The following is a 57,671-nucleotide window of genomic DNA, read 5'->3' on the forward strand; positions in this document are numbered from 1 at the left end:
TATCTACATACAGAAGTTTCTCTCATCATTATTTCTTTATTTTACTCTTTACCTTGTCTATTAACTCGTCCTCATTCGGTGCAGAGACCGGTCGGTTATTAACGAAGGCAAAGGATTTCTTTCTACCTGGCCCACAATATGATTGACATCCTATATCAATGGTAGCATCCGGATCTACCTTTTTTAAACGAGGAACTAATGTCTTAATATTTGTCGCTTGACAATCGTCACAAATACGAAATTCGTTTGCCATATGAAGCAATCCTTTCTACTTTCAATCACTATACGGTATTGTACCTTCTTCATTTTCACTTTGCAAGTCACGAAAAACCACAGGTAAAGTATGAATCTACTATCCTTTTATTTTATTTGTATAAACTTCACAAAACCTGTCCATACTTCAACTAAGGGAGAGGCTAAAAAACAGAAAAACTTAATTATTTATCCCGCATTGTTGTGACAAGTCATAGATTTATCACCTAGCACAACAAGGCCATATACAAACACTAGTAAAAAATACATAGATAGGAAGTGTTAAAGATGAAGGTTAGACAAGACGCTTGGTCTGAAGAAAATGATTTATTATTGGCTGAAACTGTACTCCGTCATGTACGCGAAGGCAGCACTCAGTTAAATGCGTTTGAAGAGGTTGGTGACATTTTAAACCGGACTGCCTCTGCTTGTGGATTCCGTTGGAATGCTGTTGTTCGCGAACAATATGAAAAAGCACTAGCATTAGCAAAAAAACAACGTAAGCAGCGACTGCGCTCAATGGGTCAAGGTAAACCCGCGAAGAAGCAATTACTATATACACCACCAGAGCCAGCTTTAGTAGAGCCTACTAATATCGTAATAACGGAACCAAAAGCTACTAGTTTACCAATGCAAGCTACACCACAAAATGACGCGCTTTCTCTAGAACATGTCATTCAATTTTTGTCAGGTTTAGGTGGTAATCAATATCAAGCTTCTAGACTTCAGCATGAAAACGAAGCGCTCCGTTTTGAGAATGAACAACTAGCTCGGAAGAATGAAGAGCTTGCACATCAAGTTCAGAAATTAGAACAAGATTCAAAAACCATTGAAGAAGACTATCAAACTTTAATGCAAATAATGAACCGTGCAAGAAAGCTTGTTGTTTTTGAGGAAGAAGAGCGTCCATCTACAAAGTTTAAAATGGACCGAAACGGTAACCTTGAGAAAATTGCAGAGTAATGGAGCGTTATAACGTCTGTTACAACTAGTTACCCTCGTAAATGAGCAGTAACTCCAAAGCAGCCAAAACGGCTGCTTTTTTATTGTTTTTTATCATTCTCATTCACCCGTGCTATAATAGAGAATCGGAAATGTACGTAAGGGAGATATCAATATGTTACAACTAGATTCATTGCTTACTCAACCGAAATGGAGAGTTATTGATCAATCCACACTTGGCTCTTTGTTTGAAGCAAAACAATCCTTTGCCATTGATGATACTCTTTGCGCGTCTGTTGGTAAAAATTCCTCTCCAGCTACTTTGCGATCATGGGTTCATCATCAAACGATCGTTCTCGGTATACAAGATACAAAATTGCCACATCTTCAAGAAGCAGTTTCTTTTTTACACTCAAAAGGCTATCACGTCATCGTTCGAAACTCAGGTGGACTTGCGGTGGTATTAGATCAGGATGTATTAAATTTATCTCTCATTTTTCCTGACACTGAAAAAGGAATTGACATTAACCGTGGATATGACGCGATGGTTGACTTAATTTCATACCTGCTTGCAGAGTACGATGTTACATTCGAAGCGCGAGAGATTGTAGGTTCCTACTGCCCTGGCAGTTATGACTTGAGTATTAATGGCAAAAAGTTTGCCGGCATATCACAGCGAAGACTACGTGGAGGAATTGCTGTTCAAATCTACTTATGTGTAAGTGGGAGCGGCTCTGATCGGGCAGAAATAATTAAACAATTTTATGAAAGAGGTAAAGGAGAAGTACAAACTAAAATTTCTTTCCCAACCATTGTCCCGTCAACAATGGCCTCTTTGTCAGAATTACTTCATGTGAACTTGACCATTCCAACCATCATGTTCTCTGTCCTGACTACCTTAAAAAAACTAGGTGGACAGCTAGAAACCTCACAACTAACGGAGAGCGAGCTGTTCGTATATGAAGAAAATATGAAACGAATGGTAGACCGTAATGAAAAAGCACTCGGAATGTAAAGATTCCAAGTGCTTTTTATTTGGCTCTTTTTTAAAACTTTATTGCTTTCTAACTTTACGATACCGACTGGGCTGCCGTAATTAAAGCAAGCTTATACACATCTTCCTCATTACAACCACGCGATAGATCATTGACCGGCTTATTTAACCCTTGCAGAATAGGTCCGATTGCTTCAAACTTTCCAAGACGCTGGGCAATTTTATATCCGATATTACCTGCTTCAAGACTCGGGAAAATGAACACATTTGCGTCTCCTTTAATCGGTGAATCTGGCGCTTTTTTAGCGGCAACCGATGGCACGAATGCTGCATCAAACTGGAACTCACCATCAACAAGCAAGTTAGGATCGAGTTGCTTCGCTAAGGAAGTCGCTTCCACGACCTTTTCTGTCTCAGGAGAAACCGCAGATCCCTTTGTTGAGAAACTAAGCATCGCCACTCTCGGCTCAAGACCGAAAAGTTCTGCTGTCTTCGCACTTTCAACGGCAATCTCTGCTAAATCCTGGCTGCTTGGTGAAATATTGATTGCACAATCAGCAAAAACATACTTCTCCTCTTCTCTTACCATAATAAAAACTCCAGAAGTTTTCTTTACTCCCGGCTTTGTTTTAATGAGCTGGAGTGCGGGTCTCACTGTATCTGCCGTTGAGTGTGCTGCCCCACTTACTAACCCACCTGCTAATTCCATATGTACAAGCATCGTACCAAAGTAATTTTCATCTAATAAGATTTCACGTGCTTGTTCTTCCGTTGACTTTCCTTTTCTTCTTTCCACAAATGCCTGAACCATCGCATTCATTTCACTATATGTAGCAGGATTGATGATATGTGCGCCTTCTAGAACTACTCCTTGACTCTTAGCTAATTCCTTAATCTGTTCTTCATCACCTAGTAAAATAGGTGTAACCAACCCTTCGCTTGCTAGACGTCCAGCCGCTGCTAATATACGCGAATCGGTCCCCTCAGGAAAAACAATCTTCGTGTTCTTACTTTTTAAAGACTCTTTAATACTTGAAAATAAACTCACAAAATATCCTCCTAAACAAATAACAATCTTTCATAGTCTACCACTTCTACTACCTATATTTCCCTTCTCACATATTTGTAACCTCGAATGTCACAAATTCTCTATATATTCGAGAAGGGTTAACGACCAATGTTGTTGGTCAGACTATGATATAGTAAAATCGTACATAGCTTGTTATAAATTGTTTACATATAAAAGGAGTGTTAGGAATGAGTGAAGCAGCAAAAACATTAGATGGCTGGTATTCTTTACATGATCTTCGTTCCATGAACTGGACAGCTTGGAAAAGCTTATCGGACGAAGAAAGAAATGCGGCAATCTCTGAATTCCAAGGGTTATTAGAAAAATGGGGAGTGGCAGAAAAGGATAATGCGGGTAGTCAAGCGCTTTATACAGTTGTCGGTCAAAAGGCAGACTTTATTCTCATGCTGTTACGTCCAACATTAGAAGAACTAAACCAAATGGAATTAGAATTTAATAAAACCATGCTCGCTGATTTTACAATCCCTACATATTCATATGTTTCTGTAGTCGAGCTTAGCAACTATTTACCTGCTGGTGAAGACCCGTATCAAAACCCGGAAATATTAAAACGACTTTACCCGATTCTTCCACAAGCCAAGCATATCTGTTTCTATCCAATGGACAAGCGCCGTCAAGGTGAAGATAACTGGTATATGCTACCTATGGAAGACCGTCGTAATATGATGAGAAGCCATGGAATGATCGGTAGACAATACGCTGGTAAAGTAAAACAAATTATTACGGGATCTGTTGGATTAGACGACTTTGAATGGGGCGTAACACTATTCGCGGATGATGTCCTTCAGTTCAAAAAGCTAGTTTATGAAATGAGATTCGATGAAGTGAGCGCGAGATTCGGTGAATTCGGATCCTTCTTCGTAGGAAATATCCTACCTTCTGAAAAGCTTCCAGAGTTTCTTTCTATATAATAATTCGTCTAGCTAAACTCCTTACTTTTAAGTAAGGAGTTTTTTGTCATATTCCTTTTTCACACTACATAGTATCAAGTAGCGGATTTAAGAAGTCTTTATATAAGTGATACTGCACCATTTTCATTTCCCGCCCATAAGCTAATAAAGCTTTAAGTGCATGATGAGGAGTGAGAAAATGGCTGTTATTGCTCATACCGAAGAGGATGTAAAGCTTTTAGCCAGGTTAATGCGTGCCGAAGCTGAAGGCGATGGTCAATTGGGGATGTTGATGGTTGGGAATACCGGTGTAAATCGTGCCAGATCAGCTTGCCTTGATTTCAAAAAAATAACCGATATCCGCAAAATGGTGTATCAAAGCCCTGGAGGTTTTGAGGCCACACAAAAGGGCTATTTTTATCAGCGTGCTAGAGATAAAGATATTGAACTAGCTCGTAAGGTTCTTGCAGGACAGAGATACCACCCTGCCGAATTTGCTCTGTGGTTTTTTAAACCATCAGGTAGCTGTCCAGGTCAATGGTACAATCAATGGAATTCAGGAAGACATAAGTCTCACTGTTTCTATAAACCCACGTCTGCTGATTGTCCTGCTGTCTATAGCTAACACAACTAAGAATAGGGAGGTTTTTTCATGGCTCAAAAGTATTCACAGGCAAATCCTTATGCTTATTATGGTAACCAAGTACCTGGTTACAGTAATCAACCTGTTTACAGTACACCAAGTACACCAAGCACACCTTTCAACCCTTACGCACAATTAGGTGGACCTATTTTTCAACCTGGTACTCCAAGTACGGGTGCTCCTAATCCCGCTCAATATGTACCTGGTATGTTACCATTAGAAGAATCCTATATCGAAAACATTCTCCGTTTAAATAAAGGGAAACTAGCAAGAGTGTATATGACGTTTGAAGATAAAGTACAAAAGAAATTTACTGGCATCGTAGAAGCTGCCGGACGTGACCATATTATCTTAAGTGACCCGCAAACAGGAATGCGATACTTATTATTAATGGTTTACTTAGATTATGTAACATTTGATGAGGAGCTTGCTTACGAATATCCTGGTTACACGCCTGGGACACCTTTAACGGCTTATCCTCCTAGATGATCTTAACGATTTGCTATTGATCCGGTTGGATCTACTGTATAAAAATAAGCGGAAGTGCCTTATGAGCACTCCCGCTTTTTGGTTTCTACAGATATCGTAAAGCCCCAACCGCTACTAACACCCACGCTATTAAAAAGGCTAATCCCCCAAGAGGTGTGATGGGACCAAAGAATTTTATTCCTGTTGTACTAAGCGCATATAAACTTCCTGAGAAAAATAAGATACCGATAAACATGATCCAACCAGCCCATGTAAAGGACGTTGCATTTGGAAACTTATCCACTAAAAAGGCGATGAAAAGTAAGCCAAGTGCATGGAAGATGTGATACAAAACACCTGTTTTCCATACCTCTACCATACGTTCTGAAATCTTTCCTTCAAGTCCGTGAGCTCCAAATGCACCCAGCGCTACAGCAATAAATGCATTAATACTTCCTAATAAAATGAACAATTTCATCTTCTTCACCTAATTCCCTAAGATTCTTCTACCATCATAATTGATTTTTTGTAAAAAAACCAATGAATAGCCATGTTATAATAAGGCTGTAAGAGGTACTTGCAAGAAAAAGATTTAAACCGGCAAGTAAACTCTGAGAAGTCGCAAGAAAAAATGAGAAACCTGCAAGAATACATGCTGGACTTGCAAGAAAAACGAAAAATTAGCAAGAAAGCCGTTTCAATGGTTATAAACAAACAAAGAAAGGAAGAGTGTCATTGTATACCTACACCATCCAGCCAATTAGTGATGATGCGATACTCATCCAATTTTCAGAAGAACAGGAAGAGCTTCTTACCTACATACATACGTTTACTCAGCACTTACTAAATAGAAAAGTAGCTGGCATAAGAGATATCGTTCCCGCATTTACTTCTATTGCCGTATACTACGACCCCATTCAACTTACCTATCAAGACCTACTTTCACAACTTAGATCATCACTACAGGAACAAGAGCTACACATTACTCGTGAGACTACCCATGTAGAAGTGCCTATTTGCTATGATCCTGAATTTGGGTTTGATTTAGAGGACATTGCTAAACAGCATCATCTATCTATAGAAGAAGTAATTACGATTCATCGTAAAAGCGTCTACACCGTAGCGATTATGGGGTTCTTGCCCGGCTTTCCATATATGACTGGGCTTCCGGAAAGGATTTGGACACCGCGTAAAGCTACACCGAGGACTCACGTTCCTAAGGGCGCCGTTGGAATTGGGGGAAGCTACACCGGTATTTACTCTTTGCCGTCTCCAGGTGGGTGGAATATTATCGGACAGACTCCCCTCACATTATTTGACCGTTCAAAAGACAATCCATTCGTCTTTCAGCCGGGTGATCAAGTTACGTTCTTCCCCATTACTAAGAAGGAATTTGAACAATTATCAAGAGGAGGACAATCATGAAGCAAATTGATATAAATTGTGATTTAGGTGAAGGATTTGGCCTTTATACGATTGGACAGGATGAGGAGTTATTAAGCTACATCTCTTCTGCCAATATTGCGTGCGGATTTCATGCAGGAGATCCTCACATTATGAACAAAACAGTGGCATTCGCCAAACAAAAAGGGGTTAGTGTCGGGGCCCATCCAGGTTTTTACGATTTACACGGCTTTGGCCGACGTCCATTCCACTTAAGTGCTGATGAAATTATAGATATTATGCTGTATCAACTTGGTGCTTTAAAAGCCTTCTGTACCAAACATGAAGTACCATTAGTCCATGTAAAACCTCATGGTGCCCTCTATAATATTGCAGCCAAAGAACCCTATGTAGCGAAAGCAATTGTCAGCGCAGTGAAACAGTTTGACCCCACTCTTATTGTGTATGGGCTAGCGAATAGTGAACTAATCCAAGCCTGTGTAGAAGAAAATATCCCGTATGCGATTGAAGCTTTTATCGACCGGACTTATCAGGATGATGGCTCTTTAACACCAAGACAATTGGAGGGGTCTACACTTCACTCTATTGATGAGTGTATTCAACAAGCTTTATCTATCGTGTTGAAGCAAAAAGTGACAACGATTACTGGAAATTCCATTCCACTTGAGGTGGATACACTTTGCATTCATGGTGATCATCAAGGATCCGTCGACCTTGCTCGTGCTCTTCGAGAGGAACTAGCCACACATAATGTCATAGTCAGATCTCTAGAGGTTAGTATATGAGTAAAGCTCTTTTTCAAGTAAACAACAAAGGGTTAGCCACTAGCTTTCAAGATACTGGTCGATATGGGTATCAACGTTTTGGGGTTGTCGCTTCTGGGGCAATGGATATGGAGGCAATGACGTGGGCAAATCAATTAGTCGGTAACCCCGCTTCATGGGCCTGCATGGAAATTTGTCTAGTAGGTCCTTCTCTCACCTTTCTTGCTGATGTAACATTCTCCATTTGTGGAGCTAATCTGTCTCCTTCCTTAAACGATCAACCCATTCAAGGTTGGAGAACCTATAAGGCAACAACAGGTGACAAACTAACGTTTGGAAAACAAGTGAATGGGAATTATGCGTATCTAGCCGTAAGTGGAGGATATGAGAGTGAAAGTGTGATGGGAAGTCAATCCACTTATTCTAAAGCTGGTCTTGGAACAGATATAATAAGCGGAGATACGATCTACGGAAATCCCAAACAGCTTCCTATGAACAGAGGGTTAACAACTGAACTCGTTCCTTTTTATCATGAACAGATCCATGTTCGCTATATTCCAGGACCACATTTAGATAACATACACGAAGATTCTCTAAAAGGATTTGAAAACCAAGTATTTACCTTTTGGAAAGGAGATCGAATGGGGTATCGTTTAAAAGGAGTTACACCTATTCAAACAAAGGATGATGCAACCCTTTCTTCTAATCCAATCCCACTCGGAGGCATTCAAATTCCTCCAGATGGTCATCCAATTGTTCTTCTAGCTGACCGCCAAACAACAGGTGGATACCCTAGAATCGGAACGGTCATTTCCACTGATTTATCTAAATTGGTGCAGCTTCCGATGAGAAAAGGGTCAGTCCAATTCAAATCTATCACGATTGAAGAGGCTCAAGAGCTATATATGGCTAGATATAAGCAACATAAAATCTATTCCTATATTTAATCCCCCTACATTAATAGGGGGATTTGACTTGGCATTATCTGCTTTGTAAATATATTTGTAAAGCTTCTCTCATTTCTTGAGAGCTTTGGCCATCTTCCACACGAAGATCATAATGATCTCCATCTAGTCTTCCCTCGAATTCTTTGAAGCCTTGGACTTTTAGGAAGTCATTGACGTCTGTAATGTCCTCCGATTGTGTAAGCAACACTTTATGCCCAACGAATTCTCCATTTACGTAGACATCATAACGATCGTGGTTCATTTTCATATCAGGGGTATCTACCCCATTACTAAATATCACTGTGTTATAAGGAGTACCGTTTGCACCTGTAGAGTTAAATAACAACATTAACATCACCTCCCACTTATACTCCGTACCATCATTTTTCTCTTTAGTAAATTGAAATATAGATGGTAACTTTTACGAGAGGTAAGATTATCTTTTGATCTTTTCTAAAATTTGTTACTTCTTAGTTTATCAGAAGCCCAAGCAATAGCAATTTAAAAATCAAAGAGGGAATCGCCGTTTCCTTCATCGTCTGTTTCTATGTTTTTTTTAGGCTGAGTTAGTAAAGAATGAGTAGGAGTAGACAAGATCTTTTCAGTCTGTACCGGTTGCTCTTGCAACACTACTTCACATAACGACCTGATCACGAGAAGATGCTCACGTAACCGCGCTTCATCAGCATGTTCAGCCGCCCCTAACTCTTGTCCCATCTTGGCTAAAATTTGTTTTACTGGTATATTCATCATTATTCACAACCTTTATTTACAATTACCTTTAAGAATTACTTAATCGTATCTTATCATACTTTAATTATCAATGAACATGGAGGCAAATATGAACCAGACATGGTGGAAAGAAGCAGTTGTTTACCAAGTATATTGGCGTAGTTTCTATGACACAAATGGTGATGGTTATGGTGACTTAAAAGGAGTCATTGAAAAGCTTGATTACATAAAAAGACTTGGCGTGGATGTTATCTGGTTAAACCCATGTTATGAATCACCTGATAGAGATAATGGATATGATATATCTGATTACTATGGTGTGATGGAAAAGGCCGGTAATATAGACATTTGGGAAGAATTATTAAAAGAAGTACATGACCGTGGGATGAAACTAATCATGGATTTAGTCGTGAATCATACATCTGACCAACATCCATGGTTCCAAGAATCGCGTTCATCTAAAGACAATCCGAAACGAGACTGGTACATTTGGAAGGATCCTGTAGATGGGAAAGAGCCTAATAATTGGCGCTCTTATTTTACTCCTTCAACGTGGGAGCTAGATAAAAAAACGAATCAGTACTACTTCCACTCCTTTGCAGTCGAACAACCGGACCTAAACTGGAAAAACGAAGAAGTTCGTGAAGAGATTTATCGTATGATGCGTTATTGGCTTGATAAAGGTATTGACGGTTTCCGAATGGATGTTATTAACCTTTTAGCCAAAATAGAAGATTATCCGAATGCAGCCAAGCCAGAGCATATCAATTATTTAGGAAACAACCCTGGTATTCACGAATACTTGCAAGAAATGCACGAAAAGGTACTACGTCATTATGACATTTTCACAGTAGGTGAAATTCCGTTTGTTACACCAGAGGATGGACTGCTGTATGTAGGAGAAGACCGAAAAGAATTACATACCCTCTTTCATTTTCAAGTTGCGGACGATATGCCATCTTGGGACATGCTTAGGTATAAAGAAATTCAACAAACCTGGTATGACGGTCTCTTTGGGAAAGGCTGGAATTCACAGTTTTTAAATAACCATGATCACACAAGACAGGTCACCCGTTACGGAAATGACAAGGAATATCGAATTGAATCTGCTAAGTTGTTAGGGACGATGGTCCATACCATGCCAGGAATGCCTTATATTTTTCAAGGTGAGGAAATTGGGATGACAGGTGTCCGTTTTTCCTCCATTGAAGATTATAACGATATCGCAATGAAAAATAAGTATAAGGAATTAGTAGAAAATGGTGGAGATCCTGAGAAGGTATTTGAAAGTCTGTTACCATTAAGCCGTGATAATTCTAGAACGCCCATGCAGTGGAATGATTCTGGACACGCTGGTTTTACTACAGGAACTCCATGGATAAAGCTAAATCCAAATTATAAAGAGATTAATGTGGAAGCCGCACTAAAGGATCCACATTCGGTGTTTTATTATTATCAAAAGCTGATACAACTTCGAAAAGAACACCCAGTCATGGTATACGGAAACTTCACTGATTTTTCAAAAGGTCATGAAACCATATATGCCTACACCCGCGAACTTGAAAATGAAACTTGGCTTATCGTATTAAATCATTCGGATGAAAATGGTCAATTTGAAATACCAAATGACTTATCTGATAAAAAAATGAAACCGATTCTCCACAATTATGATACGATGATGATAGATGATCATAAAATAGAGCTCAAGCCGCATGAGGCAATGATTTTGGAGTTGCAGTTAAAGGAGTAAAGTAAGCGTATGAGTATGAAATCTTTTCTAGAAGAAGCAAAGCTAGTCATCTTTGATTTAGACGGAACTATTTATGAGGATACTGATCACTTTGACTATTACGGAGACTTATTAAAAGCTCAGCTAACAGAAGAGGATCAGGTCCACTTTCAACGTGATTACGAGGCGATGAAGGCTGGTCATCATATTGTGAAGATTGGTAAAGCCTATGACGTTGAAAGAGATTATGTGCTAACACTTGATCCAATGACATTAGAGATCACAGAGGTACATAACTGGGTTGGTGAAGCAATTTCTCAAGAAGAAGTACACACACTTTACCCAGAACCACTTCAATTTAATTTTGAAAATATGATTGCCATTGGAGATGGCTGGTGGCTACCCTTTGTCGCTGCCAAGCATTATGGTGTAAAGGATACGTATACAAGCTACAACAAAACAAAAGAATACATGGTAACAGAGGACTTTCAGTTAACAAAGACACCTGGCTTAAAGGATGCACTAGTAGAACTGAAGGAATCCAAGAAGCTTGTTCTATGCACGAATAGTGATATTGATGACGTAGGCCGGCTATTGAAGGAGCTTGAACTCGACCTCATTTTCGAGCACATTTTACCTTCTTCGATGAAGCCAACAAATACCGAAGCCCATTTTAAAAAGCTGCTCACACAATATGAAGTTCAACCACATGAAGTAGTATCAATTGGTGATAACTTTATTAATGAAGTGGCACCAGCATTAAAGCTTGGTATGAAGGCCATATACATTCATCCATCTCATCAAAGCGAGGACAAGGAACAATTATTAGTTCTACCTACTTTATCAAATGCGTGGGCATAATTTTTAGCAGTGGGTTTTCTATTTTGAAATCCACTGCTTTCCATTTCGGCCGAGCAACTCTCTTGCTTTTTCATCATAGAACGCCAAAAAGATATAGTATACAAATAACAAACGAGTACGGATGTGAATATAAATGCGATATACAAAAGCAATCCCTAATATGGTGACACTTGGAAACTTATTTTGCGGTTTTCTCTCAATCGGCTTTGCAGCTAGCGGCGAGTTTAAAAATGCAGCCATCCTTATTTTAATTGGAATGATGTTAGACAGTATGGACGGACGCCTAGCAAGAATGCTTAATGCCGATAGTACACTAGGCAAGGAACTTGACTCTTTAGCTGACATTGTAACATTCGGGGTCGCCCCCTCTTTTCTGATCTACTACACCTACTTTTTTAAGTTTGAACTTTTAGGGTTAGCCATTGCCGGTTTATTTCCGTTGTTTGGCGCCTATCGATTAGCCAGGTTTAATATCACACCGAGTAAATCTTCTCTGCACTATTTCGTCGGAGTCCCGATTACCGCTGCAGGTGGGATACTCGCTCTACTAACTCTATTTGGTGGAATGTTGCCACAGCTCGTGACGACCGTTGTCTTTACAGCGCTTTGCTTTTTAATGGTCAGTCGCATCCGGATACCAAGTTTAAAAGAAGTACCACTACCTAAATACGGTACCATTGTGACGTTGTTTCTAGGCTGTATTGTGTATTTAATCTATAGAGGTACTTATGAGAAATTTCCTTACCTCATATACATAGCAGCTCCTGTTTATGTGGCCTATTTAGCTTATCTATTTATAAAAGTGAAGAAAAAATAGAGGTTACAAAACAGTTGACTCAAGGCATTTATGCTTTGAGTTTTTTTATTTAGCTATAATTGTTAGTACTGCTGTTTTAAATAAAAAAGTTATTTTTTATTATAAAAACATCAAAAACTAATCCTACACAACAACAAAACACGAACATTTTTTATTTACAACAATAAAAAGTTCGTTTATAATCAGAATTGGCTTTATAAAAAGATTTCATTTCATTCGTATATTCTTAGAGTTATGGTCTAAGAGTTTCTACTAGGATCCGTTAATTCCTAACTACGAATGGGTAGGATCCGTCTACCCATTTATAGTTAGGATTTTTTTGGTTACATTAAAATATTAGTGCCATCACTTTACCTATCAACTATTTTCTAAGGAGTGTAGATTATGGATAATGTATTTGATTACGAGGATATTCAGTTAATTCCCGCAAAATGTGTGGTAAACAGCCGTTCTGAATGCGATACAACTGTGACACTAGGAGGACGTCAATTCAAACTTCCTGTCGTACCAGCCAATATGCAAACAATCATTGATGAAAAAATCGCTCTTTATCTGGCTGAACATAATTACTTTTACATTATGCATCGCTTTGAGCCGGAAAAACGTCTTGGTTTTGTAAAGGAAATGCAGGCAAAAGGCTTATACGCTTCTATCAGTGTTGGGGTAAAGGATGAAGAATATCAATTTGTGGAAGATCTTGCGAAGGCAGAGCTTACCCCTGAATACATTACAATTGACATCGCGCATGGTCACTCTAATGCGGTAATCAGAATGATTCAACACATTAAAAAGCACTTACCAAAGAGCTTTGTCATCGCTGGTAACGTCGGGACACCTGAAGCTGTAAGAGAGCTTGAGAATGCAGGTGCTGACGCAACGAAAGTTGGAATTGGTCCCGGTAAAGTCTGTATCACCAAAATTAAAACAGGATTTGGCACTGGCGGCTGGCAGTTAGCAGCACTTCGTTGGTGTGCCAAAGCCGCAAGCAAACCAATTATTGCAGATGGCGGAATTCGTACACACGGTGACATTGCGAAATCTGTTCGTTTCGGTGCAACAATGGTGATGATTGGTTCTCTTTTCGCCGGACATGAAGAATCGCCAGGGGAAACAGTTGAGAAAGACGGAAAGCTATTTAAAGAATATTTTGGTTCTGCTTCTGAATTCCAAAAAGGTGAGAAGAAGAATGTAGAAGGCAAAAAGATGCACGTAGAATATAAGGGTGCATTACAAGATACATTAACGGAAATGGAACAAGACCTACAGTCATCTATCTCCTATGCCGGTGGAACGACACTAGACGCTATTCGCCACGTTGATTATGTAGTTGTAAAGAACTCTATATTCAATGGTGATAAAGTATATTAATCATTAAATGATAAGACCTACTTAATCTACTGATTGAGTAGGTTTTTTAAATGAATGCATTCCTCATCCTATTGTTGATGGCCCTAAACTGTACTAAACTAATTAAAAAGGCTCTTTTCGTATAGATTGTTGCTTTCGTAGAAATCCCTAAGACCGGATTTTCACTCGGTAGTACAGTGCTTTATATAGAGCCAGTTGCTCTTTTAGAATTAATTTGAAAAGCAACAAAGTTTTAGAAAAGAGCCTTAAAAAAGAGCCAAGTTTTAAGAGGATATTATGATGAAAAGATATAAGTTGAAAAATAAGTTTAGAGGCTTCAATAAAGGAACACCATTTTATTTAATTGCTGAATCTGAATTTATAGGTGTGAAGGAATTTGTGTTACGAACGGAAGACTTGTTAATTAGAATTTCAATCAATGAAAAAGAGTTACTGGAGAATTTTTATCTACTTAAATAGTTGATCTAGAGAAAACGAGTACACAGCATACTCAACCAAGTTATTGGCAAGATTGAAAGTATAGAAGACTGAGCAATTAAAACTCAGATTGTAAGGAAAGGAAGTGTGACAATATGGATTTCGCTACGGTCATGCAAGAACTTGAAGCACTCGGTAAAGAAAGGACGAAAAAAGTATATATATCCAATGGTGCTCATGAGCCTCTTTTTGGAGTGGCAACAGGTGCGATGAAGCCCATTGCAAGAAAGATAAAAATAAACCAACCTTTAGCTGAAGAGCTATATGCTACCGGAAACTACGACGCTATGTATTTTGCTGGCATTATCGCAGATCCAAAAGCGATGACTGAATCGGATTATAACCGTTGGATGGATGATGCGTATTTTTATATGCTGTCAGATTATGTAGTGGCCGTTACGTTGGCAGAATCAGATATCGCACAAGACGTTGCCGACCAATGGATCGCAAGCGGTGAAGAGTTAAGAATGTCGGCGGGCTGGAGTTGTTATTGCTGGCTATTAGGAAACAGAAAAGACCATGAATTTTCCGAAAGCAAGATGTCCCAGTTTCTTGATCAAGTGAAAACTACCATACATGATTCTCCAGAGCGGACAAAGTACTCTATGAATAATTTTTTATACACCGTGGGGACTTCCTTTAAGCCACTTCATGAAAAAGCAGTAGAAACAGCAAAAGAAGTAGGAATAGTAGAGCTGAAACGAGACAATAAAAAAAGCAGCTTTCTAAACGCATATGAAAGCATTCAAAAAGAGGTTGAAAGAGATAGAATAGGGTTTAAACGCAAATATGTAAGATGTTAAATGATGAGTTAATGTAAATTCTGTGCTTACAACAATGGTACCAGTTAGATCCCCTCCAATAAGGAGGGGATTGTTTTAGGTCGTCAGTCTCCCCATCTATTTTGCTGGCTTCTTTTCAAATTTCATACAAGGACTACCTGATGAACGCTGAACAGCAACAGAAGGCATCTGAGACGTTTTAAAATTAAACGCTTTACAGCCTCTTGGAAAGTTTTGATCCCAGGTCGTGTAGAAATATTTGCACTGAAAGCAGTTAATACGTTGTGACATAATCCCCAATCCTTTTTAAAAAATTCCACGAATGCCTATAGTCCGTTTCGACATCGTGACAATACAATAATTATATAACAAATTCGTAACGTATAAGTGATTCCATTTATTAGAAAAGTTTATTAGAAAGGATTGAATACGACAATGACGCAAGAACACAATAAACATAAACTTTCAAGCTCTGCTCAGGAGCCCTTTAAACATGTCATGAAATCAATGGATGACTTCTTTAGTGCCAGGCCACTAAGAGGGGTGATGGATTCTATTGATGACTTTTTTCACCGTTCGTTTGTTTCCACTTTCCCCGTCGATCTTTATGAAACGAAGGATGAACTCGTGATTACAGCCGAAATTCCAGGTGTCAAAAAAGAACAAATTTTCTTAGACATTGTAGGTAGTACATTACGAATCTCAGTAGAACACGAAGAAGAAGTAGAAGAGAAAAACGCGGTTCAAGGTTATTATCGAAGAGAACGCAACTACCAACGCTCCGAACGTAACGTCCAGCTCCCATACCCAATCTCCGAAAAACAAGTGAAAGCTACCTATCAAAACGGCATCCTAAAAATTAGAGCACCTAAAGGACAAAAAAGAAAAAGTCGGATTCAAATTGACGAGTAAAAAAGGTTCGCAATTAACCATTGCGAACCTTCTTCTTATCTTGGTGCCGGTACCTTTTTAAACATGAACGCTAATAGGACCACACATCCCATATAGCCAAATAACGGATACAGATATTTCACTAGAGAATCAAATCCGATTAAACTAATAAAATAACAGACGAGTAGAACCGAGATAATGATCGCATTCTTAGGCGTCTCACTTGCTGAAAGCTTTCTTGCAATTCCATAAACGTTTCCAATCAGGGTTGTATAGATTTCTCCATAAATTACAAGGATAAATAACAGATGAATGACCGTTCCAATTACTTTGATGACTTCTGCCATCGGAATGCTGTATGCGGTTACGTTTGGTATGGTAATTAAGGCAAAATGGCTGGTGATTAGGATAAACGTTAAGCCGAGTCCTCCTAAAAATCCTCCCCACTTAATAATCCGTTCATTTGCACTATCTCTTCCTAACGGTACAAGAACGGCTTGACCTAATACTAGGTTATAAGAAGCATAGGCAAGTGAACTTAATAGTATTTTGCCAATATTAGAGCTATCACCATAATGGATCGTCGAATCCGGAAAAGCTGTAATGACAATGATACTAAACAATAGCATTAACGGGACAATAATAGAGTTCACAAACAAAAGCCCTCTCATCCCTCGAATAACAGCAAAATAGCATAGGATTAAAGTCAGTAAGATGCCTAGCTGAGCTGATAGACCCAGCTGTTCACGAAAGACGGCTCCTGTTCCCGACAACATGACGGATGTAACACCAAATAACATGAATAATAATATACTGTTAATGATTCTCCCAGTTTTTTCACCGAATAAATACTCATTCACTTCTTGATAAGAATTTGCATCGATTCGCTTGGCAATGAGCATTGATTTCATACCAATCCATATAAACAAATATCCACTTATTAAAATACCAATGATTCCAATCATGCCATATTGCGAGAAAAACTGTACAACCTCTTTACCTGTCGCAAATCCTGCGCCGACGATGGTTCCGATATATGTTGCTGCAACCTGTAATATAGCTTTTACATCTCTCACATTTTCACCTTCTCAAAAAGTTATTTGTTACACTATATGTTTAAAAGTTGGTGAAAAGACGAGCTTTTTTGGTATGATGGATAAGGCATAGTTGTATTCAAATAAAATTAGCTATTGTCATTTGTTTTGTACACTATGAATCGCATATACTAATACTAGTGAAAATTTGTAGTCATAGATGCATTCTTTTAAAAAGTGAGGTCTTACATAGTGAATATAGAGAATCCTAAATCACTTATTGTTATTTTTGGTGCGACCGGAGATTTAGCGAACCGTAAGCTATTCCCGTCTTTATATCGTTTATACATAGGTGGAAAATTATCTGAACAATTTGGAGTAGTTGGCGTGGCAAGAAGAGCCAAATCAAATGAAGAATTTCGTCAGGACGTTAAAGAGGCATTATTAGAAGCTGGTATGCCACCTGAAAACGATGACAAGATCAACCAGTTCTGCACCCACTTCTACTATCATCCTTTTGATGTAGCGAGCAGCAATTCTTATCTTCAGTTAAAAGATTTGTTAGAGACATTAGATCGCGATTACAAGACAGCAGGCAATCGCATTTTCTATTTAGCAATGGCCCCAGAGTTTTTCGGCATGATTGCATCTAACTTAAAGTCTGAAGGTTTAACAAATACTTCCGGATGGAAGCGCCTTGTCATTGAGAAGCCATTCGGCCGCGACCTCCCTTCTGCTGAACAACTAAACGAAGAAATCAGAAGTGCCTTTTCTGAAGATGAAATTTATCGTATTGACCATTACCTAGGTAAAGAAATGGTTCAAAATATTGAAGTCATCCGATTTGCCAATGCTCTATTTGAGCCACTTTGGAATAATCGCTATATCTCAAACATTCAAGTCACTTCAAGCGAAACGTTAGGGGTAGGCGACCGTGCCGGCTATTACGAGAAATCCGGCGCTCTTAGAGATATGGTGCAAAACCATATGCTCCAAATGGTTGCATTACTTGCAATGGAGCCACCGAGTCGCCTAAACACAGAGGAAATTCGTAGCGAAAAGGTAAAGGTGTTCCGTTCCTTACGACATATCCCTGTTAGTAAAGTAGATGATTATTTTGTAAGAGGACAATACAAAGCAGGCAAACTGGGTGAAAAAGAAGTCACTGGCTACCGCGAAGAATCACAGACAGACCCTGAGTCTAATACAGAAACATATGTAGCAGGGAAACTGTTTATTGATAATTTCCGCTGGGCAGGCGTTCCATTTTATATCCGTACCGGAAAAAGAATGGCCGCAAAATCTACAAAGATTGTCATTGAGTTTAAGAATTTACCGATGAACTTGTATTTCCCAGCTGGTGAAGAACAACAGCCAAACCTTTTAGTGATTCATATCCAACCCGAAGAAGGGATTACGTTACATATAAACGCTAAAAAATCAGGGCCAACTGGTGAAACCACACCGATTAAAATGGAATTTAGCAACAAGAGTACTGCAGGGATTAATACACCAGAAGCTTATGAGCGTCTCATTTATGATTGCCTCCGCGGAGATGCAACGAACTTTACCCACTGGGATGAAGTGGCGCTATCCTGGAAGTTTATTGATCCTATCTCACAAGCATGGGCAGCCACGAAAGCGACTTATTTCCCGAATTATGATGCAGGGACAATGGGACCAGATCAAGCGGACATGCTGTTAGAAAAAGAAGGCTTCCATTGGTGGTCATTCAATAACTAAACCTACCCATTTGGGTAGGTTTTTTCGTGTGATATCAGGAAAAACGTCTTGGATATCATGAATTTTTTTGGGGATATCAGGAATTTTCTTCTTTTATCATGAAAAACCCTTTCAATATCAGCAAAACCAAGCCATATATCAGGAATTTGCAAAAATACCTCAACAAAAAACCTCGCTTCCGCTCTGGAAACGAGGTTTTAACCTTATATTTACTCCATCCAATTTGTATGGAAAGTACCTTCTTTATCAACACGTTGGTACGTGTGAGCTCCGAAGTAGTCACGTTGCGCTTGTAACAGATTAGCCGGTAATGTTTCTGTACGATAGCTATCATAGTACGCAATTGCACTGGATAAGCATGGTACCGGAATTCCATTCATCACAGCGACAGAAACGATTTCACGCATTGCCGACTGGTAATTTTCTAAGATCTCTTTGAAGTAAGGATCTAGTAATAAGTTTGCAAGCTTCGGATCTTGGTCATACGCTTCCTTAATTTTTTGAAGGAATTGCGCACGAATGATACATCCACCACGGAAGATCATCGCAATTTCACCGTAATTTAAATTCCAGTTATACTCTTCAGAAGCAGCTCTCATTTGAGCGAAACCTTGAGCATAAGAGACAATTTTACTTGCATATAGCGCTTTTCGAACAGACTCAATAAATTCTTTCTTATCACCTGCAAACTCTTTCTTCTCAGGTCCCTTAAGGATTTTACTCGCCTTCACACGCTCATCCTTCAACGCTGAAATGAAACGAGCAAATACAGATTCCGTAATGATCGGTAGTGGCACACCTAAATCAAGAGCACTTTGGCTTGTCCATTTACCCGTACCTTTTTGCCCAGCTTTATCAAGGATCACATCAACCATTGGCTTCCCTGTTTCTTCATCAACCTTTGTAAAGATATCAGCGGTAATTTCAATTAGGTAACTATCTAACTCACCTTTATTCCACTCAGCAAAAATTTCATGCAGCTCTTGAGCCGAAACGCCAGCAACATGCTTTAATAAAAAGTATGCTTCACTTATTAATTGCATGTCTCCATACTCAATACCGTTATGAACCATTTTCACATAATGCCCTGCTCCATCTGGACCAATATATGTACAACAAGGATCTCCGTCTACTTTTGCTGAAATATCCTTTAAAATAGATTCTACTAACTCATACGCATCTCTTTGCCCACCAGGCATAATCGAAGGTCCAAGAAGCGCTCCTTCTTCCCCACCTGATACACCAGTTCCTACAAAGCGGATGCCTTTTTCAGCAAGCTCTTTATTTCTGCGCATTGTGTCAGGGAAATAAGCATTTCCTCCATCGATGATGATATCTCCCTCTGAAAGTAAAGGAAGTAATCCTTCAATGGTTGCATCTGTCGCCTTACCAGCTTGCACCATGATTAATATTTTACGAGGTACTTCTAGCGATTCTACAAATTCTTCTAGTGAATAAGTAGGTGTCAGTTGCTTCCCTTCGTTCTCCTGCATCATTTGGTCTGTCTTCTCACGAGAACGATTATATACAGAAACCGAATAACCTCTACTTTCAATATTAAGGGCCAAATTTTTACCCATAACAGCTAGTCCGATTACACCAATTTGTTGTTTTGCCATTACTTCACGAACGTCCTTTCCCTTGCCTGAAACATTTATAGGCTATGTATGATTAAATCTTCTTCCTTATTATATACGTAAATAGTAAAAAATAAAAAATTACTGCTATAAAAATATTATACACATGCACATCTAAGGCTCTTTTCTAAAACTTCGTTGCTTTTGAAGCTAATAGTTCTAAAAACCTACTCTTTTTTGTACGTAAAACCGGAGTGATCATTGTTAGAAAAGAGCAACTCTCTCTTTTTTAAGCACTGTACACTGCACTACCGAGTAAAATTCGGCTTGGAATCTTTACGAATGCAACAATCTTTACAGAATAAGCCTAATCTAAAAATCTTTTGCGCAACTCCGGTGTCGGCACCATACATTGCTCTCTTTTTCCAAACCACTTGTATCTATTCTTAGCAATTATATTATAGAAAAAATCTCTCAATCGTTTAGGAATGATATAAAATACGTTAAATATCGAAAATCTTCCACCTAACGTCTGGCATATTGCTAAAGCTGCATTAGATCTGAAATACACTTTATTCGATTTTTGAAAAATCATCGTCTCAAACATTTCAGGATGCAAATGGTGATTATGTAAAAGCTGTTGTCCAGTTTTTGACTGTAGGGAGGCAAACATGAGTTTTTTCTCAACGTCATGTTTAACAAGAAATTGAACTGCTCCGTTACAAAGATTACATTCTCCATCAAAGAACACAATCGACTTTTCCATACCTCTACCCCCTTTTACATCTTTAGCTAATCAAAAAACAAACTGATTGTCTAGCATTAGATTTTTAAACCAGAAATTCGTTCTTTATATATTACAGTTGTTTATTTTACTAGAATAACTTATTTTCCTTTTATTTCATATTAACTTACAATGAAAATACATAACATATAAGGGGGAGTTAGAATTGGATAAATTTTCACTAAATTTAGAAAAATATGCAGAGATAACAGTTAAGATAGGGTTGAACATACAAGAAGGACAACGCTTATTAATAGCCGCACCCATTGTATCAGCAGCTTTTGTAAGAGAAGTAACGAAGTCCGCATACCGTGCCGGTGCCAAGGATGTACATATCGAATGGAACGACGAACAAATCTCAAAAATCAAATTAGAACAGGCACCAGAAGAATCATTAAAGGAATTTCCAGCTTGGAAAGCGAAAGGGTACGAAGAAATGGCGAAAGATGGATGCGCTTATCTATCCATCGTTGCATCCAATCCGGACTTATTAGCAGGCATTGACCCAGATCGCATCGCCATTGTAAATAAAACGAACGCACAGCATCTGATGGGGTTCAGAAAGATGACTCAATCCAGCCAGATTAGCTGGTGTGTGGTTTCTACCCCAACAAAGGAATGGGCGGCGAAGGTATTTCCAACACTCCCGACAGAGGAACAAGAAGCAGCATTATGGGAGGCAATTTTCAACTGCACAAGAGCATCACTTGAAGACCCTGTTAGTGCATGGGAAGAACACAGCAACAACCTTCGCAGCAAAGTTGACTTTTTGAATGATAAAAAATATAAACAACTTCATTTCCGAGCACCTGGAACTGACCTTACTATTGAACTCCCAAATAAACATATCTGGGTAGGCGGCGGAGCAAAAAATGCGAACGGCGTAAATTTTGTGCCAAACATGCCGACGGAAGAAGTATTTACAACTCCTAAGAGAGATGGCGTTAACGGAGTTGTCAGCAGTACAAAACCACTAATATACGGCGGAAATATCATTGATCAGTTCAGCCTGACATTTGAAAACGGAAAAATTGTTAACTTTCATGCAGAGGTTGGAGGAGAAACACTCCACCGACTAATTGATACAGATGAAGGTTCACGCTACCTTGGAGAGGTCGCCTTAGTACCACATTCATCTCCAATCTCTCAATCTAACATATTATTTTACAATACTTTATTTGATGAAAATGCATCCAATCACTTAGCAATCGGATCTGCTTATCCAATCTGTATAGAGAACGGAACGAAGATGAGTAATGAGGAACTAAAGGAAGAAGGCTCGAATTCAAGTTTGACGCATGTTGACTTTATGGTTGGTTCTAATGAAATGGATATCGATGCAGTAAAAGAGGATGGAACCGTTGAACCATTGTTCCGAAATGGGGACTGGGTTATATAATAGAGGAAGTAAAAAAAACACGATGCAAAATAAAATTAGCTTCGTGTTTTTTCTATTTGTATGGAAAAGAGCTTTTGTAAGGAAGATTTATTTTCTAATATATCAGCCAGTGTATAAGATTTTAGTACATTCAGATAAGCATGCACCGCTTCATCCAAAGCTTTTTTTAACTTACAAGCCGGACTGATCACGCATCCCTTATTAGAAGGATCAAAGCATTCTGCCATATAAAAGTCATCCTCGGTCTTTTGGATAACCTCACCTATATTAATTTCTTCTGGTTTAAGGGCAAGTTTTACTCCACCGTTTCTCCCTCGGACTGTCTCAATATAGCCAAACCTGCCTAAATCATAAATCACTTTCATTAAGTGATTTTTAGAGATTTGATAGATTTCTGCAATCTCTTTTATGTTAACTAGACGCCCCTCATCCAATGTACCTAAATAGATTAGGACTCGTAACGAATAGTCTGTATAACTAGTAAGCTTCAACACGATTCTCCTCTTTCTACTTGCTGCAACTATCATAACATAAGCAATTACTTCGTTACTCTAAATATATGTAAATTGAAACATAATTGTAAAACTTTTGTTTAATTTTTGAATCTAGTTGACTAGTGAAACGAATTTTTGGGGATGATAGATTGTATATTACTTTTTTAAAACCGCGCTAGAGAGTCTGAAAAACCTTGCCAAATCTAGCTTTATCACTATCCTACTAAAGCATTTTCAACCTATTTCGACTTGACTCTACATTATAAATATTATATCTTGAGAAAGGTTATAAAGATGAGGGGAGTAATATGATGCCGACTATTGTTATCTATAGTAGTACGGGATGCCCGTATTGTGAAAAAATAAAAACTGAATTAAAGGAATGGGGCTTTACTTACGAGGAGCGTAATGTAACAGACAACCCGAAGTACTTTGATGATCTTCATGAGCAAGGAATGTTTTCTACCCCAGTCGTGTTTATTGATGGTGAAGCGTTTATTGGCTACCGTCCTAAAAAGATGAAGAAGGCACTTGGTGTAACTGTAGAGGCACTTCAAACTGCTGGGACAAGCAATACCGCTGCCGTAATTTTTGAAGAACCAACACAAGATGTATTTAATGAAGTGTATGATTTTGTCGCGATTGGTGGAGGTCCTGCTGGAACGTCTGCAGCAGTGTATGCATCACGTGCAAGATTAAAGACTTTAATTATTGATAAATCTCCTTCTTCTGGCACACTAGCCATTACACATAAAATTGCTAATTATCCAGGTGTTCCTGGTGAAGTAACAGGTCAAGAACTGCTTGAAAAGATGCATGTTCAAGCAAAAGACTTTGGCACGAAGATGATTCGCTCCAATGTGTTAAGTGTTGACTTTTCGGATGAAGAAATAAAGAAGTTAGTTTTACCTGAAGGAACGATTCAAGCAAAGAGCGTGTTTATTGCGGTTGGCGCTAAAGCTCCTGGCAGTAAAATTAAAGGTGAAGAAGAATTTACAGGTCGTGGAGTAAGCTATTGCTCTACATGTGACGCTGCTTTCTTTGAAAACCGTGCAGTAGCAGTTGTCGGTGATACTGATGAAGCTGTACACGAAGCACTTGCCCTTTCGAAATTTGCAAGAGAAGTGCTAATGCTTGTTCCTACAAATAAGTTAAAAGGTGAAGCTAACCTTGATGAACTAAAAGCAAAAGACAATGTAACCATCTACTTCAACCATCGTTTAAAAGAGATTAACGGTGACAAGAAGGTTCAGACGTTATTAATTCGTGACGCTGAGAAAAATGAAGTTACTTGGGAAATCGACGGTGTATTCTTATACCTAGCTGGATTAAAACCAGGAACGGATTTCTTAGGTGATGCTGTGAAGCGAGATACTGAAGGCTATGTTGAAGTTGATGAAACGTTAAAAACAAGCGTAGACGGTGTATATGCTGGTGGCGACGCTAGAAGAACACCAATTAAACAAGCCGTTATTTCCGCGGCAGATGGATGTATCGCTGCGTTAAGTGCCGATCAACACGTGAATAAACGCAAGCAAATGAGACCACAATACAGTTAATTTCTAAGAGAGTCTCTTGGCTCTCTTAGCTAATTATATATTACATACTATTTTACACAGAGGAGGATGAACGATGCCAAAAGGAGCAACAGTTACAAAAACGCTCAAAGTTGGTGATAAAGCACCTGACTTTACACTTAAAGCACATGGCAACCGTGAAGTAAGTCTATCAGACTTTCTAGGTAAGAAAAACGTATTCATCGCATTTTATCCTTTAGATTGGACCCCTGTCTGAGGCGCGCAAATGCCTTCTTACGAGGATGACCTCGAAGAGTTTGAAGGCTTAAATACCCAAGTTTTGGGTATTAGTGTAGACAGTGTACCAAGCCATGAAGCATGGCAAAAATCTTTAGGTGGCATTACCTACCCGCTATTAGCTGACTTCTACCCACAAGGTGCAGTTACTGATGCATACGGTGTGCGCCATGAAAAAGGAATGTCAGAGCGTGCGTTAGTGATCATTGATAAAGAAGGAATTGTTCGCTTTATCGATGTACACCCAATTGACAAGCTACCTGAAAATGAAGAAATTCTTGGTGAGCTTGCAAAGCTTGAGAATAGATAAGGTAAGATAAGCTAAGCTTTATTGCTTTAAAGGAGTGGGGGCCAGGCCCCCACTCCTTTACTGTGTTAAAGAGGATTTCCTCTGGATAGGGGCTTGAATTGGGGTAGTTTTGGGTTTCGTGAAATTATTGATTAAAATTGTAAAATAGTGAGATTTTTCGTGGAATAACCACTAAAAAGTTGGAATAAATGATATTTTCGTGGAATGAACCAGACTTTTCGTGGAATTCACAATTCTTAGCGATTAACTTATACTTGGAGGCAAAGGAAAATACCCCACAATAGAAGGAGTGAGATTTTGATCGTTAAAAAACGTTCAAAACCTATTAGATTGTTAACGAACGAAGCGTTATTAAGGAGAATTCCTCCCGATTTTCCAACCAGAAGTGAGATTGAAGCAGATTTTAAGAAGAGAAAAGCTGGCTATAGAGGTGAACAAGCATTAGACTATCATCTAAGTATGTTAGATGATCGGAACTATATCATTCTACAGGACTTGCGCCTCCCCATTTACAATACCTTTTTTCAGATTGATACTCTCATCCTAACCCCACATTATGCATTAGTCATTGAAGTGAAGAATATGGCAGGTACCCTTCTGTTTGATACTAAATTCAATCAATTAATTAGGATCTATCGTGATAAACAAGAGGGCTTCACTGACCCTATTACTCAAGTGAAACTTCAGGCTCAACATCTTGCCAAATTCCTTGAACCGTTCCACTATACATTACCAATCAAGACTCTAGTCGTTATTAGTAATCCTTCTACAATTATTAAAGCGGAAGATGAAGAAGCCGCTAGAACCATCCAGAATCAAGTCATCCATGCCTATCGTCTGCCAACTCATATTCAGGAACTCCCCACTCCCTCTTCAAAGCCTCACCTTGATTCAAAAGCCCTTAAAAAACTTGTAAAGTTATTCGCGAAGTTTCATTCGACTCCTCATTTTGACATGAAAGAAGCTTACCAGGTTCATCCAAGTGATATTAAAGATGGAGTTCAATGCCCCAATTGTCATCATATCCCGATGAAACGTGTATCTACTAAATGGAGTTGCCCTATGTGTATGGAAACTACCAAAACGGCTCATATACAAGCAATCTTTGATTATTTTCTATTATGCTCACCTTATATTACAACTCGAGCAGCAGCGAACTTTCTTCAAGTCACTTCAGTTCACCTCGCCTATCGTCTACTTTCCAATATGAATTTAAAATTTAAAGGAAAAACGAAAGCGAGATTGTATCATTCACCTTTTCTTGATTAACTTGATGTTGCGATGGATTTTTATAGCCATTTTGTGTAAAAATGATGATATAGTGAAGAAAATGGAACGGAGGATCCACCTTGAACGAGTTAAAAAGTGTTTGTGTGTTTTGCGGGTCTAGCACGGGGGCGCATCCCGAGTATATAGAACAGGCTAAGAAGCTTGGCGCATTACTAGCTGAGCAGGGAATTGAATTAATCTACGGCGGCGGCAATGTAGGGGTCATGGGAGAAATCTCAAGAACGGTCATGGCACATGGAGGTAAGGTTACAGGCGTCATTCCAAAGCTGATTCATGAACGAGTCGATCATGTTGAACTGACAAACCTACATATCGTTGAAAATATGCATGAGCGTAAAGCCAAGATGTACGAGTTATCTGACGGTTTTATTGCACTACCAGGGGGAATTGGCACATTAGAAGAGCTTGCAGAAGTCATGACTTGGTACCAAATTGGATACCATGCTAAACCGATTGCTCTCTTTAACATTAATCAATTTTACGGAAAATTTATGGACTTACTTGAGCATATGGTGAGCGAAGGTTTCTTAAAAGAAGACTACCTAACAAGTGTGATTGTTGAAGAAAATCCTGAAAAACTAGTAAATCTGATGAACGAGTTCGAAAGTACTACCAGCGATAAATGGGGATGAAACTCTCCATATAGCTTCACCCTATAAAGCAACCTCAAAAAGGACCAATTCAATATCGAATTGGTCCTTCTACACTTTTATTTTCTATTAAACCCTTTGTTTTCAACAAAGTCTTTCATATACATTCTTCTAGGAGTTTTTAAGGAATTAGCCATTTGTGAAGTCCATGTATCGGTTCGTTTGCCACCTGTTCGTTCTTTATAATAAGCTGAGATCGTCTCGTTATATTCTTCAAGTTGTTTCTTATAAAGGCCTTGGTCTTGTTGATACTCATCTTCGTGATAAATATGCTCAAACGGCAGTCTCGTTTTCTTTCCAGAGTCTGCGGCAGGATAGCCAACTGATAATCCGAATAGTGGAATAACTCGATTAGGCGTTTTGAGAAGCTCTGTCACTTCTTGGAGCTGATTACGAAGGCCTCCTATATAACAAATCCCTAATCCCATCGACTCTGCTGCAACTGCTGCGTTTTGAGCAGCAAGAGCCGCATCAATGACAGCTACCATAAATTTCTCCGTACTTTCTAGTGATTCCTGAACTTCAATACCTTCCATTTCACCAGCTACATCATGTCGATGTAAATCCGCACAAAAAATGAAAAAATGACCGTTTTCTTCTACATAGGATTGGTTCCCCGCTAAGGCTGCCAATTGCTTCTTTTTCTCAGGATCCTTTACCCCAATAATGCTATATGCCTGAACATAGCTTGATGTAGATGCAGCTTGCGCACATTCTACAATTGTTTTAATTTGTTCAGCCGACAATGCACGATCTTCAAAATTCCGTATTGATCTATGATTCAAAAGTGTTTCAATTACCGTGTTCATAAATACCCCTTTCCATCACAAGTTGTATTTTCGTTCCAATTTTATCTTAAGGGAAAAACGATGTTCACTTCAAATAAAGTGCTTACAATATTTTAGATGATGTTTATACCCCCTGAATAAGGGGTATAACGTAATCGTCCTAATATTCCATGATAAAGCTAAATTTGTAGTTAATACTAACATTAAAGGAGGAATTAGATGAAGGACGTTTCTAAGGTTTACTACATATCACTTGTTATTGCACTCATTTTCGTCATCTGGGGTGTCGTTTCACCAGAGCGACTTGGTGAAATAATGGATGTGACAAAAGCATACTTTTTAACTCAATTCGGTTGGTTCTATCAACTTGCCGCTACTTTTTTCTTCGTGTTTGCCTTGTTTTTAATTTTTAGTAAGTACGGATCCATTAAGTTGGGAAAAGATGAGGATAAACCTGAATTTTCACGTGCAACATGGTTTGCGATGTTATTTAGTGCAGGGATGGGGATCGGGTTATTATTCTTTGGTGTGTCAGAACCTATTTCACACTTTGTCAGTCCCCCACTAGGAGAGGGAGGTACACCTGAAGCAGCTCGATTGGCGTTACGATATACGTACCTGCATTGGGGATTCCATGCCTGGGCTATTTACGCAACAATTGCACTTGCACTTGCTTATTATAAGTTCAGAAAAGGGTTACCTGGTCTAATGAGTGCGACACTCTATCCTATTTTAGGTGAACGTGTAAAAGGTCCGATTGGTACTGTTATTGATACGATCGCTGTATTTGCTACTATTTTTGGTGTTGCCGCTTCACTTGGTCTAGGGGCTCAGCAAATTAATGGTGGACTAAGTTATGTATTCGGGCTACCAAATACTTTTGGTACCCAGCTAATCATTATATCCATTGTGACGGTGCTATTCATCCTGTCCGCGTCAACAGGTATACAAAAAGGAATCAAATACTTAAGTAATGCCAATATGGGTCTTGCTATCATAATTTTTGCACTAGTACTCTTTTTAGGACCAACGGTTTTTGTCCTAAATTTATTTGTCACCACTCTCGGAGAATATGTACAAAACCTGCCTAGTATGGGACTACGATTGGCTCCATTTAACCAAGAGAGAGCTGCTTGGGTACAAGGTTGGACCATCTTCTATTGGGCATGGTGGATTGCTTGGGCTCCATTTGTTGGGACTTTCATTGCTCGTGTTTCCAAAGGTAGAACGGTTCGTGAATTCGTATTAGCTGTTACGATTATTCCGTCTCTTGTTTGTGCGATCTGGTTCGCGGTGTTCGGTGGGACGGCGATTAATTTTGATTATAATTTAGGTTCTAATATTGCTGGACAATCACTAGAAACTGCACTGTTTTACATGTATGAACAGTTGCCATTAACGAATGTACTCATTATCACAACCTTAATTTTAATATCTACCTTCTTTATCACATCAGCAGACTCAGCAACCTTCGTCTTAGGGATGCAAACAACCTACGGTAGTTTAAATCCTAATAATGTGGTGAAAATTACATGGGGACTCGTTTTAGCACTTTCAGCCGTTGTCCTAATGGCATCAGGCGGCTTAGGCGCCATGCAGACAGCTATTATCGTGAGTGCCTTCCCGTTAACTTTCATCTTAATCCTAATGTGTTTTGCTATGCTGAAGGACTTTAGCAAAGAACGAAAGCTTAAGAAGAAAACCCCTTAATGGGGTTTTTCGTTTCTACATAGGGTCTTTTCGTATAAATTACGCTAAAAAGCAACAAAGTTTTAGAAAAGAACCTTTACATACCATTAAAAGAAATCAATTAAACTAGTACCACGGTTTGGTATGAGCTTTGATAAGATCGCAACTTGTTCAGGGGTACCTTTTATGTCACCCGTTCTAAACAAGAAATCTGCCTTCTGTGCCCCTAAAAGTACGGCGGTTAAAGCTTGAATATTTAGCGCAAGTCCTCTATCATCTTTACTTGCTACTGAGATTTCTCCGTTTTCAATCTTTATTGATATTTGATTCCACTTAGCCTGATCATCCTGAATATGTAAAACTAGGCCTTCCACAACTTTTTCAAATTCATACTGTTCTAAAAACCCTTTTACATCAACAATTCTCGCCATGAAATAGGGCTCTAGTTCAATCTTCACTTTAGGATTTTTTAATAAAAATGGAAGCGAGTCATCCTCCGTCAAGATAAGCTTCACCTGATTAACCATAGAATCATGCTGGCAAATGAAGTTCCAAAGTCCTCTTCTCGCCTCTTCATTGACGTATACAAATTCTTGAACATCTAGCAGTTGATCGGCATTTTTGTAAAGAAGGTACCCAGCAGGTTCTCCTTGATGATCTGTATACAGTACAAATTGATATCCAGGCGATGAGACATTTTTCTCCCACCAGCTCGTTGTTCGTTGAAGCATACCATTGTAATTCTTTGCGTATTTTTCATAAAGGTCATTAACAATAGGTAATTCTTCACCTTGAACTAAACGCCTGACTCGGCCAGGAGCCTCCTGCATGAAGTGTAAATCTTTCTTATCAACCGTTATTTTCTTTTGAGTAAAGCAATATTCCCAGCCGAATCGACGGTAAAAATGGAAATCGAATGGATGCAACATACTGAGCGTTTGTCCTTTTTCCTTCATGGATTGTAAGGATTGAATCATCAGACGCGTTACACTTCCATTTCTTCGATATTCCGGCCATGTTGCCACGCCAGCCAGTCCACCCATGGATACTAATTTCTCTCCTAAGAAAATTTGAAGTGGGATAATATGTGCTTTGGAAGACAACTTACCATCTTCAAATTCTCCCCATACTTCATGAGTGATAAAGGTCTCTTTTCGCTTAGGATAGTCTTCCTTTGGGACCACGTATTGAAAAGCATATTGTGAAAGCTCTAAGCTTTGTATGAAATCTTCTTCTGTCAATCTTCTAATCTCTCGCATAATTCTACTCCCTCCCCATATACATATCTCGATTACCGAAATTTTTATATTGCAATTCCCTGCAATACCTCCTACACTTATTACAACTTATTGTAAAGAAGGTTAACAAAATGAACTCAACCACCGATCAATCTCAGGCAATTGGGATTGCTGCCACCACCGCCTCTTACTTACTTTGGGGCATTCTCCCGCTTTACTGGAAGCTTGTTCAAGATGTCTCACCCGTAGAAATTCTTGCTCATCGAATTGTATGGTCATTCGTCTTTATGATTCTTATTTTAATGGCAGTTGGAAAAATAAAGCAATTAAAAGTTGATTTAAAAGAACTCATTACCCACCGAAAAAGATTGTTTGGCATCTCATTAGCTTCAGTTACGATTAGTGTAAACTGGGGCGTTTATATTTGGGCCGTCAATACAGACCATGTTGTTCAAGCGAGTCTTGGTTATTATATTAATCCACTCGTTAGTATTCTACTTGGCTTACTAGTATTAAAAGAAAAGATTACGAAATGGCAAACAATTTCCTTTATTTTAGCCAGTATTGGGGTTATTAATTTAACAATCTATTTTGGTCATGTACCTTGGTTGGCACTAGCATTAGCCGTTAGCTTTGGGGTATACGGATTGATTAAGAAGCTTGTTCAGCTCGGGGCAATGGTAGGGTTAGCGATTGAAACGCTTATCATTACTCCGTTTGCGTTATTATTTCTTAGTTCTGTTCATAGTGGTGGAGGAGGTACCTTTGCAGCTGACTGGAGCTTGAGTCTACTATTAATGGGTGGAGGTATTGCAACTGCGATACCATTACTACTATTTGCAATCGGTGCAAAACGAATTCCGCTGTCAATGGTCGGATTTTTACAATATATCTCGCCAACGATCACTCTACTACTTGGTGTGTTCCTTTATAAAGAAGAATTCACTGATACGCATCTTGTATCCTTCATCTTTATTTGGATGGCGCTAACCGTTTATACAATTTCTAAAACAAAATGGTTCGTATTACTAGAAACGAAGTTAGTACCTAGTAAAAAATCAATGCAAGGATAAGAGAGTTGGTCTCTTGTCCTTTTTTATGTCTAATAAATAAGAATATGGTCCAATCATATAGATTTATTGGCCAATTTCAAATTTTGTTAACCACAAGTTAAAGGATAATGGCGAAATTATAAATATATTGTCCAAACACCTATTTTCACCTATAAGAAAAGCCACGCTATCTAAGTATATAGCGCAGCCCTCCTTTTCTAAAACAACTTATGGACTTACATTTTTTCAGCAACAATGGTATAGGTTTTGGGTAAGCCGATATCGTGGACTTTATGATTAGGTTCCTCTTCTAACGTTCGAATTAAGAGCCCTTCTTGCCCTAGTGTTGTAATGACTTCGCCTAGTGTCCACTTCCGTTGAGATACTTTTACGAGAGTGTCTTGATCGTCACCCATATGTTTCGAGAAGGCAACGTGGCTTGTTTCAATGACAGGTGAAAAATAGTTCCCCGTTACTTTGTGTTTCTTTCCTGAAGAAGTGATTAACTTCGTTGAGATGGGATGAAATTCATGCAGTAAGAAAACCCCACCTTTTCTCAGCACTGATTTAATGATTTGAATTAAGGGGGTAAGGTCAATGAAATAATGTAATACCCCTAGCTCCATCAATACTACATCAGCTGAATCTTGGAGAGACTCCAGTGGTAGTGAGTAAACATCTGATTCTATGTAATTCAGCTCGACGCCTGCTTTTTCAGCTAAAGCTCTGGCATAACTGGCATTCTCTTTTGAAAAGTCAACCACGGTTACTCGTGCACCTAGTAGTGATAACGCCACACCTTTTATTCCATTTGAACCTAGTAAGTGAACAATGTTTTTTCCTTTGACATTCCCCATATGACGATAAAAAGGGTGTAATCTCCACTCTGGATTTTCCGCAATCTTTTGAGCGTTTTTCTCAGGCTCACCATACCGCTCCACTAAGGCATTGTATTGATCCTGGTTCCAGGCTGCTTGATTTTGAGAAGTCAACAGGCGCTGCTCTGTATATAAGTATTCATGAATGATGGATTCAAACTGAGACTCTTTATATAAATAAGCATAAAGAGAATGCACCCAAACCTCTTCATTATGTACCATCACTGAAATATGGTAAGGATCGGTTCGAACGGTTACATTGAATTGGCAAGAGACTTGAATTGTTAGCCCTTCAAAAATAAACGTAAACTGTGCCTGGTGATTAGTTTTTTGAATAGGGCTCATTATATGATCTTGAAAATGCTGATAAACTGTATCAAATAAATCCCATTGCACCTCTACATGCTCAGTATCCGATTCGACTTCTACACCTTGCAGCAGTAATGCACTCGATTTTATAAAGCGATAAGGGGAAAGCTCTTTTAACTCTGTAGCTAATTTTACTAGTGTATCAACTGTATACTTACTCATTCACCTTTTTCTCCTTATTAAGGGTAAAGGCTGATCCATATTCGGATCAGCCATTTATTATGCTAATTTACTTTTTAGCTTTGTTAACATATCTTGTGTCATTTTTGCTAGGTCATACTCTGCTTTAAAGCCCCATTCTTCTGTTGCCGCAGTTGGATCAATAGAATCTGGCCAGCTATCGGCAATTCCTTGACGAACTGGATCCACATTATAGTCCATTGTAAAAGATGGGATATGCTTGCGAATTTCTGCAGCGACCATTTCCGGCTCAATACTCATCGCTGTTACATTGAAAGAGTTGCGATGCTTAAGGTTGGCAGGGTCTGCTTCCATTAGATTTACGATCGCATTAAGAGCATCTGGCATATACATCATGTCCATATATGTCCCTTTATTAATGTAAGAGGTATAAGCGCCATTCTCAATCGCCTTATAATAAATCTCTACTGCATAGTCAGTAGTTCCGCCACCTGGTGGGGCCACATAAGAGATTAATCCTGGAAAACGTAATCCTCTCGTATCCACACCAAATTTGTGGTGGTAGTAATCACAAAGTAGCTCGCCGGCTACTTTGTTCACACCGTACATCGTCGTTGGACGTTGAATCGTATCTTGTGGAGTTTGATTCTTCGGTGTATCTGGACCAAATGCTCCAATTGAACTTGGTGTGAAGAATTGACAGTTTAGCTCACGACTCACTTCTAATGCGTTCACTAGACCACCCATATTTAGATTCCAAGCTAGTAATGGTTTTGCTTCAGCCGTTGCAGAAAGTAATGCAGCTAAGTGAATAATGGTATCAACCTGATATTTCTTCGCAATTTCTCCCATTGCGTTTGCATCGGTAACATCTAGTAATTCGAAGTGACCGTTATTTACCACCGGATGATCCGTTTCACGAATGTCTGTAGCGACTACATTGTCAACACCATATACATCTCTTAGTTTTTCTGTTAACTCTGTTCCGATTTGACCTAGTGCACCAGTTAGTAATATCTTTTTCATGTAAAGATTCCCCCATTGTTGCTTTTTAAGGCTCATTCCTAAAATCTTTTTATATCTAAAACCTTGTTTTTACGGTTTATATAATCCCCATCTCTTTTCCAACTTTTTCATAGATAGCGATCGCATGGTCTAGCATTTCTTTAGAGTGAGCAGCTGTTGGCATATTACGAACACGACCTGTTCCACGAGGTACTGTTGGGAACACGATTGATTTTGCATAAACTCCTTCTTCGTAAAGGCGTTTACTGAACTGCTGAGTCAATGCTTCGTCTCCAATTATACAAGGAGTAATTGGTGTTTCACTGTTGCCGATATTAAAGCCTAGGCTCTTTAAACCTTTCTTTAAGTAATCGCCATTTTCCCAAAGCTTGTCATGAAGCTCTGTGCTTTCTTGCAAAATTTCGATGGCTCTCTTACTTGCTGCTACATCAGCTGGAGTTAAAGAAGTTGAGAATAAGAATGGTCTACTTCTAACTTTTAACCAATCAATTAGGTTTTTCTTACCTGCCACATATCCACCCACAACACCGATTGCCTTTGATAGCGTTCCGATTTGGAAGTCTACTTTATCTTGTAAACCGAAATGCTTAACCGTTCCTGCACCTTTTCCTAAAACACCCGATCCATGTGCATCATCCACATATGTCATAATGTCAAATTCTTCAGCAATCTCGACGATTTCAGGTAGTAATGCCACATCTCCGTCCATGGAGAACACACCGTCTGTGATAATCATTAACTTATTATACTGACCAGACTCTTTTGCTTCTTTTGCTTTCGCACGAAGGTCTTCCATATCAGAATGATTATAGCGAATGATCTTAGCACGAGATAAACGGCAGCCGTCGATAATGGATGCATGGTTTAACTCATCAGAAAGGATGGCATCATTTTTATCCATAACAGCCGAGATAGCAGCCATATTACACATAAACCCTGATTGATACGCAATCGCTGCTTCTGTTTGTTTGAATTCCGCAATCTTTTCTTCAAGCTCGATGTGAACCTTTAAAGTTCCATTGATTGTACGAACGGCTCCTGCACCGGCACCATACTTTTCTAGTGCCTCTGTCGCTACTTTCTTTAGACGCGAGTCTGTTGCCAGACCTAAATAGTTATTGGAGGACAAGTTAATTAGTTCTTTTCCCTCAATTGTAATCATAGGTCCATTTGGACTTTCAAGAGGATCAATGACATTGTATAATCCTCTCGTTTTTAAATCTTCAAGGTTTTCATTTAGAAATGCTTCTAATTGTTTGCTAGACATTTTATTCCCTCCTGAAATTTTTGTAAGCGCTTTATGTATATATTAATTAAGGTTTCTCACGGTAAATATCAACTATTATAGAGTATCATATTTTTAGTAAAATGTTCCCTTATTGTATAATTCAAAAAACTTTTTACAATTCCTTTCTTTTGTATAGTTAAGCTTTTTCCTTTAACCTGTATAAATAAACACTCTTAATACAATGCTACTAAAAGAAATTATCATACTTCATGAAGAAAGGAACAATATTTATGAAAAAAGGAAACTTAGGACCGGTTTTTTATATTTCGGTCATTGTTATTACCCTGTTTGTCGCATGGGGATTTGTTTCTCCTGAGAACTTAGCAACATCTTCATCAAATGCGCTAAGCTTTATTACAACCTCGTTTGGTTGGTTTTACTTATTAGCTACTTTTATCTTTTTAGTATTTGCTGTTTATTTAGCGTTTGGACCGTTTGGAAAAATTAAGCTCGGGGACGATGATGAAGATCCAGAGTATTCTTACTTCACTTGGTTTGCGATGCTTTTTTCAGCAGGTATGGGAATTGGACTTGTATTCTGGGGCGTTGCGGAACCTATTTATCACTACACCGCACCACCTATGAATGTACCGGGTGAAACGCCAGAGGCTGCACGAATCGCTCTGCGCTACTCCTTTTTCCACTGGGGACTGCATCCATGGGCCATTTACACCATTGTCGCACTCGCTCTAGCGTATGCTCAGTTTAGAAAAGGAGAGTCTGGACTCATTAGCTCGACTTTTAAACCAATACTAGGTGATCGAGTTCATGGTCCAATCGGAAAAGGAATTGATACATTTGCTACGATTGCGACCGCATTTGGAGTAGCTACTTCGTTAGGATTAGGAACGTTACAGATTAACGGCGGACTCAATTATGTCCTAGGGATTCCTAATACGATCGTCGTCCAAATGATTATTATCTTGGTAGTAACGATTCTTTATATGCTTTCGGCCACTACTGGATTGAATAAAGGTATAAGGTATTTAAGTAATCTAAACTTAGGACTTGCGATTGGATTACTACTATTTGTGATTATTTTTGGTCCTACCTCTTTCATCTTAGATGTATTAACGACAACTATTGGGGATTATTTAGGTGCTATTATCCCGATGAGTTTTCGAATGACACCTTTCACGCAAGGAACTTGGGTGGGAGCATGGACTATTTTTTATTGGGCATGGTGGATTGCTTGGGCGCCATTTGTCGGAACATTCATTGCCCGTGTATCTAGAGGAAGAACGATCAAGGAATTTGTATTAGGCGTGTTACTCGTTCCGACTATATTTGGAGCGATTTGGTTCTCAGCTTTCGGGGGGTCAGCTATTTTCTTTGACCTATTTGAACAACGTGGAATTTCAGAAGCGGTGAATAGTGATATTACAACAGCATTATTTATTACACTCGAGCAGTTTCCGTTATCCGCTATCTTGGGAACACTTGCTACTCTGTTAATTATCACATTCTTCGTCACTTCTGCCGATTCAGCAACGTTTGTATTAGGGATGCTTACATCTAAAGGGGTATTAAATCCGGCCACCTCCACTAAGCTCATTTGGGGATTATTACAATCGTCTATCGCTGCGGTTTTACTATGGAGTGGTGGGTTAAATGGATTACAGACTGCTTCCATTGTTGCTGCCTTACCTTTTGCCGTTATTGTCGTCATGATGATTTTTGCCTTAAGTAAGGCACTAAATCAGGAAGTTCGCGAGCAAAAGCGTAAGGAAAGACGTCGAATTAAAAAGCTTGAGGAACTGCTGAAAGAATCAGAAGGAAAGTAGTTAGGTGTTGTGTGCTCTTGTTTTGGGGAAGTTGCAAGAAAAATGAAGGAAGTCGCAAGAATAATGTACAAAGTCGCAAGTATCTCAGATTATTTGCAAGTAACTTGAGGAAAGTTGCAAGTAAATCTTGATTTCTCGCAAGTAATGGTCCTTTGCCAATAAAGATTGTGCCATAATCTTCTCCTCTTTATCAAATGATGATGTACAAGCACCTCATCTATTTAATAAAACATAAAAACAGTCTCTATATAGGGACTGTTTTTATGTTTTAGTTATCCTGTGTTCGTTCTTTACCTTTTTCCGTCACAGCGAACTTTCTCGTCATGGTTTTAATTTTCTCAACCGGTCTAAAGCGCAGTGCCGACCAATCCTCATCGATAGCTACCTGTCTAACTGGTTCAAATCCCTTTTCTGAAAGCAAAGGTGTGACCGTTTCACGACTACAATCGGAGCCTTTATACGTTTTGGAAGACTTCTTTGGATAACATAGCCACAGCAGACCGTCTTCACTTACCAAATCTACTCCCAGATTGGCTAACTCTTTAATCGTTTCATTTGAAGTACCAAATACCTGAACAAACGAATAGACCTTATCCTGTACCTCGGTATGTACCGGAACTGGAAAAGCCTGCATCACTTCCTCATACTCCTTTGGAGCATTTAACACCAACGCATTCATTCCTTGATCCTTAAACTGGAGCTTCTTTAATACTGGGTTTAACTCGACCATTGTTTATCCCTCCTAGTTCCTATCTATCAACATTCTAGTCTTTTACAGTTTCTGTCGCAACTTCAATCGACAAAATTCGGGAGGTGCCTGGCACCTGTCGATTTACAGGTGCCAGGCACCTCCTCTGACAAAAACTGAGGTATAGCAGAGAATAGAAGAAAGTAGTATGATGAATCAAGGATTATTGAATACGGTATTGGAGGAACGAGATGTATGAGCTTATTAACCGTTGAAGGTTTAGGACATAGCTTCGGGGATCGTACGCTATTTAAAGATGTTTCCTTCCGTCTTTTAGCTGGTGAGCATATTGGATTGGTTGGGGCGAATGGTGTCGGAAAGTCGACATTGATGAATATATTAACGGGGCAGCTCGTGTATGATACAGGTCGTGTTGAGTGGTTACCAACTGTGCAGTATGGGTATTTAGATCAGCACACGGTGTTAACAAGAGGAAAAACGATTCGTGATATTTTAAGTGATGCTTTTTTACCTTTATATGAGAAGGAAAAAGAGTTAAATGAAGTAACGGAGAAGATGGCAACGGCTACTCCTGAAGAATTAGAAGAACTACTGGAGAAGATGGCGGAGATTCAGGACCGTCTTGAAGCTGGCGGATTTTATATGCTTGATATTAAGATTGAAGAAACAGCAAGAGGTCTTGGGCTAGATGCAATTGGCTTAGATCGTGATGTTTCGGCTCTTAGTGGTGGGCAGCGTACGAAAGTACTTCTAGCTAAGCTATTACTTGAGCAGCCTGAAGTTTTATTACTGGACGAGCCAACCAACTATCTGGATGTAGAGCACATTAAATGGTTAGTTGGTTACCTAAGAGAGTATCCAAACGCGTTTTTATTAATTTCCCATGATACAGAGTTTATGAATCAAGTAACTGGGGTTATATTCCACCTAGAGTTTAGTAAACTAACACGCTATACAGCGACGTATGAAAAATTCTTGGAGCTTGCTGAGATTAATAAAAATCAGCATATTAATGCGTATGAAAAGCAGAAGGAATTTATTAAGAAGCAAGAAGACTTTATTGCGAAAAACAAAGCACGCTATTCTACAACAGGCCGCGCAAAATCTAGACAGAAGCAACTTGATCGCATGGAGAGAATTGACCGTCCTGAAACAGCCCTTAAACCAACCTTTGAGTTTAAAGAATCTAGAGGAAGCAGTCGTTATGTATTCGAAGGAGAAGATTTAGAGATTGGTTACTCATTCCCGCTTCTACCAAAACTTTCGATGTCCATTGAGCGTGGCGAAAAAATTGCGATTGTTGGCTGTAACGGTGTCGGAAAATCAACGTTACTTAAAACAATTTTAGGGAAAATTAAACCACTGAGTGGAAAAGCAGTTCAAGGTGACTTCCTCTATCCTTCTTATTTTGAACAGGAGGTTAAAGCTGAAAATATCACTCCGATTGAGGATGTGTGGAATTCCTTCCCTAGCATGGATCAACACCAAGTTCGTGCTGCACTTGCTAGATGTGGCTTAAAAAATGAGCACATATCCCGTCCACTCTCTCAATTAAGTGGTGGAGAGCAAGCAAAGGTTCGTTTATGTAAGCTACTCATGAACGAAAGCAACTGGCTATTATTTGACGAGCCAACAAACCACTTAGACGTAGTAGCCAAAGAAGAATTAAAGCGTGCACTAAAAGCTTATAAAGGCACTATTGTCCTTGTATGCCACGAACCTGATTTTTATGAGGATTGGATTACGAAGGTATGGGATGTTGAGGAATGGTCTCAAAAAGCTGAATAAATGATGACAAACAAAAAAAGCAGAAACTCACATATAATGAGTTTCTGCTTCTTCTTTATTATACAGATAATCCGCTATTCTGATTACTTGATACATGCTTTTTCTCAGATTCAGCCACGATCACAGCACACGCAGCATCACCTGTAATATTAACGGCTGTTCTTGTCATATCAAGCAGACGGTCAATTCCAATAATGAGGGCAATTCCTTCTACCGGAAGATTTACTGACTTTAAAACCATTGCTAGCATAATTAAGCCAACTCCAGGAACTCCTGCCGTTCCAATACTAGCTAGAACAGCTGTAAGAACGACCATTAGCAATTGACTCATAGACAAGTCAACACCATATACCTGTGCGATAAAGATTGTCGCCACACCCTGCATTATAGCTGTTCCATCCATATTAATCGTTGCACCTAATGGTTGAACGAAACTACTTACTTGTTTTGGAACATTAAGGTTTTTCTGAGCAGTATCCATGGAAACTGGTAATGTCGCACTACTACTTGATGTACTGAAAGCCACTGACATCGCTGGAGCAAATCCTTTGAAAAACTTAATAGGATTCATCTTTCCAAGCAATGAAACCGTTCCACCATACGTGACAACCGTATGAATGAGTAACGTTAGCATAACAGCTGTAAAATACATACCCATGACTTTAAAAGCATCCCAACCTTGTTTTCCAATCGCGGATGCAATTAAGGCAAAAGCACCATATGGGGCTACTTTCATGACTAAGTTTACAAGATACATCATGATTTCGTTCGTTTGTTCAACGATTTTATAAACCCCGCTTGTTTTCTCACCTAACACAGCAAGAGCTAATCCAATAAATACAGCAAAGGCAATAATTTGAAGCATGTTCCCTGACGTCATGGATTCAATTGGATTCGTAGGAATGATATTTAATAGAGTATCAATGACAGGTGGTGCTTCGGCAGCTTCATAGCTCGCACCTTCTGTATCAAACGTTCCATTAACACCTGGCTTCATCATATACCCAACAGCCATAGCAAGAACGATGGCTACTGTTGTGGTGACTAAAAAGTAACTAATTGTCTTTGTACCAATTCTACCAAGCTTTTTGGGGTCACCAAGTCCAGCTACCCCTAGTACGATAGAGACAAATACAAGTGGGACAACTAGCATTTTAATAAGCTTTAAAAATAGTTGACCTAATGGGTAAAGCACATATGGGTCAATAATTCCAAACAAACCAGGTGCAAAGAAATTCAGTGCAAAACCTACTAATAAACCAAGAATAAGAGCAATAATAATCTTTTTTGTTAAATTGTTATTCTTCGCCATTTTTTTATCCTCCTTTTATAAAATAAAATAAGCCACAACAGAGAGAACCCCATTGTGGCGTGATAAATGAATGCATACTTTGGTCTCTATTAATGCTGACGAGGTTAGCTGTCGGATTCGGATGTAGAAACTCACCCTACCTACTAAAAGGATTCACCCCTGTGGTCTTTGCCACATGAAAATTTGGTTCCCCCGCTCCCATTGGGATTAAGCAGACTATGTAATTAAAAGAATCATACTTGATGGACTTGCTCTTCGTCAATATAAAAATTTATTATCCACATTGAAATTTGGTATAGACTCCTCCAAATGGGAAAAATTAGATACAAACATGATTGGAGGACATACATATGAATTGGGAAAACAAGCTCCCTCAATTTCCAGAGCCTTACTGGCGTGACAGCGTTAAACTACCAAGCTTTTCAAAGCTGACTGAGGATAAAAAAGTAGATGTAGCCATCGTGGGAGGTGGGATTTCCGGTATTACCGCTGCTTATCTTCTCACTAAGCAAGGCTTGAATGTAGCCCTACTTGAAGCAGACAAGCTACTAAATGGCACAACTGGTCATACGACAGCTAAAATTACGGCTCAGCACGATATCATATATGATGAATTAATTAGTCACTTCGGTGAGGAAAAAGCGCGCCTCTACTATGAAGCGAATTATGATGCCTTAAACTTTATCAAGAAAACAACAAGAGAGCTTCATATTGATTGTGATTTTATTGAAGAGGATGCTTATGTCTATACAAATTCAGAGGAAAAACTTTCTAAGCTTCAAAAGGAAGCAGCAGCTTATTCAAGATTAAGCATTGCGGGAGGTCTGGTTGATTCTATGCCTCTTGATCTTGAGATGAAATCTGCTATTGTCATGAAAAATCAGGCACAGTATCACCCATTAAAGTTCATGAAGGTACTAGTTGATAAAATTACAGAAGCCGGTGGAAGTATTTACGAGCAAACGACGGCTACGGATGTAGAACCCGGTAACCATCCAGTCGTAACGACTAAAGATGGGCATAAAGTTACTTGCGACTACTTAATCGTAGGTTCTCATTTCCCTTTTTATGACAAGGGCTTTTACTTTACTCGTATGTATGCAGAGCGCTCCTACTTACTTGCTTTAAAGACGAAAAAATCCTACCCTGGTGGCATGTATTTAAGTGCCGAAACACCGAAGCGCTCTATTCGTTATACTCCTTTTAACGGAGAGAACCTTGTAATTGTCGCTGGTGAAAAACATAAAACGGGTCACGGTACAAACACATTCCAGCATTATGAGCATTTAGCAGAGTTTGGCGATGAGCTTTTTGGCATTGAAGAAGTGGTGAACCGCTGGTCTGCACAGGATTTAACGACACTAGATAAGATTCCTTATATCGGGGCCATGACAAAGGACAACCCGAATATTTTTGTAGCAACGGGCTACCGAAAATGGGGAATGACGACAGGTACGGCTGCAGGCATGCTTCTTTGCGATATCATTTTACAAAAACAAAATCCATATGAGCAGCTCTACACTCCTTCACGTTTTCAAGCAGATCCTTCGGTTAAGCAATTTATTGCACAAAACGCAGATGTGGGTGGACATTTTGTGGCAGGTAAAATTGGAATGGTGCACAAGACGGTAGATGAGCTTCAACCTGATGAAGGTGCCGTTGTAAAGGTAAATGGAAAGCGTGCTGGCTGCTATAAGGATGCGAATGGAAAATTGCATATCGTGGATACAACCTGTACGCATCTTGGCTGTGAAGTGGAGTGGAATGATGGCGAGCGATCATGGGATTGTCCATGTCACGGTTCAAGATTCTCTTTTAGTGGTGAAGTCATGGAAGGACCTGCGGTAGAACCGCTTAAGAAGGTTCATTTAGACTGATGTTCTAGAACGTTTGAATTATCTTTATTCTATTTACTATCAGGTACTACCTCCTTCACATATAATGCAATGATTACTATATGAAGGAGGTTACTATGAGATACGATATTACGAGAGATTATATTGATAAAGGCAATTCACGTCCCGGTACAGCTAATAATACCATTCGGTTTATCGTAAGCCACGATACAGGAAATGCCGGATCAACAGCTTATGGGAACCGTAATTATTTTAACAATGTCCAACCTTCTGCTTCTGCTCATACCTTCATTGATGATAGATATATACTTGAAATTATTCCTCTTGACGAAGTTGCCTACCATGTCCGTAACAATGTCTCCACCGATAACCGCAGATACGGTGCTGATGCTAATAATGCAGCAATTGGCGTGGAGCTATGTTGGGGTGGAAATATTAATTTCAATGAATCCTATAAACGATATGTTTGGTATCATGCCTACTTATTAGATCGCTTTGGATTAGACCCTGATGAGGACATTGTCGCCCATAGCACGCTTGATCCTGAAAGGAGAACAGATCCTCAAAACGCATTACGCCGATACGGCATATCCTGGAATCAGTTTTTAGCTGATGTAAAAGAGACTTACCAGACCATTTTTGTAAACGGTCAGGAGATGGACGAGGAGCAGCCAGCTGTAAAAGGGGTTTCTGTAGAATTACCTCTTCGTGAAGGAGATCGAGGACAATTCGTTCGAGAAGTCCAACAGGATCTAATTCGAGCTGGCTTTGCACTCCCGCGTTATGGTGCGGATGGAGTATTTGGAGAAGAAACTGAAACGGCTGTCATGAGATTTCAGCGTCGATATGGATTAGTGGTGGATGGATTAGTTGGACAAAATACGTTAAGTAAACTAAATGAAGTATTAGGAGCGAGTCAACCGAAAAACGAGTTCCCGCTTCCAACCGGCATTTTACGACAAGGTGACGAAGGTACTGAAGTCAGACAGGTACAGCGTGCCTTACAACAAATTAATTTTAATCCAGGTGCAATTGATGGCATTTACGGCCCCAATACAGAAGATGCTGTACGACGTTTTCAGTCCACATATGCCGCTTTAGCAAATGACGGGATTTATGGACCGAATACAAGAAAATATATTCAAATGGAATTAGTTGATCAAGGGTAAAAATAGAAAATGGAACGAAGCTAAATAGCAACGTTCCATTTTTTTATTGTACTAATTCGGGTGGTGACAGGCACCACCCGAATTTTGTCGAATAGACGACCTCTATGAAAGATAACGTTCTTCAAACTCTCTTGCTGGAATTGGTTTACTAAATAGATAACCTTGCATCATATAACATTCGTTTTCTACTAGATAATCTCTTTGATGGGCTAACTCTACCCCTTCTGCCACTACTTCTAGTTTCAAGCTTTTTGCAAGATGAATGACAGCGTGAGCAATCTCACTATTTTGATAGTTTTCTTGGATATCCTTAATAAATGACCGATCTATTTTCAATGTATTGATGGGTAAACTCTTCAAATAACTTAGTGATGAGTATCCTGTTCCAAAATCATCAACCGCAATTTTAACACCCAGCTTTTGAAGCTCTCTTAAGGCTTGAATAATATCAACTGTATTGTACATAAGCACACTTTCTGTAATTTCCACCTCAAATAGTTCAGGGGCTAAATTATTCTTTTCTAATATACTCTGAACCTTATGAACGATCGGTGATGAATCTTGAAACTGAGTAGTTGAAAAGTTAACAGCTAATGTTAGCGATGTTCCTTTTTCATTATTCCATGTCGACACTTGACGGCATGCTTTGTTCATAAGCTGCTCCCAAATGGGTTGAATGAGACCAGTGTCTTCTGCAATCGGGATGAATGTTGCTGGTGAAACCATACCGAGTTCATCATCTGTCCATCTCGCTAAAGCCTCCATCCCCACTGTTTTTCCAGTACTAGCGTCCATTTTGGGCTGAAAAAACACATCTATTTTTTCTGAGTCGATGGCACGTCTTAACTTTGCTTCTATTTTTGCTCTTTCCTTTGATTCGTCACTCATTTTATCCTCGTAAACAACCAGTCTATTACCACCATGTCGCTTTGCTTCATACATGGCCATATCAGCGTACATGATAAGTGTTTCTAAGTCAGTAGAATGAACGGGATAAAAGCTTACTCCACAGCTTGCACTAACGTATAGTTCGTTATCTTCAATTAAGTAAGGCTGTTTAACGGACTTTACGATATTTTCTGTTATGTCTCGGCTTTCTTCTATTGTCATATTTTCTAAAAGGACAATGAATTCATCGCCGCCTTGTCTCGCAACCACACCATTGCTTGACGGGATGCACTCCTTGATTCTATGCCCAATTACTTTAATTAAATCATCACCTATGTTATGCCCTAACGTATCATTCACGTGTTTAAATCGATCGACATCTATAAATATAAGAGCAACCTTCTTCTGCTCATCCACTCCATCCTTTATTTCCTTCATTCGTTCCTTAATATAACGACGATTTGGTAAAGATGTTAATGGGTCGTGCAATGCTTGGAACTCGATAATCTCTTTACTCCTTTGTAAATCATCTGTGTATTCTTTCAGATTAATAGAAAGAGCATTGACATTTTCGACGAGCATTCCGAACTCATCTTTTCGTTTTAATGTTAACTTCTTTCCAAAATTACCTTTTGCTATTTCGTGAACCTGCTCCACAATATAGGAAATTGGCCTTGTAATTGTACGAGAATAGATGGAACTAGCAGCTAACACAATAATGATAAAGAAAACGGATAGTAAGATATGCTCTTTGAACACAGCATCTAGTTGATCCTGAATCAATCCATAATTATACGTTATACCAATTACATATGGCTCTTCACCTTGGACGGGGAAAAACGTTTTTCGTATATCTTTTCCTAGGATTGTATCTCTATATTGAAATGTATCATTCGTTTGAATGGCTTGCTTTATATACGATTGATCTTCTATTAGATTGCTATATTGATAGGTTCCATACCAAATTGGCTCTTCCGATATTCTGACGTAACTATTGCCATTCAGATGGACCACTTCTTTTTCTTTACCGAACGTTTTAGGGTTAAAGACGGTAATTTCCAACATCCCCTCTAAACTTTGGGTGAATCGTTCAATTACTTTACTTGGTCCAAAAAGCTCTTCATACTCTAATACTTCACCATCGCGGAAATAGGGATCTATTATATAGTTAGTTGTTCCATCATAATAATAGCCCCATTTATCAATATGATCAGGATTACTAGAAGCGACTTCAATGGGACCTGACCAATAATGGGGGAGAGTTAATCCCTTACCTACATCGACTTGTCTCAAATCAAGGAGTTGATGGAACGCATCATACCAATACCCCCATCCTTTTGTTGATAGATTGATCTCATGAGGATCAGAGGATTTGACCCCAATAATATCATCTTCTGTTTCAGCAAAAAGGGTAATATGAGAGACCATTAATTCCTTCGATACCTCAACCAATTGCTCATTCGTCACATCCTCATGACGCGCTGGCAACATATACTGCGCAGCAATCGACACCGTGCGAAGCTCCCTGCCAAGAATATTCTCCACATAAAGCGCCCCGGCCTTTGCGTTCTCAATCTGCATCGTGATCTCTTCCTTCAACAGCTGCAACTCACGCTCATTCGCTTCAAGCAACTGCTCCTTGGAACGCATATAATGCAAGTAATTATTTGAGATTAATATGATTAACACCATTACGGTGAACATTAGTGAAATTTTCTTCTTGATGGACATGCTATGTTCCTCCTGGCTACAGCAAAAATGTACACTACTATGTATATCGACAGGATTCGTGTAATTTCGACAAAGATTAAGTTCTAAATAAAGGAAAAAGCAATTCGGGTGGTGACAGGCACCACCCGAATTTTGTCGAATTGAAAAACCCCTTATCAAGATTCTAGACCTGATAAGGGGTTGCTTTAATTTATAGAGGTAATAATGCTACTGCTTCTTTTTTCTTAAGTTCTTCTATCATGTTTAGCCACTCTGCTGGTTTGTCTGGTAGTACAGAGTAGTATGTTGATAAGAAATCTACCACGAGTGAAGCTGGTAGTTCTGTCAGTTCTTCGCTAATTGGCATGAAGCAAAGATCTAGACCTGTAACAGCTTCTCCGTTATTTTCCCATGATGGGTGAACGTAACTGAAGTCTAAGCGTTGGTAGCCTAAGTGTGATAATACTTCACGACGTACAAATGGGTTCATCATTGGGACGCCACCGAAATCGAAATCGTCTTTTTGGTATGGATCGTAGATTTCAGCAAACATTCCTTTTAGTTGTTGACCACCGTTTTCTTTTGCTAACTGTTGAAGATGAGCTAAGCGGTTATTTGCTAGGAAGCGACCTAAACTTAATCCAGCTTGACTCACGATCGTGAAATCAGTCATGGCGGTATTCCATTGTGGATAATAACGATACTCTGTAATACCCACAACTTTACCTTCATGCACAGCCACGTAAACGAAGATGCTAGGATCTTCTAACGGCTCTTTCCAAAGGGAGAATTCTAGTACTTCTTCTGGTGGGAATACTTCTTTCATTAGATCATGTAATTGCTTAAATAGTGGATCATCTATACTTTGGACTCTTACATATTCCATTTGTTCATATCTCCTTCTGGTGAATTAGCCTTTAATTTTAATATCGTGCCAATCTGTGTATAGGTCTGTTCTGCGATCTCTCCATGTTGTAACAGAACCCTTTTCACGTACTTCATATAGTAGGCTTAAATCAAGATCCGCTGTTACGATCATATCGTTGTTTAATTCACCTTCCGCCAACAAACCTTGTGGAGGGAATGGTATATCATTAGGTGTAATGATTGCCGCCTGGCCAAAATTAGCTCTCATAAAATCAACCGTTGGTAAGGCACCGACCGTTCCTGTTAACACGACATACACCTGATTTTCAACAGCACGTGCATGACTTGTGTAACGAACACGGTGGAAACCATGGCGGTCATCTGTACAAGAAGGGCAGAAAATAACATCAGCACCTTTTGCCTTTGCAATACGAACAATCTCTGGGAACTCTATATCATAGCAAGTTAATACCGCGATTCTTCCCTTTTCTGTGTCAAACACTCTAAATTCATTACCTGCAGCCATATTCCATTCATGGACTTCCGTCGGTGTAATATGAAGCTTCGCCTGCTCCTCAACACGACCATCTGGATAGAATAAATGTGCCACGTTATATAATTTATCATCTCTGTTGATTACATGAGTGCCACCAATAATATGCATCTTATGCACAACAGCTAATCTCGTAAATAATGTAATATATTGTTCCGTAAAGCCAGGAAGCTCATTAATCGTTAAGCTTGTTCCTTGACCTCCGCCAATTGACAAAAGCTGTGTCGTAAAGAATTCAGGAAACAATACAAACTCTGAACCATACTCAGCAGCTGTCTTCACATAATGTTCACACTGTGCGGCGAACTCCTCAAAAGACTGAATAGAATGCAAGTGATACTGCACTGCAGAAACACGAAATTTCATCTATCTACCCCTCTCTAAAAATCAATTTAATTCGATTATAAACATTACACATGAAACTACAAGGGATAATACTCATATTACATAAAACTCCACAAAACGTTCACATAGTAACGCTGTAAAGCATCGGGGGCCAGGCCCCCGATGCTTTACAGCGTTAAAGTTTGTTATATATGTATCACTCATCTCCTCCATTAAAAAGCAGAACCCGTTCCAGTGAAACGGGTTCTGCTCGGTTTCCTATTCAAAGATTGTATTTGATAACAGACGGAATAAATAGTCTGTGTGATCACGGAATCCAGGTTCAAGTCCGATTAATGTTACGTCTTTACTTGGTTCTTTGATGATGACTGGTTTTCCTTGTGCAGCTTCTCTATTTTTCCAGTGACCTGCTACAAAGAAGTCAGCTGTGTTGGCATAGGTTGCAATTATTTCTTTACCAGATGTTGTACCTTCAAACCACGCTGGACGGTAGACAAATCCAATGTCGTTTTGGTTATAACCTTTTGTAATGGCATTGTCGTTATAGATTACATTTACAATTCCGTTACTGTTTGACGTTCCTGTCTTTACCGTTACATCTGTTAGTCCTAATGTTACTGTTGCATTCGCAGAAGCAGCTCCTACCGAGATATACTTTCCACCGTTCTCTATAAATGCAGTTACTTGACTCTTGAATTGAGCTTGCTGAGCTGTATCTAATACAGCGAATTCACGATTCGCTTCTCTGGATTGTGGGGTGATTAGACTATTTGTTGCACTATATACAAACACATCAAACCCTTCTAATCCCTTGGTTGCCACATCACGAGGGTGAAGTTCTGTCACATTAAAGCCTAGACGCTCTAGTGAGAGCTTCGTTCCTGCGTGTGACTGTGCCTTGTTCATACCACCGTCTTTAAGTATGGCTACCTTTAACTTTGTAATTGCTGTTGCGTCACTTGGAGTAGCACTCGTTTGAATGGTCAAACCTGATTGGCTAACCAGACTTTTTACTATATTACTTGTTCCATTGAAATAAAAGTTTCCATCTGTTCCTTTTTTAACTTCCACTCCACTTGCTAACAATTCATTCACAAGGTTTACAGCTTTTACAGAAGTATTAGGGATCATAAACGGCCCTTTCCCTACAAGCTTACCTTGCTCATTTACACTGTTCACCTTAACGGATTGTACGTTTACTTCAGCTTGAACTGGCACCGCTTCAAAGCCCCATAGCTCTGGTAAGCTCCATGCAGAAATATCATACATGGCAGAAGTTTGTTCAGTAATGTCTTCCCCATCCCATAGCATCGTATTTGCTAAACCAGCTTTAGCTTGATTCATCGGAACAATGTAAGTACCTGCTGGATATTTTACTCCATTAGCAGTAAATGATTGTTTCGCTTCCTCTACCACAACATCATTTTTCAACAAGTGATTTACAGCTTTTTTTGTAACGGTCGGGTCTTGTTCATCCACAGGTAAAACATATGCTTGTGGGAAGAAGTTTTCTTTATGGGTTGGATGCTCATTTAGAATTCCACGTTTAAACATTTCAATTTGATCTGTGATCATTTCTGTACGGTTTTCCGTCGCATACTTCAACGCACCCATTACTGCATCATACGTCCACTTTACTCCATCTTCGTCATTTGTTGGCGCCTCAAGTGTATGTGCAAAAGCTCCGTGGTACATGGCGTACATTGGTGTGAAAATTGGTGGGTAATCATCCCACCCAGCAGCATCATCACGGTAAGGAATATACGTACCTACCATATTTTGATATAAACTTGATGATGAATAGCTTGCTTTATTACCCATAATTTCCGATTCCATCGCTACTGCTGCATCAAGGGCATGCTTCATGTATAAATCATACTCATAGTTCGGATTATGTGGTGGCGTACAAGGCTCAATCAAACCTTGTAAGTTAGGACTATAATTCTTCACATATCCATGTAAATCCAGTAACACCATCGGATTCCATTCCGTCATTAATTCAACAGCTAACTGAGTTTCTGGCTGAGATTGTGTAATAAAATCACGATTTAAATCTATTCCATTTCCGTTAAAACGAGTTCCGTCCACACGCCCGTCCGGATTCGCCACTACATTTATAATCAATATGTTATTTTCTAAAATTGATTTAGTTACTTCATCATTTTGAGTAGCTAAGCGCTCAATGAGCTGGATGGTCGCATCTGTCCCAACATACTCCGTTCCATGAATAGAAGAGTTAATCATGACAGGAACTTTAAAATCAGGATTTTTTTCGATCCAAGCCTGGGCTTTTTCAGGATTTTTAAACATTTGCTTCCTAAGAGCTTGAATATGACCATATTTCCCCTTTGCACTTGGATCTGAAACAGTTACCACGTACAGATCATGTCCTTGAGATGACTGGCCTTTCACCTCCACTGTAATACGGTTACTTTTCTTAGCAATCTCCTGAAGCTTCTCTCCAATTTTGGAGTACTTTAGAAAATCATAGTGTTCAGCATTAAATAAACTTTTTTCGGCTTCTATAAGTTCAATACTTTGTGCATTTTTAAAAGATTGACCGTTTGCATATGTATTGAAGGGGACAGAAGCTAGTAAACTCAATGATAGTACACCAGTTAATACTTTCTTAGAATAGTTCATTATTATTTTCCTCCATTGATAGAACATCGTGAACAGACCACGGATTCTATATGTATAATTATTCATTTACCCTTAAAGATTATAAATTTTATAAAGAGGAATTAAAAGATGTTTTTTTCGACAAATTTCACGAAAGATTGTCCTATTACAGATTAAACAAAGCGAAAACCTGACAAACACAAACGTACCTCAAGGGACACCCGAATACATAATTATACACAATCAATTATTAAAAACCTATGAAGGAGTTACTACTTCGTGTAACAAGAGGTAGCAGCCAGAAGCGAATAGGAACAACACTAACAAAAAAGCACAACCAGTATTTTTTACTAGTTGTGCCCTTTTTATATGAATCTATTTTTCTAAATGAATATATTCCCCTGGTCCTAGTGGTAACCCTAAGAAATACCATACAGCAAAGAGAATCACCCATACGATCGCGAATGCAATCGAGTATGGTAGTAACGAAGACATGAACGTCCCGATTCCAATTTTCTTATCGTATTTTTGAGCAAAGGTTAAGGCGATTGCAAAGTAAGCAAGCATTGGTGTAATCGGGTTCGTGATAGAATCCCCGACACGGTAAGCTGCTTGAGTAAATGCTGGGCTGTAACCTAGTAGCATAAACATTGGCACAAATACCGGTGCAAGAATCGCCCATTTTGCAGAAGCACTTGCTACTAATAGGTTAATTAACGCTGCAACAACAATGAATCCTAGAATTAACGGAAGTCCTGTTAGACCAATTGCTTGTAAGAACTCAGCACCCTTTATCGCAACGATTGGCCCTAAGTTACTCCAGCTAAAGTAAGCAATCATTTGAGCGGCAACAAACGCAATGACAATATACGTTCCCATACCCGCCATAGATTTCGCTAAATGATCAGCTACATCTTTGGATGATGTTAAAATCTTAGCAGCAAATCCATAGCATAATGCCGGTACTAAGAAGAACACCATCATCAGTGGAACTAAGCTAGACATAAACGGAGACACCGTTAATGAACCCGTTTCAGGATGTCTTAAAAGTGCACCTTCAGGTAAAGTAAGGAATAGAACAATAGCAATTAAGATACCTAGAGAAATCGCGGCCCACTTTAAGCCTCTTTTTTCATCAGCTGTTACTTTTTCCATGGCAATTTTTTCGCCAGTATATGTACCTAATCGTGGTTCAACAATCTTGGCAGTGACGAATACTGCAACTGGTACTAACACAAGACATGAAACAACTAAAAAGTAGTAGTTCATCGCTGGGTTCGCCACATAATCAGGGTCAATTAACTGTGCACCTGTCTGTGTAAAACCTGCAACGAGAGGGTCAAGCATACTTAAAATGAGGTTTGCACTGAATCCTCCAGCAACAGATGCATACGCAGCTGCTAGACCCGCAATCGGGTGTCTGCCTAAAGCCACGAAAATCATCGCAACGATTGGAGGTAATACAACCATTGCCGCATCGGCTGCAGCGTTACCAAGCATGGCCACTAAGACAATCGTTGGTAAAATTAATTTCTTAGGAGCATTTAAAAGAGTCGTTTTCATAAAAGCAGTTATAAGTCCAGTAGATTCAGCTACACCAACACCGAGCATTACGACTAACACTAATCCTAACGGTGGGAAGCTTGTAAAATTGGTTACCATACCTTCTAAGATCTTAATTAAACCAGCACCTGATAACAGGTTTACTACTTCAATCTTTTCCCCATTCGCCGGGTTCACTGCCGTAGTTCCTAATGCAGAAAAGACAGCTGAAGCAATTAAAATAAGAGCGGTAATTCCTACAAAAAGCATGACAGGATCCGGTAGCTTATTACCGTATTTCTCAATAAAGTCTAGGAAAGCATTAAAGGCTCCCCTTTTTTTCACTGAACCTTCCACTTGTGGATTTGAGTTCACGTTAAATCCCCCTTTTTCTAGTTGTTATATTTATTTTTGATATTGCATGACTGCCTTCGCTAAAATCTTTGACGCAACTAACATTGATCTCTCATCAATATCAAATTTCGGATGATGGTGAGGATATGTAACTTCCCATTCAGGATTACCTGCTCCTGTAAAGAAGAACGTTCCTTTTACATGCTGTAAATAATAAGAGAAATCCTCTCCTCCCATTTGCGGAGCAATTTCATATACCTTTGTAACGCCAGGAACCGTCTTCGCGCATTCTGCCACGAACTCCGTTTCCTCTTCACTGTTAACAGTAGCTGGGTAACCTCTGACAAATTCAAAATCATAGTCTGCATCTGCTGCCAAACATGTACCTCGAGTAATTCTCTCCATTTCCTGCTCAACTAGATTACGAACGTCCTCTTTAAACGTTCTAACCGTTCCATCAATCTGAACCGTATCCGCAATGACATTAAAGGCATTTTTTGCAACAAAATTCCCAACAGAAAGGACCGCAGAATCTAATGGATCCACTCGACGGCTTACGATTTGCTGTAAATTAGTCACTAATTGGCAAGCAACAACCACCGAATCCTTCGTAAAATGCGGCTGTGCACCGTGTCCGCCTTTTCCTTTAACCTTGATATGGAAGCGGTCAGCTGCCGCCATGGTTGGACCACTTCTAAAACCTACTTCACCAAGCGGACCTGTTGCCCACTGATGCGTTCCAAAAATGACATCAACACCTTCAAGACAGCCATCTTCAATCATGGCAATGGCTCCTCCAGGCTGATATTCCTCGGCATGCTGATGAATAAATACAACCGTACCTTCTAACTCATCCTTCATGCTGTTTAACGCCTTAGCTAGAACCAATAGTTGAGCCGTATGAGCATCATGACCACATGCATGCATAACGCCATCTTTCTTAGATTTATACGGCACATCCGTTTCTTCCTGAATCGGTAAAGCGTCAAAATCAGCTCGCAGTGCAATGGTTGGCCCTGGCTTTCCACCCTTTAATTTAGCTACTACTCCTCTTTCACCGACACCGGTTCTGACTTCATGACCTAGCTTCTCATGATATTCAGCAATGAATTTAGGTGTTTCAACTTCTTCAAAAGAAAGCTCTGGATTTTCATGCAGATGTCTTCGAACCTGTACCATTTCCTCGTAAAGATCATCAAGCTTTGCGAATAAAGTTTCCAAGATTTAGTCCCCCTTTTTCTGTATGTGGTTAGTTGCAAGATTGCCTTCCTGTTAAAATACAAGAGCATTACCAATAATTAAAATATTTAGAATAATTATGTATTTCTAGCAATTCTATATACATTTTTACCCAACGTCAACCGTTTTTCTTAATTTTTTGTATCCTTTACAATTTTTTGTATATGAAAATTCCTTATTTTTTGGAACGAAGAATCGTATGCATTACTTGCATTGTTGAAAAAATACAACTTTGATATATGGTCGAATAGAAAATTGATCTCCTATCTTACTTAATAGGTTACACAAAGTTTTTTTTGCAAAAACAATTTATTGAATTTTAAGAATTTTTAGTAATATAATACAGCTATAAACTTAATTCTATTTTTCGGTGTGAGAATAATCTCTTATAAGAAGAACACAATGCCATAGAGAATAGTCTTAAAGGGGATAGGGTTAACTTTAGAGTTACTTGCGGAGAAAAGAACCGGTTGATTTAATGATAGATTGTATTTTCATATTCAAGTAGATGGGAAGAGAGTTAAATGACGATTCAAAACAATAAAGCCATTCATCCTTTACTTCAATCATTTATACCAATTGCAGAAGGAATCGCAAAAACCTTTGGAGAGTTTTGCGAGGTTGTTCTTCATGATTGCACAGTTCACCCCTCATCCATCGTTGCCATATTTAACGGACATGTGACTGGAAGAAAAGTCGGTTCCCCGATTACAAATCACCTTGCAAACATCAAGAAAGAGATGAGTAATGATGACTTCATTAACGATGCTAATATTTCTAAACATGGAACCATCAAATCTAGTTCTATGTTTATAAGAGATGAAAACCAGCAGGTCATCGGCTGCTTATGTATTAATATTGAAACCGTATACCTGCAGGTGGCAAGGCAAGTTATTGATAATCTTGTATCTTTTGCACCAATTGAACAAAAAGATGAGAAATTCGCTCCTGACATTAATGTTCTACAAGACCAATTAATTGATGAAGCGGTTGTCGTGATTGGAAAACCAGTTTCTCTAATGGATAAGCAAGAACGGGAGGAGTTTGTACGATACCTTGATAACAAAGGCCTCTTTTTAATCAAAGGCGCTGTCCAAAAAGTGGCAGAGCTGTTGAACATATCAAAATATACTTTGTATAGCTATATTGAAAAAAGTTAACATTCGGGGCCACATTTCTGTCCCCGTTTTGCTTAGGAAAAAACATTAATTATTTCGGAGGAGACCTCATTGGGAAACGAAGAATATTTGCTTGAACGAATGCCCTGGCCATTGATTAGAGAAATAATTGATTCTGGAATGGATACTGTTATTATTTGTACCACCTCAGTCGAGCAGCATGGCTATCATTTATCTAAATTGTCGGATACACTGATTGGTCAGGCAGTCGGACTGCTAGTTGCAAAGAAGCTCGGAAATGCCCTACTTGCTCCAGTAATTCGCCCTGACCTGTCACAGCATCACATTCCGAAGGCTGGAAGTTTAACCTTACGTCCTTAGGTATACCGCGGAATCATCGAGTATAATGTCACATGCTACAAAAAGCATAGTTTTAAAAAAGTACTCATCTTCTCCTCACACGGAGGTAACTTTGCGGAAAATGAAAAGATCATTCAAAGCCTAAAAGACACACATCCTGTCATGCAATTTGTAGTGGACTAACACTTATGCAGTTAATGGGTCTCATGACACAGTTTGAAAAGAAGTATGGTCTGGTTGAAGGAAGCTGCGGACACGGCGACGCCATGGAAAACTCTGTTACGCTTCACATTGCCCCGGACCAAATGAACATGGAGAAAGCAATCCCTGGATACGTCGATCCAATGACAGACGAGGTCTTAACAGATCTTAGGTGATCCAAGACAAGCAAAAGCAGAATGGGGCCAATACTTCCTAAACCTTTTTTCTGATGAAATGGTGAAGGGTGTTAATAGAGATTTTCATTAGCACTGTAAAGCATCGGGGGACCTGGCACATTGGCGTTGAGGCTCTAAAGCTGTTTGTTCCTTAATCAACCTTTCACTCCATAACCATTAAAGATAAATTCCCTATGTGTAGTTGTTACAGCAATAGCCCCAGACTTAATTGCATTTTCAATATCTTCTACCAAACGAATAAGTCCCCCTGCAATAATCGGAAGCCCGAATCGGTCAAGTACCTCTTTATAATGTGAGGCATCACAGCAGGTAATACTTCTATATAGTCAGGCTCTGATTTTTCCAATAAGCTGTAGCTTTTTCTCTTGCAACAGAATTTATTAGGAACTCTGGATAGCTACTACACGCTTTTGAAAACCTATTAATTTCTTTTAATACAGATTATTTCCTTTCAAAATGAGAGGATGATAGCCTATTTTAATGCTTGACTGCTTTCACGAATGACTAAATGCGAAGGAATGACTACCTTCTTTGGGAGGCTTCGATTTGTTTCCGCACGATCTACAAGTAAATCAACAGAGGTTTCTCCCATGAATTCCGTATAGATTTTAACTGTAGAGAGTGGCGGTTGGACAAACTTTGAAGTGGCAATATCATTAAAGCTAATAACAGAAATGTCTTCTGGTATTTTAATAGAAGCCTCGTGTAATGCACGAAGTCCACCGATTGCCATTGAATCACTACCTATAATAAACGCCGTCGGTAGTTTCCCTTTAGTGATCGCCTCCTTCATTAGAGCATAGCCATCCTCTGCTAAAAACCTCCCCGAAAATACGAAATCTTTGTTATATAAGTCCCTAAGCTTTAAATATTCATAAAAAGTTACATCCCGCTCATCTCGCAACTGCTGATTTTCACCAACATATTCAACTCCACCAATATAGCCAATTTCTTTATGTCCTTGTGAAAGTAAATGCTCAATGACCTCAATCATCGACTTTCTGAGATCCACGACAACAGAATCATAATTAAGCTCATCTGGTGAAGAATCAACAAATACAATATTCTCGGTACAGGATGTAAATGTAGCGATATCTTCTGTCGAAAATTTTCCAATGGCGATAATACCATCTAATTCTTTTAACCAGTCAATTTGAAGAGAGTTTGATTGCTTAAATAGCTTGACTAGTTCTATTTTACGCTGAAAACATTCCCGTTCCACACCTGTACGTATGCCAAGATAATACGGATCTTCTAACTCTTGCACTTCTGAATACCAATGGATTAAGCCAAATCGCAGAGTTTCTTTTTGCTGTACTCCGTTTCGTGCTCGTAATGTCTTGTAGTTTAAAAGCTGTGCAATTTCAAGTATCTTTTTTCTAGTCTCATCCGATACAGATAAGGTTTCGTCATAGTTTAACACTCTTGATACAGTTGCTACT

Annotated in this window: 54 protein-coding genes, 2 pseudogenes and 2 riboswitches (1 of these 58 running past the window's edge); of the genes and pseudogenes, 31 read left to right on the forward strand and 25 right to left on the reverse strand. The window is 39.1% G+C overall.

The annotated features are described in order from the left end of the window. Positions 1-28 precede the first annotated feature (28 nt). Positions 29-253 (reverse strand): YuzB family protein, encoded by a 225-nt coding sequence (locus tag LT143_RS13650; RefSeq protein WP_246943775.1) that lies wholly within the window; start codon positions 251-253, stop codon positions 29-31. Between the two features lie 287 nt (positions 254-540). Between LT143_RS13650 and LT143_RS13655 the strand changes: the two genes are divergently transcribed. Beyond that, entirely contained in the window at positions 541-1,215 is a 675-nt protein-coding gene (locus LT143_RS13655; protein ID WP_246943776.1) for an RsfA family transcriptional regulator, read from the forward strand. A 154-nt stretch (positions 1,216-1,369) separates the two neighbouring features. Next, positions 1,370-2,209 carry an octanoyl-[GcvH]:protein N-octanoyltransferase gene (gene lipL / locus LT143_RS13660; RefSeq protein ID WP_246943777.1) on the forward strand — a complete coding sequence of 280 codons (840 nt, stop codon included), beginning with the start codon at positions 1,370-1,372 and terminating at the stop codon, positions 2,207-2,209. Positions 2,210-2,264: 55 nt separating this feature from the next. Here the strand turns inward: lipL and pta are convergent, their stop codons facing one another. Further along, the gene (pta, locus tag LT143_RS13665; RefSeq protein ID WP_246943778.1) at positions 2,265-3,236 is read right to left on the reverse strand and encodes a phosphate acetyltransferase; all 972 of its coding nucleotides are present in this window, start codon (positions 3,234-3,236) and stop codon (positions 2,265-2,267) included. Between the two features lie 209 nt (positions 3,237-3,445). Here pta and hemQ point away from each other — a divergent pair, with 209 nt between their 5' ends. The 3 genes from hemQ to gerQ all read left to right on the forward strand — a co-directional run bounded on the left by hemQ (position 3,446) and on the right by gerQ (position 5,300). Next, positions 3,446-4,189: a hydrogen peroxide-dependent heme synthase gene (gene hemQ / locus LT143_RS13670; RefSeq protein ID WP_246943779.1), complete on the forward strand. Its 744-nt coding sequence runs from the start codon at positions 3,446-3,448 to the stop codon at positions 4,187-4,189. Positions 4,190-4,367: 178 nt separating this feature from the next. Next, positions 4,368-4,793: a cell wall hydrolase gene (locus tag LT143_RS13675; protein ID WP_246943780.1), complete on the forward strand. Its 426-nt coding sequence runs from the start codon at positions 4,368-4,370 to the stop codon at positions 4,791-4,793. Between the two features lie 27 nt (positions 4,794-4,820). Continuing rightward, positions 4,821-5,300 (forward strand): spore coat protein GerQ, encoded by a 480-nt coding sequence (gene gerQ, locus LT143_RS13680; protein ID WP_246943781.1) that lies wholly within the window; start codon positions 4,821-4,823, stop codon positions 5,298-5,300. An 85-nt stretch (positions 5,301-5,385) separates the two neighbouring features. On the opposite strand, the gene LT143_RS13685 is transcribed toward gerQ, so the two are convergent. Beyond that, positions 5,386-5,757 (reverse strand): DUF423 domain-containing protein, encoded by a 372-nt coding sequence (locus LT143_RS13685; protein ID WP_246943782.1) that lies wholly within the window; start codon positions 5,755-5,757, stop codon positions 5,386-5,388. 257 nt (positions 5,758-6,014) lie between these two features. Between LT143_RS13685 and pxpB the strand changes: the two genes are divergently transcribed. The 3 genes from pxpB to LT143_RS13700 are packed head-to-tail and all read left to right on the forward strand — an operon-like array spanning position 6,015 to position 8,394. Continuing rightward, positions 6,015-6,704, forward strand: a complete 690-nt coding sequence (gene pxpB / locus LT143_RS13690; RefSeq protein WP_246943783.1) for a 5-oxoprolinase subunit PxpB — start codon at positions 6,015-6,017, stop codon at positions 6,702-6,704. Beyond that, a complete protein-coding gene (locus LT143_RS13695; RefSeq protein ID WP_246943784.1) occupies positions 6,701-7,468 on the forward strand; it encodes a 5-oxoprolinase subunit PxpA in 768 nt (255 codons plus the stop codon). Before pxpB ends, LT143_RS13695 begins: the two co-directional genes overlap by 4 nt. After that, complete coding sequence (locus LT143_RS13700) at positions 7,465-8,394, forward strand: 5-oxoprolinase subunit C family protein (protein WP_246943785.1); 930 nt, start codon at positions 7,465-7,467, stop codon at positions 8,392-8,394. Before LT143_RS13695 ends, LT143_RS13700 begins: the two co-directional genes overlap by 4 nt. A 34-nt stretch (positions 8,395-8,428) precedes the next feature. Here LT143_RS13700 and LT143_RS13705 read toward each other — a convergent pair whose 3' ends face one another. Both LT143_RS13705 and LT143_RS13710 read right to left on the reverse strand, forming a co-directional pair. After that, positions 8,429-8,743, reverse strand: a complete 315-nt coding sequence (locus tag LT143_RS13705; protein ID WP_246943786.1) for a hypothetical protein — start codon at positions 8,741-8,743, stop codon at positions 8,429-8,431. Positions 8,744-8,895: 152 nt separating this feature from the next. Continuing rightward, complete coding sequence (locus LT143_RS13710; RefSeq protein ID WP_246943787.1) at positions 8,896-9,144, reverse strand: YwdI family protein; 249 nt, start codon at positions 9,142-9,144, stop codon at positions 8,896-8,898. A gap of 91 nt (positions 9,145-9,235) precedes the next feature. Here LT143_RS13710 and LT143_RS13715 point away from each other — a divergent pair, with 91 nt between their 5' ends. The 6 genes from LT143_RS13715 (at position 9,236) to LT143_RS13740 (ending at position 15,181) form a co-directional block, all read left to right on the forward strand. Continuing rightward, positions 9,236-10,876 carry a glycoside hydrolase family 13 protein gene (locus LT143_RS13715; RefSeq protein ID WP_246943788.1) on the forward strand — a complete coding sequence of 547 codons (1,641 nt, stop codon included), beginning with the start codon at positions 9,236-9,238 and terminating at the stop codon, positions 10,874-10,876. Between the two features lie 9 nt (positions 10,877-10,885). Then, positions 10,886-11,716, forward strand: a complete 831-nt coding sequence (locus LT143_RS13720; protein ID WP_246943789.1) for an HAD family hydrolase — start codon at positions 10,886-10,888, stop codon at positions 11,714-11,716. 133 nt (positions 11,717-11,849) lie between these two features. Next, the gene (gene pssA, locus LT143_RS13725) at positions 11,850-12,533 is read left to right on the forward strand and encodes a CDP-diacylglycerol--serine O-phosphatidyltransferase (RefSeq protein WP_246943790.1); all 684 of its coding nucleotides are present in this window, start codon (positions 11,850-11,852) and stop codon (positions 12,531-12,533) included. 196 nt (positions 12,534-12,729) lie between these two features. After that, positions 12,730-12,829: riboswitch (purine riboswitch) on the forward strand. A gap of 88 nt (positions 12,830-12,917) precedes the next feature. Then, positions 12,918-13,901 (forward strand): GMP reductase, encoded by a 984-nt coding sequence (gene guaC / locus LT143_RS13730; RefSeq protein ID WP_246943791.1) that lies wholly within the window; start codon positions 12,918-12,920, stop codon positions 13,899-13,901. Between the two features lie 279 nt (positions 13,902-14,180). Next, positions 14,181-14,360, forward strand: coding sequence for a hypothetical protein (locus LT143_RS13735; RefSeq protein WP_246943792.1), 180 nt, complete (start codon positions 14,181-14,183; stop codon positions 14,358-14,360). Positions 14,361-14,473: 113 nt separating this feature from the next. Continuing rightward, the gene (locus LT143_RS13740) at positions 14,474-15,181 is read left to right on the forward strand and encodes a DNA alkylation repair protein (RefSeq protein ID WP_246943793.1); all 708 of its coding nucleotides are present in this window, start codon (positions 14,474-14,476) and stop codon (positions 15,179-15,181) included. Positions 15,182-15,277: 96 nt separating this feature from the next. On the opposite strand, the gene LT143_RS13745 is transcribed toward LT143_RS13740, so the two are convergent. Further along, positions 15,278-15,451: a uracil-DNA glycosylase gene (locus LT143_RS13745; RefSeq protein ID WP_246943794.1), complete on the reverse strand. Its 174-nt coding sequence runs from the start codon at positions 15,449-15,451 to the stop codon at positions 15,278-15,280. A 144-nt stretch (positions 15,452-15,595) separates the two neighbouring features. On the opposite strand from LT143_RS13745, the gene LT143_RS13750 reads away from it, so the two are divergent. Further along, complete coding sequence (locus LT143_RS13750; protein ID WP_246943795.1) at positions 15,596-16,072, forward strand: Hsp20/alpha crystallin family protein; 477 nt, start codon at positions 15,596-15,598, stop codon at positions 16,070-16,072. 35 nt (positions 16,073-16,107) lie between these two features. On the opposite strand, the gene LT143_RS13755 is transcribed toward LT143_RS13750, so the two are convergent. Further along, positions 16,108-17,127 carry a YkvI family membrane protein gene (locus tag LT143_RS13755; protein ID WP_246943796.1) on the reverse strand — a complete coding sequence of 340 codons (1,020 nt, stop codon included), beginning with the start codon at positions 17,125-17,127 and terminating at the stop codon, positions 16,108-16,110. A 210-nt stretch (positions 17,128-17,337) separates the two neighbouring features. Between LT143_RS13755 and zwf the strand changes: the two genes are divergently transcribed. Next, positions 17,338-18,828, forward strand: a complete 1,491-nt coding sequence (zwf, locus tag LT143_RS13760; protein WP_246943797.1) for a glucose-6-phosphate dehydrogenase — start codon at positions 17,338-17,340, stop codon at positions 18,826-18,828. A gap of 209 nt (positions 18,829-19,037) precedes the next feature. Here zwf and gndA read toward each other — a convergent pair whose 3' ends face one another. Then, complete coding sequence (gndA, locus tag LT143_RS13765; RefSeq protein WP_246943798.1) at positions 19,038-20,447, reverse strand: NADP-dependent phosphogluconate dehydrogenase; 1,410 nt, start codon at positions 20,445-20,447, stop codon at positions 19,038-19,040. 325 nt (positions 20,448-20,772) lie between these two features. Then, positions 20,773-21,171 (reverse strand): thiol-disulfide oxidoreductase DCC family protein, encoded by a 399-nt coding sequence (locus tag LT143_RS13770; RefSeq protein ID WP_246943799.1) that lies wholly within the window; start codon positions 21,169-21,171, stop codon positions 20,773-20,775. A 184-nt stretch (positions 21,172-21,355) separates the two neighbouring features. Between LT143_RS13770 and LT143_RS13775 the strand changes: the two genes are divergently transcribed. Then, the gene (locus LT143_RS13775; protein ID WP_246943800.1) at positions 21,356-22,588 is read left to right on the forward strand and encodes an aminopeptidase; all 1,233 of its coding nucleotides are present in this window, start codon (positions 21,356-21,358) and stop codon (positions 22,586-22,588) included. 35 nt (positions 22,589-22,623) lie between these two features. On the opposite strand, the gene LT143_RS13780 is transcribed toward LT143_RS13775, so the two are convergent. Then, positions 22,624-23,079, reverse strand: a complete 456-nt coding sequence (locus tag LT143_RS13780; protein WP_246943801.1) for an Rrf2 family transcriptional regulator — start codon at positions 23,077-23,079, stop codon at positions 22,624-22,626. 314 nt (positions 23,080-23,393) lie between these two features. Between LT143_RS13780 and LT143_RS13785 the strand changes: the two genes are divergently transcribed. The 4 genes from LT143_RS13785 to LT143_RS13800 all read left to right on the forward strand — a co-directional run bounded on the left by LT143_RS13785 (position 23,394) and on the right by LT143_RS13800 (position 27,128). Next, positions 23,394-24,641 carry an FAD-dependent oxidoreductase gene (locus LT143_RS13785; RefSeq protein WP_246943802.1) on the forward strand — a complete coding sequence of 416 codons (1,248 nt, stop codon included), beginning with the start codon at positions 23,394-23,396 and terminating at the stop codon, positions 24,639-24,641. A gap of 73 nt (positions 24,642-24,714) precedes the next feature. Continuing rightward, positions 24,715-25,206, forward strand: a complete 492-nt coding sequence (locus tag LT143_RS13790; RefSeq protein ID WP_246943803.1) for a peroxiredoxin — start codon at positions 24,715-24,717, stop codon at positions 25,204-25,206. A gap of 297 nt (positions 25,207-25,503) precedes the next feature. Beyond that, a complete protein-coding gene (locus LT143_RS13795; RefSeq protein ID WP_246943804.1) occupies positions 25,504-26,475 on the forward strand; it encodes a nuclease-related domain-containing protein in 972 nt (323 codons plus the stop codon). 80 nt (positions 26,476-26,555) lie between these two features. Then, positions 26,556-27,128 carry an LOG family protein gene (locus LT143_RS13800; protein WP_246943805.1) on the forward strand — a complete coding sequence of 191 codons (573 nt, stop codon included), beginning with the start codon at positions 26,556-26,558 and terminating at the stop codon, positions 27,126-27,128. 77 nt (positions 27,129-27,205) lie between these two features. Here LT143_RS13800 and nfsA read toward each other — a convergent pair whose 3' ends face one another. Beyond that, positions 27,206-27,955, reverse strand: a complete 750-nt coding sequence (gene nfsA, locus LT143_RS13805) for an oxygen-insensitive NADPH nitroreductase (protein WP_246943806.1) — start codon at positions 27,953-27,955, stop codon at positions 27,206-27,208. Between the two features lie 198 nt (positions 27,956-28,153). Between nfsA and LT143_RS13810 the strand changes: the two genes are divergently transcribed. Continuing rightward, positions 28,154-29,644, forward strand: coding sequence for a glycine betaine uptake BCCT transporter (locus tag LT143_RS13810; protein WP_246943807.1), 1,491 nt, complete (start codon positions 28,154-28,156; stop codon positions 29,642-29,644). Between the two features lie 86 nt (positions 29,645-29,730). Here the strand turns inward: LT143_RS13810 and LT143_RS13815 are convergent, their stop codons facing one another. Next, positions 29,731-30,882: a GNAT family N-acetyltransferase gene (locus LT143_RS13815; RefSeq protein WP_246943808.1), complete on the reverse strand. Its 1,152-nt coding sequence runs from the start codon at positions 30,880-30,882 to the stop codon at positions 29,731-29,733. 110 nt (positions 30,883-30,992) lie between these two features. On the opposite strand from LT143_RS13815, the gene rarD reads away from it, so the two are divergent. Next, on the forward strand, positions 30,993-31,934 hold the full coding sequence (gene rarD, locus LT143_RS13820) for an EamA family transporter RarD (protein WP_246943809.1): 942 nt from the start codon (positions 30,993-30,995) through the stop codon (positions 31,932-31,934). A 215-nt stretch (positions 31,935-32,149) separates the two neighbouring features. Here the strand turns inward: rarD and LT143_RS13825 are convergent, their stop codons facing one another. The 3 genes from LT143_RS13825 to LT143_RS13835 form a co-directional block, all read right to left on the reverse strand. Beyond that, positions 32,150-33,322 carry a class I SAM-dependent methyltransferase gene (locus tag LT143_RS13825; protein WP_246943810.1) on the reverse strand — a complete coding sequence of 391 codons (1,173 nt, stop codon included), beginning with the start codon at positions 33,320-33,322 and terminating at the stop codon, positions 32,150-32,152. A gap of 57 nt (positions 33,323-33,379) precedes the next feature. Further along, on the reverse strand, positions 33,380-34,327 hold the full coding sequence (locus tag LT143_RS13830; RefSeq protein ID WP_246943811.1) for an L-threonine 3-dehydrogenase: 948 nt from the start codon (positions 34,325-34,327) through the stop codon (positions 33,380-33,382). Between the two features lie 76 nt (positions 34,328-34,403). Continuing rightward, positions 34,404-35,594, reverse strand: a complete 1,191-nt coding sequence (locus tag LT143_RS13835; protein WP_246943812.1) for a glycine C-acetyltransferase — start codon at positions 35,592-35,594, stop codon at positions 34,404-34,406. 230 nt (positions 35,595-35,824) lie between these two features. Here LT143_RS13835 and LT143_RS13840 point away from each other — a divergent pair, with 230 nt between their 5' ends. Next, on the forward strand, positions 35,825-37,399 hold the full coding sequence (locus LT143_RS13840; protein ID WP_272495804.1) for a glycine betaine uptake BCCT transporter: 1,575 nt from the start codon (positions 35,825-35,827) through the stop codon (positions 37,397-37,399). Between the two features lie 268 nt (positions 37,400-37,667). Here LT143_RS13840 and LT143_RS13845 read toward each other — a convergent pair whose 3' ends face one another. Further along, positions 37,668-38,129, reverse strand: a complete 462-nt coding sequence (locus LT143_RS13845; protein ID WP_246943813.1) for a DUF3052 domain-containing protein — start codon at positions 38,127-38,129, stop codon at positions 37,668-37,670. Between the two features lie 213 nt (positions 38,130-38,342). Here LT143_RS13845 and LT143_RS13850 point away from each other — a divergent pair, with 213 nt between their 5' ends. Then, the gene (locus tag LT143_RS13850; protein ID WP_246943814.1) at positions 38,343-39,896 is read left to right on the forward strand and encodes an ABC-F family ATP-binding cassette domain-containing protein; all 1,554 of its coding nucleotides are present in this window, start codon (positions 38,343-38,345) and stop codon (positions 39,894-39,896) included. Positions 39,897-39,954: 58 nt separating this feature from the next. Here LT143_RS13850 and LT143_RS13855 read toward each other — a convergent pair whose 3' ends face one another. After that, positions 39,955-41,208 (reverse strand): dicarboxylate/amino acid:cation symporter, encoded by a 1,254-nt coding sequence (locus LT143_RS13855; protein ID WP_246943815.1) that lies wholly within the window; start codon positions 41,206-41,208, stop codon positions 39,955-39,957. A 79-nt stretch (positions 41,209-41,287) separates the two neighbouring features. Next, positions 41,288-41,432, reverse strand: a riboswitch (cyclic di-AMP (ydaO/yuaA leader). A gap of 126 nt (positions 41,433-41,558) precedes the next feature. Here LT143_RS13855 and LT143_RS13860 point away from each other — a divergent pair. The 3 genes and pseudogenes from LT143_RS13860 to LT143_RS20475 all read left to right on the forward strand — a co-directional run bounded on the left by LT143_RS13860 (position 41,559) and on the right by LT143_RS20475 (position 44,233). Beyond that, positions 41,559-43,085 (forward strand): FAD-dependent oxidoreductase, encoded by a 1,527-nt coding sequence (locus LT143_RS13860; RefSeq protein WP_246943816.1) that lies wholly within the window; start codon positions 41,559-41,561, stop codon positions 43,083-43,085. 95 nt (positions 43,086-43,180) lie between these two features. Then, positions 43,181-43,693, forward strand: a pseudogene (locus tag LT143_RS13865) (peptidoglycan recognition protein family protein); the annotation flags it as partial. 27 nt (positions 43,694-43,720) lie between these two features. After that, entirely contained in the window at positions 43,721-44,233 is a 513-nt protein-coding gene (locus tag LT143_RS20475; protein WP_272495808.1) for a peptidoglycan-binding domain-containing protein, read from the forward strand. 102 nt (positions 44,234-44,335) lie between these two features. On the opposite strand, the gene LT143_RS13880 is transcribed toward LT143_RS20475, so the two are convergent. The 6 genes from LT143_RS13880 to LT143_RS13905 all read right to left on the reverse strand — a co-directional run bounded on the left by LT143_RS13880 (position 44,336) and on the right by LT143_RS13905 (position 54,335). Then, positions 44,336-46,852 (reverse strand): bifunctional diguanylate cyclase/phosphodiesterase, encoded by a 2,517-nt coding sequence (locus LT143_RS13880; protein ID WP_246943817.1) that lies wholly within the window; start codon positions 46,850-46,852, stop codon positions 44,336-44,338. Between the two features lie 190 nt (positions 46,853-47,042). Continuing rightward, positions 47,043-47,717 carry a GNAT family N-acetyltransferase gene (locus LT143_RS13885; RefSeq protein ID WP_246943818.1) on the reverse strand — a complete coding sequence of 225 codons (675 nt, stop codon included), beginning with the start codon at positions 47,715-47,717 and terminating at the stop codon, positions 47,043-47,045. Between the two features lie 24 nt (positions 47,718-47,741). Next, positions 47,742-48,617, reverse strand: coding sequence for a carbon-nitrogen hydrolase family protein (locus LT143_RS13890; RefSeq protein ID WP_246943819.1), 876 nt, complete (start codon positions 48,615-48,617; stop codon positions 47,742-47,744). 237 nt (positions 48,618-48,854) lie between these two features. Next, positions 48,855-51,239 carry a M14 family zinc carboxypeptidase gene (locus tag LT143_RS13895; protein WP_246943820.1) on the reverse strand — a complete coding sequence of 795 codons (2,385 nt, stop codon included), beginning with the start codon at positions 51,237-51,239 and terminating at the stop codon, positions 48,855-48,857. Positions 51,240-51,593: 354 nt separating this feature from the next. Next, positions 51,594-53,135 (reverse strand): AbgT family transporter, encoded by a 1,542-nt coding sequence (locus tag LT143_RS13900; protein WP_246943821.1) that lies wholly within the window; start codon positions 53,133-53,135, stop codon positions 51,594-51,596. 30 nt (positions 53,136-53,165) lie between these two features. Then, positions 53,166-54,335, reverse strand: coding sequence for a M20 family metallopeptidase (locus LT143_RS13905; RefSeq protein ID WP_272495805.1), 1,170 nt, complete (start codon positions 54,333-54,335; stop codon positions 53,166-53,168). Positions 54,336-54,877: 542 nt separating this feature from the next. Between LT143_RS13905 and LT143_RS13910 the strand changes: the two genes are divergently transcribed. The 3 genes from LT143_RS13910 to LT143_RS13920 all read left to right on the forward strand — a co-directional run bounded on the left by LT143_RS13910 (position 54,878) and on the right by LT143_RS13920 (position 56,208). Then, positions 54,878-55,513, forward strand: a complete 636-nt coding sequence (locus LT143_RS13910; protein WP_246943822.1) for a helix-turn-helix transcriptional regulator — start codon at positions 54,878-54,880, stop codon at positions 55,511-55,513. Positions 55,514-55,582: 69 nt separating this feature from the next. Beyond that, positions 55,583-55,852 (forward strand): creatininase family protein, encoded by a 270-nt coding sequence (locus LT143_RS13915; RefSeq protein WP_246943823.1) that lies wholly within the window; start codon positions 55,583-55,585, stop codon positions 55,850-55,852. A gap of 176 nt (positions 55,853-56,028) precedes the next feature. After that, the gene (locus LT143_RS13920; protein WP_246943824.1) at positions 56,029-56,208 is read left to right on the forward strand and encodes a hypothetical protein; all 180 of its coding nucleotides are present in this window, start codon (positions 56,029-56,031) and stop codon (positions 56,206-56,208) included. A gap of 155 nt (positions 56,209-56,363) precedes the next feature. Here LT143_RS13920 and LT143_RS13925 read toward each other — a convergent pair. Together LT143_RS13925 and LT143_RS13930 are read right to left on the reverse strand one after the other, a co-directional pair. After that, a pseudogene (locus LT143_RS13925) lies at positions 56,364-56,581 on the reverse strand (glycerol-3-phosphate responsive antiterminator); the annotation flags it as partial. A gap of 120 nt (positions 56,582-56,701) precedes the next feature. Then, on the reverse strand, positions 56,702-57,671 hold the 3' portion of the coding sequence (locus tag LT143_RS13930) for a LacI family DNA-binding transcriptional regulator (protein WP_246943825.1). Its footprint extends 41 nt past the window's final position; the window shows 970 of its 1,011 coding nt (coding positions 42-1,011); its start codon lies beyond the right edge, outside the window; the stop codon is at positions 56,702-56,704.

Source organism: Bacillus pinisoli (genome assembly GCF_023036475.1).
GTDB classification, from domain to species: Bacteria; Bacillota; Bacilli; order Bacillales; family SA4; genus Bacillus_BS; species Bacillus_BS pinisoli.

Bases quoted from the DNA above. Each gene is read 5' to 3' on its own strand.
- pssA (WP_246943790.1), top strand. From the start codon at position 11,850: ATGCGATATACAAAAGCAATCCCTAATATGGTGACACTTGGAAACTTA.
- LT143_RS13710 (WP_246943787.1), bottom strand. From the start codon at position 9,144: ATGAATATACCAGTAAAACAAATTTTAGCCAAGATGGGACAAGAGTTA.
- LT143_RS13740 (WP_246943793.1), top strand. From the start codon at position 14,474: ATGGATTTCGCTACGGTCATGCAAGAACTTGAAGCACTCGGTAAAGAA.
- LT143_RS13785 (WP_246943802.1), top strand. From the start codon at position 23,394: ATGCCGACTATTGTTATCTATAGTAGTACGGGATGCCCGTATTGTGAA.
- LT143_RS13855 (WP_246943815.1), bottom strand. From the start codon at position 41,208: ATGGCGAAGAATAACAATTTAACAAAAAAGATTATTATTGCTCTTATT.
- LT143_RS13850 (WP_246943814.1), top strand. From the start codon at position 38,343: ATGAGCTTATTAACCGTTGAAGGTTTAGGACATAGCTTCGGGGATCGT.
- LT143_RS13650 (WP_246943775.1), bottom strand. From the start codon at position 253: ATGGCAAACGAATTTCGTATTTGTGACGATTGTCAAGCGACAAATATT.
- LT143_RS13880 (WP_246943817.1), bottom strand. From the start codon at position 46,852: ATGTCCATCAAGAAGAAAATTTCACTAATGTTCACCGTAATGGTGTTA.
- LT143_RS13860 (WP_246943816.1), top strand. From the start codon at position 41,559: ATGAATTGGGAAAACAAGCTCCCTCAATTTCCAGAGCCTTACTGGCGT.
- LT143_RS13770 (WP_246943799.1), bottom strand. From the start codon at position 21,171: ATGGAAAAGTCGATTGTGTTCTTTGATGGAGAATGTAATCTTTGTAAC.
- lipL (WP_246943777.1), top strand. From the start codon at position 1,370: ATGTTACAACTAGATTCATTGCTTACTCAACCGAAATGGAGAGTTATT.
- LT143_RS13735 (WP_246943792.1), top strand. From the start codon at position 14,181: ATGAAAAGATATAAGTTGAAAAATAAGTTTAGAGGCTTCAATAAAGGA.
- hemQ (WP_246943779.1), top strand. From the start codon at position 3,446: ATGAGTGAAGCAGCAAAAACATTAGATGGCTGGTATTCTTTACATGAT.
- LT143_RS13695 (WP_246943784.1), top strand. From the start codon at position 6,701: ATGAAGCAAATTGATATAAATTGTGATTTAGGTGAAGGATTTGGCCTT.
- LT143_RS13655 (WP_246943776.1), top strand. From the start codon at position 541: ATGAAGGTTAGACAAGACGCTTGGTCTGAAGAAAATGATTTATTATTG.
- rarD (WP_246943809.1), top strand. From the start codon at position 30,993: ATGAACTCAACCACCGATCAATCTCAGGCAATTGGGATTGCTGCCACC.
- gndA (WP_246943798.1), bottom strand. From the start codon at position 20,447: ATGGCAAAACAACAAATTGGTGTAATCGGACTAGCTGTTATGGGTAAA.
- LT143_RS20475 (WP_272495808.1), top strand. From the start codon at position 43,721: ATGGACGAGGAGCAGCCAGCTGTAAAAGGGGTTTCTGTAGAATTACCT.
- LT143_RS13845 (WP_246943813.1), bottom strand. From the start codon at position 38,129: ATGGTCGAGTTAAACCCAGTATTAAAGAAGCTCCAGTTTAAGGATCAA.
- LT143_RS13835 (WP_246943812.1), bottom strand. From the start codon at position 35,594: ATGTCTAGCAAACAATTAGAAGCATTTCTAAATGAAAACCTTGAAGAT.
- LT143_RS13750 (WP_246943795.1), top strand. From the start codon at position 15,596: ATGACGCAAGAACACAATAAACATAAACTTTCAAGCTCTGCTCAGGAG.
- LT143_RS13715 (WP_246943788.1), top strand. From the start codon at position 9,236: ATGAACCAGACATGGTGGAAAGAAGCAGTTGTTTACCAAGTATATTGG.
- LT143_RS13685 (WP_246943782.1), bottom strand. From the start codon at position 5,757: ATGAAATTGTTCATTTTATTAGGAAGTATTAATGCATTTATTGCTGTA.
- LT143_RS13825 (WP_246943810.1), bottom strand. From the start codon at position 33,322: ATGAGTAAGTATACAGTTGATACACTAGTAAAATTAGCTACAGAGTTA.
- LT143_RS13890 (WP_246943819.1), bottom strand. From the start codon at position 48,617: ATGAAATTTCGTGTTTCTGCAGTGCAGTATCACTTGCATTCTATTCAG.
- LT143_RS13815 (WP_246943808.1), bottom strand. From the start codon at position 30,882: ATGCGAGAGATTAGAAGATTGACAGAAGAAGATTTCATACAAAGCTTA.
- LT143_RS13720 (WP_246943789.1), top strand. From the start codon at position 10,886: ATGAGTATGAAATCTTTTCTAGAAGAAGCAAAGCTAGTCATCTTTGAT.
- LT143_RS13810 (WP_246943807.1), top strand. From the start codon at position 28,154: ATGAAGGACGTTTCTAAGGTTTACTACATATCACTTGTTATTGCACTC.
- LT143_RS13700 (WP_246943785.1), top strand. From the start codon at position 7,465: ATGAGTAAAGCTCTTTTTCAAGTAAACAACAAAGGGTTAGCCACTAGC.
- LT143_RS13745 (WP_246943794.1), bottom strand. From the start codon at position 15,451: ATGTCACAACGTATTAACTGCTTTCAGTGCAAATATTTCTACACGACC.
- LT143_RS13895 (WP_246943820.1), bottom strand. From the start codon at position 51,239: ATGAACTATTCTAAGAAAGTATTAACTGGTGTACTATCATTGAGTTTA.
- gerQ (WP_246943781.1), top strand. From the start codon at position 4,821: ATGGCTCAAAAGTATTCACAGGCAAATCCTTATGCTTATTATGGTAAC.
- LT143_RS13705 (WP_246943786.1), bottom strand. From the start codon at position 8,743: ATGTTGTTATTTAACTCTACAGGTGCAAACGGTACTCCTTATAACACA.
- nfsA (WP_246943806.1), bottom strand. From the start codon at position 27,955: ATGAACACGGTAATTGAAACACTTTTGAATCATAGATCAATACGGAAT.
- LT143_RS13885 (WP_246943818.1), bottom strand. From the start codon at position 47,717: ATGGAATATGTAAGAGTCCAAAGTATAGATGATCCACTATTTAAGCAA.
- LT143_RS13840 (WP_272495804.1), top strand. From the start codon at position 35,825: ATGAAGAAAGGAACAATATTTATGAAAAAAGGAAACTTAGGACCGGTT.
- LT143_RS13830 (WP_246943811.1), bottom strand. From the start codon at position 34,327: ATGAAAAAGATATTACTAACTGGTGCACTAGGTCAAATCGGAACAGAG.
- guaC (WP_246943791.1), top strand. From the start codon at position 12,918: ATGGATAATGTATTTGATTACGAGGATATTCAGTTAATTCCCGCAAAA.
- LT143_RS13910 (WP_246943822.1), top strand. From the start codon at position 54,878: ATGACGATTCAAAACAATAAAGCCATTCATCCTTTACTTCAATCATTT.
- LT143_RS13675 (WP_246943780.1), top strand. From the start codon at position 4,368: ATGGCTGTTATTGCTCATACCGAAGAGGATGTAAAGCTTTTAGCCAGG.
- LT143_RS13920 (WP_246943824.1), top strand. From the start codon at position 56,029: ATGGGTCTCATGACACAGTTTGAAAAGAAGTATGGTCTGGTTGAAGGA.